Origin of the sequence: Serratia sp. CY47280, from assembly GCF_052168655.1 — a bacterium.
Classification (GTDB): Bacteria; Pseudomonadota; Gammaproteobacteria; order Enterobacterales; family Enterobacteriaceae; genus Serratia; species Serratia bockelmannii.
In genome coordinates, this window is record NZ_JBJNMG010000009.1 from 1 (window position 1) to 56,750 (window position 56,750).

The window sequence follows — 56,750 nt, forward strand, 5'->3', positions numbered from 1 at the left end:
CGCCACAGGACTTCGGCGATGTCCGCCATGCCCATAGGGGCCCCCGGGTGGCCGGAATTTGCTTTTTGTACGGCGTCCATGCTGAGTGCGCGGATGGCGTTGGCAAGCTCTTTACGAGAGGACATGTTTTACTCCAGGTCGGATAAAAAAAGCAGTCAAGTTCCCTATTTTCTCAGACTCCACATCACAACGGCAATCCCTAATGCCAAATGAGAGCGAGTTCACCACTTATTAGCACGATTGGACGCTTTTTCGGAATAACACTATTCTCGCCTTAGCTGGCGTACACTAGGCTCTTGCGACAAGATTTCCTCAAAGCAAAATGACTCTTTTACCTTGTTACCTTCACAGGAAGATAGCGTTATGAAGATCCGTACCTCTTTGATTGCGTTGGGCATTGCCACCTTGGCAACCGGCTGTCAAAACCTGAATACCGAAACCTTGATGCAGTCCGGCGCGCAGGCGTTCCAGGCGGCGACCTTGAGCAACGACGACGTTAAGGCCCTGAGTGATAAATCCTGCGCCGAGATGGACAGCAAGGCACAAATCGCGCCGGCCGGCAGCACCTACGCCAAGCGTCTCAACAAAATCGCTGCGGCGCTGGGCGACAACATCAACGGCACCCCGGCCAACTATAAGGTTTACGTGACCAAAGACGTCAACGCCTGGGCGATGGCCAACGGCTGTATCCGCGTCTACAGCGGCCTGATGGACATGATGAACGACAACGAAGTGGAAGGCGTGCTGGGCCACGAAATGGGCCACGTGGCGCTGGGCCACACCCGTAAAGCGATGCAGGTGGCTTACGGCACCGTGGCGCTGCGCACCGCGGCGTCCTCCGCCGGCGGCGTCATCGGCTCGCTGTCGCAGTCGCAGCTGGCGGACATCGGCGAGAAACTGGTCAGCGCCCAGTTCTCGCAGAAGCAGGAAAGCGAAGCGGATGATTACTCGTTCGATCTGCTGAAAAAGCGCGGCATCGATCCGAACGGCCTGGCCACCAGCTTCGAAAAATTGGCCCAAATGGAAGCCGGCCGTCAGAGCAGCATGTTCGACGATCACCCGTCTTCCCAAGCGCGTGCACAGCACATTCGCGATCGCATCGCGGCAGAGAAGTAACAACGAGAACGCCCGGCAACCGCCGGGCGTTTTTTATCGTCTCAATACAGGGTTTTCTGCGGCGGCCCGGCGAAGGTCAGCGGCCCGACCTGCTTCATGTCCACCTCGACCACCGACGGCCCCGGGTAGTTGATCGCCTCGGCCAATACTCCGTTGAACTGCGCCGCCGCCTCGACCTTCCAGGCTTTCAGCCCCATCGCTTCGGCTATTTGAGTAAAGGCCGGCGTATGCAGCTCGTTGTAATACTGGCGCCCGGCGAAATACTTGTCCTGAATGCCGCGCATCACGCCATAACCGCCGTCGTTCATGATCAGCAGGGTGATGTTCACCTGTTCCTGCGCCATGGTCGCCAGTTCCCCCAGGCCCAGCGCCAAACCGCCATCGCCCACCAGCCCCACCACCTTGCGCTGCGGGTTGGCGATCGCGGTGCCGATCGCCATCGGCAGCCCCATGCCGATAGCACCGGCCAGCGAGTGAATGTTGCACAGCGGCGAGATCGCGCGGAACAAACGGCTGCCCCAGACGCTGCCGGAAACGGTGATATCGCGCACCAGCAATCCGTCCTGCGGCAACGCGGCGTCGATGGCGTCGTTGAGTTTGGCGTATTCACCGGACTGCTGACGCAACGCGCTCTCCGCCTGCTGCACCGCCCCCGCGATCTCGGCATCCCACTCGGCGTTAACCTTCTCGCCGGGGCTCAGCCGCGCCGCCAGCGCGGCCAGCAGCGCCGCACAGTCGCCGTTGATCTGCTCATCGGCCAGGTAGTTGCGGTTGGCCGCCGCCGGATCGATGTCAATCTGCACCAGCGGGCGCGGCAGCGGCAGCGTCCAGGTGCGGGTTTCATTACTGCGCAGGCGCGAACCAGCCACCAGCGTCAGGTCGCACTGCGTCAGGATCGCCTCGATGCTCGGCGAGTTGTGGAACGCCCGCAGGCTGCGCGGATGGCTGTCCGGCAGAATGCCGCGCCCGTGGGTGCTGGAGATCACCGCCACGCCGGCGTCCGCCAGCTTGCGCACCGCGTCGCCGCAGGCCAAGGCGCCACCGCCTAACCACAGCAGCGGACGCTTGGCCTGTTTCAGCCGCTGATGCAGCCGCTCCACCGCCGCATCGTCCGCCTTCGGCAGCGGCGCCGGCGCCAACGCTTCGGTCAGCACCGAACGGGACACCAGGCTGCTTTGGATATCGATCGGGATCTCGACCGCCACCGGGCCACAGGGCACGGTTTGCGCATCCAGGATCGCCCGCTGGATCACCGCCACCGCCTGCTCCGGCGAATTGACCCGGTAAGCGCGCTTGGAGCAGGCGCGCAGGAAGCCGAGCTGATCGCGGGTTTCATGAATAAAACCGGCGTCGGCGTCCAGATAGGCTTTTTCCACCTGGCCGGTGATATGCAGCAGCGGCGTGTTGGCGTTGAGCGCCTCAATCATCGCCCCCACCGCGTTGCCCGCGCCGGCGCCGGTGCTGGTCAACGCCACGCCCAGGCCGGAGAAGCGCCCGTGCGCGTCGGCCATGGTGACCGCGCCCGCTTCGCCGCGCGCCGGCACGAAGCGAATTTTATCGCGCTGCCCCACCGCATCGGCGATCGGCAGATTATGAATCGAAATGATGCCGTACATCGCCGACACCGCGTACTGTTCCAGAGTCCGGGCTATCGCCTCGCCAACCGTGATTTTATCGCTCATCATCTGCCTTCTTAGGGTAGTCGTTATTAGGGTTATGCGTAGAGGTGTCGGCCTAGTCGCTCCAGCGGTTCACCTGATGGCTCAGCGCCAGATACACGCTTTTCTGCTGCATGTAGGCCTTGATGCCGTTCAGGCCCTTTTCGCGGCCCAGCCCGCTTTCCTTGAAACCGCCGAACGGTGTAGAAATCGAGAACGTTTTGTAGGTGTTGATCCAGACGGTGCCGGTTTCCAGCCGCTCCGCCAGCGCCATCGCCCGCGGGAAATCGCGGCTCCAGATGCCGGCCGCCAGGCCGTACACCGAGTCGTTGGCCTGTTCGATCAGCTGTTGCTCGTCGTCGAACGGCAGCGCCACCAGCACCGGGCCGAAGATCTCCTCCTGGCACACGCGGGCGTCGTTGTTCAAGCCTTCAATAATGGTCGGCAGGTAATAGCTACCGCTCGCCAGTTGCGGATCGGCCGGCGCTTCGCCGCCGATGATCACCCGGCCACCCTCCTGCCGCGCCAGCGCCACGTAGTCCGCCACGCTTTGCCGATGTTTGGCGCTGATCAGCGGGCCGAGATGCACGCCCGGCACCAGCGGGTTGCCGATGCGCAGCCCCGCCGTCAGTTCGGTCAAGCGCGCCAGCAGCGGCTGATACAGCGAACGATGCACGAACAGCCGCGATCCGGCGATGCACGCCTGGCCGGCGGAGCTGAAAATGCCGTAGCAGATACCGCGCGCCGCCTGTTCCAGATCGGCGTCCTCCAGCACGATGGTCGGTGATTTCCCCCCCAGTTCCAACGAGGTGGGGATCAGCTTGTCGGCGGCGATATGCGCCAAATGGCGCCCGGTGCTGGTCCCGCCGGTAAAGGCGATCTTTTTCACCAGCGGGTGGCGCACCAACGCCTCGCCGATCACCGAACCTTTGCCCGGCAGCACGCTGAGCAGCCCGGCCGGCAGGCCCGCCTGTTCGAACAGCTCGGCCAGCTTCAGCGCCATCAGCGGCGTCGCTTCGGCCGGTTTGAGCACCACCGCGTTGCCCGCCGCCAGCGCCGGCGCTACCTTCTGCATTTCACTGGCGATCGGCGAGTTCCACGGCGTAATGGCGGCGATCACCCCCATCGGTTGATACTGGCTGAGCGTCATCACCTCGGCGCTGCGCGGGGTCGGCAGCTCACCTTCCAACACCTCGCAGGCGGCCGCGAAGTAGCGCGCGGTCGCCGCCGCGCTGGCCACCAGCCCGCGGGTCTCCGCCAGCGGCTTGCCGTTGTCGCGGGTCTGCAGCTCGGCCAGCTGTTCCTGCTGCGCCAGGATCAGGTTGCTGACGCGGTAGAGGATCGAGGCGCGTTGGTGCGGCACCAACCCACGCCACTCCGGCGCGCGCCAGGCGCGTTCCGCTGCCTCCACCGCCTCATTCACGTCCTCGACGTTAGCGGCACGCAGCCGCGCGTTGACGCTGCCGTCGGCCGGGAATACCGAAGCCATCTCTTCGCCACGCCCTTCGCGCCAGCGTCCGGCGACAAAAATATTCAATCGTTCCATGCTCCGCTCCTGCCGTTCAGGCAATAAAACCGCCGTCCACCAGACGGCGGCAGGCTTGTACCGCGCTCAGCGCCGCCAGGGTTGATGTTTTGGGATTGCTCGCCAGCGGGGTGCCGCTCAGCTCGATGTGAAACTCGCCAAAATCGCCGCACACCTGCAGGCGATGGGTATTGCGTCGGGTGGCGGGATCGACCTGCAGGCGTACCCGGGTGGCGTCCATCCCCAGGCCGTTGAGCGCAATGGTGGCCGCCACGTTGGCATTAGCCGGGAACAAACGCGCCGCTTCACGCGCCGAACCTTCAAAAAACACCTGCGCTTCACTCACCGCATCGAGATCGATCAACTGTTCCGCCGGGCTGCCGCGCCAGCTGGCCGGGCTTTTACTGGCCTGATAGGTCACGCTCTCCAGCCCGCCTTCGCGCGCCGACGCCAGCCCGTCCATCCCCGCCACCGCGCCGGACAGCACGATCAGCTGCCCGTGATGGCGGCGGCAAACCTGCTGCAGCCGCTGTTGCAATGCGGCGTCCGCCAGCGCGCCGGTCGAGATCAGCGCCAGCGGCCAGCCGCGCTGCAGCACCGCTTCGCCAAACTCCGCCACCGCCTGCTGGCTGGCGCACTCCAGCACCAGATCCGGCCGCTGCGAACACTGCCCAGGATGGGCCAGCGCCTGCACCCGCCCGCCAAAAGCCTCGGCGATCGCCGCATGATGAGCTGCGCGCGCCAGGATCCAACCGACCTCCACGCCTTCCGGCAAACGGGCGATCACTTCCTTCGCCATCGCGCCGTAGCCAATCATCATGATCTTCTTCATCTTTTTCGGCCCCTGCTACACATGGCGGTTAAAGCCGCCGGAAACGTCCAGCGCCGCGCCGGTGGTAAAAGAAGCCAGCGGCGAAGCGAGGAACAGCAGCGCCTGCGCCGGCTCCTGCGGCTTGCCCAGGCGCTTCATCGGGATGCCGCGCCGTTCGGCGATCGCCGCCGTCCACTGCTCCCAACTTTGATCTTTATCGCTGCGCTCTTCGAAACGGCGGCGCCACTGGCCCGACTCCACCATCCCCAGCAAGATCGAGTTAACGCGAATACCTTTGTCCACCAGCTCTTTCGATAGCGTCAGCGTCATGTTGAGCAGCGCGGCACGCGCCGCCGAGGTGGCGATCATGTGTTCTTCCGGCTGCAGCGCCAGCAGCGAGTTCACGCAGGTGATAGACGCGATCGCCGATCGTTCCAGCGCCGGTAAGAACGCCTGCACCGGATTGATCACGCCGAACAGCTTCAGCTCGGCCTCATGCAGCCAGGCCTCGCGCGGCGTCTGGTCAAAATGGGCGACGAAGCCCTGACCGGCGTTGTTGATCAGCAGATCCACGCCACCGAAACGCGCCGTCACCTGAGCGGCGAACTGCGCCACCTGCTGTGCATCCAGCACGTCGCAGCGCAGCGCCAGGATCTCCGCCTGCGGGAAGTCCGCGCGCAGGCTGGCCTCCGCGCCGGCCAGTTTGTCCGGATCGCGGCCGCAGAACGCCACCTTCGCCCCTTCGGCCAGCAGCAGCTTCAGAGTTTCGAAACCGATGCCCGACGAGCCGCCGGTCACCACCGCCACCCGATCCTCAAGCTGAAAATTCATCGTTGGATTGCTCCCGTAAAATCCCGCAGATAGCGGTTGAAACACGCCGGCGCGTCGAGGTAGCTGGCATGACCGGCGGCGGCGATCAGACGCAGCGTCGCGTCTTGCTCACGCGCCAGCTCGGCCGCCTTCTCCGGCGGCGTAATGCGATCCTGTTCACCGCACCACACTTCCAGCGGGCCGCGATAGCGCGCCAGATAGCGACCGATGTCGTCGTTGGCCAGCATCCAGGCGGCACTCAGAAAACCGTCGGGATCGAGCTGTTGCATGCCGTTGCGCACCCAGGCAATGTCCTGCGGATCCGCCTCTTCATGCAGCAAGGCCGCCGCCCGCTGCTCGCCGTAGCCCACCGGCCCCAGCGTCTCTATCATCTGTTGGCGCTGGCCGTATACCTGCCGGCGTTTTTCCTCCGGCGCCGTGGCATAGCCCTGCGCCGGATCCGCCAACACCAGCCCACATAGCCCGTCCGGATAGCCGGCGGCGTAGGCGCTGCCGATCAGCGCCCCCAGTGAATGGCCGACGATCAGCGGCTGCGCCAGCTGCAGCTCAGCAATCAGCGCCGCCAACGCCGCCGCATAACCGGCGGCATCGGCCTGCGGGTCCGCCAACGGCAGGCTGCCGCCGTAGCCCGGCGCGTCCCACGCCAACAGACGATGACCGTCCGTCAGGCCGCTGTCGTTAAACTGCTTGATCCACGAGGCGGACCCGGAACTGATGCCGTGCAGCAATACCACCGGCCGCCCCTGCCCGGTCTCGCGCCAGCTCAGGGTATACGCCCCGCAGCGCGCCAGTTGGCGTTGCGCCAGGCCGTTCATCAGTTGCGCTTCACTTTGGACAGCGGGTGATCCGCCGGATAGGTCGGGATCTCCGGCTTGGCGGTGCCGAGCATCACGCACATCAGCGCCTCTTCCTCGCCGTGGTTGAACAGGCCGCGGTACACGCCCGCCGGCACCGAGATCAGATCGCGCTCTTTCAGCCTGGTTTCGTAATACTCTTCCCCATCCTGGATCATCAGCGTGATGCTGCCTTTCAGCATGAAGAACACTTCTTCCACGTCGTCGTGCAGGTGCAACGGGCCCTCGCACTTCGACGGCAGCACCATGGTGGAAAAGGTGAAGTTGCCCGCCGGAATGGTGTTGGCGTCGCTGGCCACGCCGGTGGCGCCGGTGCCGATGTAGCGCATCTGCGCGCGGCGGTATTTCGGGTCAAAGTCGGCCTGGAATTTCAGCGCGTTCCAGTCGTATTTGCGGCCCTCGAAACGGGCGATGCGCGACTCTACCCAGTTTTCCATCGACAGATCCTGCGGCTTGACGCCGGCTTTGTTCTCAACCTGAGACATGTTGTCACTCCTCTGTTGAATCAAATGGTTATCCCCTTCGTCTTTCACGCTGTGGCGTTGTTGGCTGCATTCGTTCACACCAGTCACTTACCGCAGTAAGCTCCTGGAAACTCACGAACTTGCCGCCTAGCCACAGCATGAAATCCATTGGGCTTAGCAATTGTTAATTCAGTACTTTCTCAGCAACGGCAGCAGAATGAGGCAGCCGACGAACGCCATCACCACCAGGAACAGCAGGCCGTTATCCATATTGCCGGTGGCGGCGATCAACGCCCCCATCAGCACCGGCGCCAGCGCGCCGGCAAAATTGCCCAGTCCGTTGAAAATGCCGCCGGCGGTGGCGCTGACCTTGCTGCTGGTCGCCTTCGCCAACAGCGCGAAAATATTCGGCGCGCCGGCGCCCCACATAAAGGTGCTGAAGGCCATGGCGGCGATCACGCTGTAGGTGCCCTGCAGGTGCAACACCACCGCCAGACCGAGGCCGGCGCCGCACAGCGACAGGAAGCAGGCCAGCGCGCGGCGATCCAGCTTGTCCGACAGCCAGGCGCCCAGCACTTCGCCGAGCAGCATGGCGATGAACGGCAGCGAAGAGAGGTAACCGGCATGCTCCAGATGAATGCCTTTGCCCTTGATCAGGTAGCTCGGCAACCAGCCGTTCATGCCCCACAGGTAGGTCAGGAAGGCGATATTGAACAGGCAAATCATCCAGAAATGCGGGCTGCGCAGCAGCTCGCGGCGGTGCTGTTTGCGTTCGGACACCGCCGGCTTGGCCGCCGCCGCCGGGCGCGAGACGTTCAGGTGGCGCATGCCGAACAGCACCAGCAACATCACCGGCAGCGTCAGAAACGCCATAAAGAAGAAGGTGGTCTGCCAGTCGAAGGTATTGAGGATGTACAGGGTGACCGGGAAGCCGAGCGCGGCCCCGAGCGGCGTGCCGAGCAGCCACAGCATGGTGGCGCGCGCCTGCAGCTGCGGCGGAAAGGCCTGACGAATAATGGCGTAGGCCATCGGCAGCAGCGGCCCTTCGGCGATGCCGAGCAGAATGCGCAGCGTCATCATGGCATGATAGGAACGCACCAGCCCCATCAATACCATCAGCACGCCCCACACCACCATCATGCCAATCAATACTTTTACCGGGTTAAGCCGATCGCCGATGCCGCTGAGCAGCATCGAGGAGATGCCGTAGGAGAACAGAAACGCGCTCATCAGCAAGCCCAGCCGCGCCGGGTCAAAGCCGATCCCTAACGCCTGCTGAAACTCGGCGTCGGAAAACAGCGCCGCGATGCTGATCTTGTCGAAAAACGCCAGCAGCACGCAGGCGAACAGCGCGATCGGCACCGACCAGCGCACCCGTTGCTGCGGATTTTCGGCAACGGCTTCCCCCGCCCGTCCAGCGCGGGCGTCAATGTCTTGCGTAGTCATAAAACGCTCCCGAGGTTCGGGCGTTATTTCAACGCCATCAAAGAAAACTCCGCATCCGCCAGCTGCTGCGGATCCAGCACCCGGCCGCTCGCCAACCAGCGCTTGCCGAGCTTGATGGTGCGCGCGTCGTTGAACGCCACCATCTGCACCAGCTGCCGATCGGCGTTCAGCGTGAAGAACACCTGCGACTGCGGCGTGCGGCGCACCACATGGTGCACGCCGCCGCTCGGCACGCCGAGGATCTGGATATTGACGTCATATTGATCCGACCACAGCCAGGCCACGTCGTCATACGGAGCGGCAAAGGCGTCGAGCATCGCGCAGGCGGTGCTGATGGCCTGATTTTGCGCGTAGGCCCAGGACTGCAGGCACAGGCCAAGCGTCGGGTGGCGCGCCACGTCGCCGGCGGCGAAGATCGCCGGATGGCTGGTACGCCCTTGGCCGTCGACCACGATGCCGGACTCGATCGCCAGCCCGGCGCTGCGCGCCAGTTCGAGATTCAGCTCGACGCCGATCCCCACCACCACCAGATCGAAGACCTGCGGATCGCTGACTTCGCTGCCGATCCAGGCGGCGCCGTCGCGATCTTCCAGCGAGATCTCGCCGCAGCCACACAACACCGTAACGCCCTGCCGGCGATGCAGTTCGAGCAACGCCTGCGAGACATCGGCGCCGACGCTGCGCATGCATAGCGCGGGCTGGCGTTCAAACACCGTCACCTCGGCGCCGAGACGGCGCGCAGAAGCGGCGATCTCCAGCCCGATCCAACCGCCGCCGACGATCGCCAGACGGCGGCAACCTTGCAGGCCCTGCCGCAACCGGGCCGCATCGTCCCAGGAACGCAGCGTCATCACGCGCGGATGCTGCGCCCAGGCGGCGCTCGGCACACGCGGCCGTCCGCCGGTGGCGATCAGCAACTGCTCGAACTGCAGCCGTTGCCCGTCGCTGAGCGTGACGATTTGCTGTTCGGCATCGATGGACTCGGCGCGCAGCGGGCGACGCCAGTCGATATTCAGCGCCTCCACCGCCTGTTCGCTGAATAGCCGGCTGAGGGGCGCCGCGGCATCCAGCAGCGCCGCTTTCGACAGCGGCGGCCGCTCGTAAAAATCGTAGGGTTCGTCGCTGACCACCGTCAGCCGGCCGCTGTAACCGCGATCGCGCAGCGTCTTGGCCGCCCAGCCGCCGGCCTGGCCGCCACCGACGATGACGATGCCCGCGTGTTCCGGCCGGTTCATAACGCCTGCGCCTTTTTATGCTGGCGGCGCGTGTCGTGATCGATGCCGCCCTCTACCGCCCATTCGGTGAAGGAGACCAACGAATGCTCCAGCTCGCGCGGCTGCCAGTTTTCCGTCAGATAATCGTCGTTGGTGTAGTACTCGAACGCGCCACCGGTCGGGCTGTTGACGTACCAGAAATAGGCCGAGGAGATCGGGTGGCGGCCGGGGCCGATAAAGGTGCTCCACTGCTCTTTGTTCATGGCGATGCCGCCGCCGATCACTTCGTGGATATCGCGCACGGTGAATGCCACGTGGTTCAGGCCGCGTGGGCGGTTCGGCAGCTTCAGCAGGAACAGGTTATGGTGGCCGCCGCGCGCCTGGGTGCGCAGGAAGACGGCGCGATCGATATAGCGATCGGAAACCTGGAAATCCAACAGCTCGCGATAGAAACGCTCGGTCGCCGCCAGATCGTCAACGAAGAACACTACGTGGCCAATATTGATCGGTTGCGCCTGCGAATAGACCGGGCTGGGTTGATCGATGCGGCGCACGTCGCCCCATTGGTTGATCGGCGTGACCGGCACCTCAACCGCCTGCTGGCGGCTGACGACGAAGCGCAGCGTCATGCCGTTGGGATCGAGGCATTCCAGCTCTTCTCCCACTTGACGGAAGCCGGGCATCAACGCCAAACGCGGCTGCAGGCGCGCCAGATCGGCGGGTGAGCCCACGCCCCAGGTCATGCGGCGCAGGGTAGAACCGCCTTCAAACGCCGCAGGCAGCGCCGCGCTTTGCAACGGGTGCAGGACAACCTGCGCCCCGCTCAGGGTGGTGAATTCGCGCTGCGGTTCGCCCCAATGTTGCGTGGCGGGCTGCAGGCCGAAGTCTTGCATGAATTTTTCGCAGGTTGGCAGATCTTCGACGCCAAACTCCAGTTTTTCGATTCCGATTACGCTCATTGTTCAGCCTCACGTTCTCGCTGCATACGGTTTTCAGGCATGAGTGAACCCCGGCCCCTGTTTGCTACGGGCCTTATCCCTGCCTGAGTAAAAGAGTCGGTCCTGCCGGTTAGCCGACGTTGGCCTGCGGCGGCGCGCCGAGGAAGCCGGAAATTTTCTCCGCCGCATCGCGCACTTCCATGCGCAGCCGCTCGCGATCCGCTTTCGGGATCTCATCGGACGGCACCATGATGCTGACCACCGCCTCGACCCGCTGCTCGCGGTTGAAGATCGGGTAGACGATCGAGGAGATGCCGTGGCGGAAGAACGATTCGCCGATCACATAGCCGCGCGCTTTGTCTTGCTGCACCATCTGCCACAGCGTTTCGCGATCCGCCGGGGTGCCCGGCGCATTGCCCGGCAGCTGCGCGTCCGGATAAAGTTGTTCGAACTCGCTGCGGGTGGCGCTGGTCAACAGCATGCGACCCAGAGAGGTTTGGTGCACCGGCAAACGGGTGCCGACGCTGACCTGGTTGATCTGCGAACCGGCGGCGCTGACGCGAGCGATGTAGATCACGTCGCGCCCGTCGCGGATCGCCAGATGACTGCTGCACTGGCTGCGATCGCGCAGCTGCTCGATCACCGGCTGGCCGGCCTGCGCGACGTCCAGCGACGCGATGTATTCGAAGCCGAGGCGCAGCACCTTGATGCCGAGCGCAAAGGTGTTGGTGCGCGGATTGCGCTCCAGAAAGCCCAGGTGCTCGAGCGTCTGCACCACGCGGTAGGCGGTGGCCTTCGGCATATCGACCAGGCGATGCAACTCGGCAAAAGTCATTTCCTTATGCTGCTCGCCAAACGCCAGCAGCAACTGCAACCCGCGATCCAGTCCCGGGATCAGATACTTACATGCTTGCTCGTCCGCCATCTCTCGCTCCTGCGCTGTTCGCCTGCCCTGCGGGCCGTCAGTTGAATACGAAGCCGCCGTTGACCGGCAGCAGTTGGCCGGTGACGAAATCCGCCAGCGACGACAGCAGATAAAGTACCGTACCGTTCACATCGTCCGGGTGCTGCGCCCCGGCCAGCGCGCGCCCCTGCTCGTACAGCTGATGGCGCTCGGCGGGCACATACTCAGTGGCTTCCACTCGCGTCAGGCCCGGCGCGATGGCGTTGACGCAGATACCCTGCGGGCCCAGCTCGCGCGCCATCGATCGGGTCATCGCGATCACCGCGCCTTTACTGGCGACATAGGCCATCAGGCGCGGCGCGCCCCACAGCGCGGTGTCCGACGCCACGTTGACGATCTTGGCGTGCGGATTGCGCGCCAGCAGCGGCACCGCCGCCTGGCTCACCAGCCAGGTGCCGCGCACGTTGACTTGCATCACGCGATCCCACAGATCGATATCGTATTCCATCATGGTTTTACCGCCGACGCCGGTCGCCAGCGCCGCGTTGTTCACCAGACCGTCGATCCCGCCGCCAGCGGCGATCTTCTCGAACGCCAAGCGGATCGAATCCGGTGAGGCCAGATCGATCGTCTGCGTTTCCACCCGAGCGCCCTGCTCGCGCAGCGCGGCGCCGCTCGCCGCCAGCTCATCCGCCAAGATGTCGCACATCACCACCTGCGCGCCTGCTGCGGCGATGGCGGCGGCAAAGCTGTAGCCCAGGCCGCGCGCCGCACCGGTGACCACGATGCGCTTGCCGTCCAGCAAGCCGTTCACTGCGCCGCCTCCCGCTCGCGCAGCGTCGCCAGCTGTTTCTGCGCCTCTTTCTGCATCAGGCGGCGCAGGCGCGACAGACCGACGTCGTGCTGGTACAGGTATTCGCGGCCGCGGGCGTTAGGCGCCATGTTCTCGAGCACGATGCGATCCTGCTCGAGCACGTCCCAATGCAACGATTCCAGGCGATTACGGTACATGAAGCGCCACATGTCGCGCTGCCAGTCTTTGACCTTACGGATGCGCCAGAAGAACACCCGGCAGTGATCCTTGTCTTCCGGCACCACCATGCCGATGATCCAGAAGTGACCACCCGGCCCAAAGCGCTTCTTGTACGGGATCGACAGGCGCATCCAATACGCGCCGCTGCTGCCGAATTCCACCCAGTCGAAGTTAACCCCGATCTGTCCGTTCTTTTTGAAGATAAACCCGCTGTCGGTCGGCTCCAGCCCCATATCCGCCTTGCGATCCCCTTCCGCCATCGAGTGTGAGGAAGAGTGCAGGTAGGTGCCGTGCATCGGATCCATCACGTTTTCCAATGCGTACTGGTAGTTGCAGTCCCAGCTGGCGGTACACAGAAAATTACTGTACGACGCTTCGTCCGCCAGCTCTTGCGGGAAAGTCAGCTCCGCCGGCGCTTCATCCGCCGTCACGCCGAAATAGAGAAACACTGCGCCGTAGGCTTCTTTGGCCGGGTAAGACCGCAGGCATTTTTGCCCCACCAGCGGGCAGCGATCCACCGCCGGCACGTCTTTCACCGTTCCGTCGCCGCCGACTTCCACCCCGTGATACCAGCAGGCGATACGATCGCCGAGGTTCCACCCCATGGAAAGCCGCGCGCCGCGGTGCGGGCAGCGATCTTCCAACGCGTGGATCTGGCCTTCACCGTCGCGCCACACCACGATTTGCTGCTCGAGACGGGTGATGCCGACCGGGTTGTTGCCCACTTCCCAACTGGCCAGCACCGGATACCACATGCCGCGCAATCCCTGGTCAAGATAGTCCTGCAGGCTCTGTTCGGAGGATGTTGTGTTTGCTGTCATTGTCTTCTCCCGGATGTGGCTCAGAAACCGTTAACGTGAAGGAATTCGCGGAACGTCGCCTCATTCCACGGTTGGCCGCTGCGATCGAACAGGCGGCGCTGATTCAACGCGCTGACGATCTGCTCCAGCTCTTCCGCCCCCTGATCGAAGATCGTTTCCAGCGCCGCCACCAGCGCGGTTTCGAAACCGTCCGGCACCCGGGCGCGGTTTTGCCAGATGACATTGCGGAACTGGCCCGGCTGATGGATTTGGCCGTTGCCGCCTTCGCGGGCCGGCGTCACCTGTTGGGTGTCCGGCAGCCAGGGATTGAAATCGGTGATGTGCTGCATGATTACTCCTCCGCGATAAAGGTGATCTGGATTTGGTTGTCGACCACCCGGGTGGGATAGGTTTGCAGATCGCGGCCGCCTGGCTCGCGCAGGCACTGGCCGGTGCGCACGTCAAACAGCGCTTCGTGCAGCGGGCACTCAACCTTACCGTCGTCTACAAACCCCTGGCTGAGCAAGGCATAAGCATGCGGGCAGACGTCTTCCAGCGCGTAGTAGTTACCGTCGAGCAGGTACACCCCGATCTCTTTTCCTTCCACTTTGCCGGAGAAAGGAAAATCTTCTTTCACCTGAGACACTTCGCACACATTCTTCCAGCTCATTGCTTTTATCCTCTATCTGATTGTTTCATATATGAAACTCAGTTTCTTATTTAATACAGCCACTATAAGTCTGGCGAAACTTTCGTCAAGCGAGCGGAACGGCAAATGTTAATGAAAGGTTGTTTAAAAATGACAAATGCGGGAGGGATCACGAAATCATGCACCGATATGAAAAACCTATGTCAGTTGTGCGCTCTTCCGCTAATTTATGGCAAAAAATGCGTTGATCCCGGCGGCGCATTGCGCGTAAAAGTGTTTTCCCACTGTCTTTTACACTCAATTTAATAACAATTAATTTACATTGATCAGCCTCGTCCCCCGCGTTTGCGCGTAATGGCCTCCGCGGGCGAGTTTACTGCTGCCTGAATTCGTCAACCGCTCGCACTGAGGAACGCGCCGTGCAACAACGTCAACGCTGGTTTGGGGTGATCGCCCTGCTGTTTCTGATCGTTATCGCCTATGCGGATCGGGTTAATATCGCCGTGATGTTGGTCAATCCCGACTTCCTGCAACACTTTCAACTCGGCGGCGACCGCGCCCATCAGGGCACGCTGATGACGGTGTTTTTACTCGGTTACGGCCTGTCCGCCATGTTGCTGACGCCGTTTCTGGAAACGCTGATGGGTTACCGCCGCGCGCTGACGCTGAGCGTCGTGCTGTGGGCGCTGCTCACCGCCGCGTCGCCGCTGGCGGGATCGCTGCTGTTGCTGTGCGCGGTGCGCGCGCTGCTTGGCGTCAGCGAAGGGCCGCTGTTCTCGCTGAAGACCATGTACATCAGCGATCATTTCGCCGCCGACGAGCGTGGCAAACCCAACGCGGTCAGCGCGCTGGGCGTCTCGTTGGGGCTGGTGATCGGCTTTCCGCTGGTGAGTTTTCTGATGGCGCACTTCGGGTGGGCGATGTCGTTTCACCTGCTGGCACTGCTCAACCTGCTGTTGGGCCTGGCGCTGGTGCGGCTGTTCGTTCATCCGCTCGCCTTACCCTCATCTTCACGCCCCGCCGATCCTCAGCCGGTGTTGAGCCGCGTCTGGCACACCTTCGCGCTGGCCTGGCGCACACCGATGCTCGGTTGGATCCTGCTGATCGAGATCGCCACGCTCAGCTACCTGTGGGGATCCAGCGCCTGGCTGCCGGCTTACCTGACTGATGAAAAAGGATTCTCCATCAAGCAGATGGGATGGATGGCCGCACTGCCTTTCATCGTCAGCATCGCCTCAAAATACCTCGGCGGCGTGCTGCTCGATCGTATCCGCCGCTATCAGGCGCCACTGATCTTCGTCTTTGGCGGCGCGGCGACCGCACTGTGCATCTATGGCGTAATGAACAGCCATCAGCTTGGCTGGATCGCCTTCTTCCTGCTGGCGGCCAACGCCTGTTGGGGCGCACAGGGCGCGGCAATCCCCACTCTGCTGCAGCATTATGCGCGGCCGGAGGCGGTCGGCAGCGCCTATGGGCTGATCAACGGCATCGGCAATCTGTTCTCGGCGTTTGTGCCGATGGCGATGGGCATGGTGATGGCCAGCCAGGGCAAGGTGTCCTCGGGCTTTGCGGTACTGATTGCCTCACAGCTGCTGACGCTGCTGGCGGGCGGCGCGCTGTTTAGCCGCATGTTGCTGGCGCGCCAGGTGAAACGGGCATAAATCCGTTTCACCGTGTTCTACGGCGGCAAACCGAAAGCGTTGAGAGGGTGCTCATGGATCTGGACGCCAACAACCAGCAGACGGGGGCCCCCCCGTCGCCGGGTTGCCTTACCGTTCGGATTCGTAAGCCAAAATGGCCGCAACCTCCGTAGTGCCCGATCGGATCCGCAGCTCGCACAGCGTGCTACGGGTTATCCATGCCAGTGATATTACCGTGGCACAAATAACCACCAGTTTTAACAGGCTCCGTTTGTTCGGCATCATGCCTTCTTCTCCTTGCCTCGCGGCGGGTAAGAGGCTAACTTAACGTTGCTGGCGTTAGAGTAGGCCTCGGGTTGATGGATATCGACTCGGGGCTTTTCTCTTTGTACCTTTCACGCAGGCTCTAGATACAAAGATCCAGAGCACCCGCGCGCAGTATATTCATCCTCCCCGTTATCCCGATTCCTTTTTACTGACTCCGTTTCATTTCTGCGCAAAATTGCGCAAAGGCGTTGCAACAGACTGAAAATCGCCGCATGGATGGCGAAAAATGAAATAAAAAAAGCGGCCCCCATACGATGGGAGCCGCTTTTTCAACGAGGCGTGGCCAAGCGTCAGGCGTGTTTCTTGGCCGCCTGCAGGTACAGCATCTCCAGACCCAACGTCGCCGCGGCCAGTGCGGTGATCTCGGACTGGTCATAGGCCGGCGCCACTTCCACTACGTCCATGCCGACGATGTTCAGCGACTGCATGCCGCGTACCAGTTTCAGCGCGCGATCGGAAGTCAGGCCGCCGATCACCGGCGTGCCGGTGCCCGGTGCGAACGCCGGATCCAGGCAGTCGATGTCGAAGGTCAGGTACACCGGCATATCGCCGACGATGCCCTTGATCTGGGTCAGCAGGTCGTCCACGCTGCGATCGTTCACCTGCGCGGCGTCCAGCACGGTAAAGCCGTTGTCGTGATCGAACTCGGTGCGAATGCCGATCTGCACCGAGTGGTGCGGATCGATCAGGCCTTCGTTCGGCGCATGATAGAACATGGTGCCGTGGTCGAACTTGCTGCCGTTGGCGTAGGTATCGGTATGGGCGTCGAAGTGCACCAGCGCCAGCTTGCCGAAATGCTTGGCGTGCGCACGCAGCAGCGGCAGGGTGACAAAGTGGTCGCCGCCGAACGAGAGCATGCGCTTACCGGCTTTCAGCAGTTTCTCCGCGTGCGCCTGCAGCTTGTCGCTCATGTCCTGCGCATCGCCGAAGTTGAACACGATGTCGCCGCAGTCAACCACGTTCAGGCGATCGCGCAGATCGAAGCTCCACGGCCAACGGTTGCCTTCCCAGGCCAGGTTGGTGGACACCTGACGGATGGCCGCCGGGCCATGGCGGCCGCCGGCGCGACCGGAGGTCGCCATGTCAAACGGAATGCCGGTGATGACCCACTCTGCATCGCTGTCGTAAGGCATGAAGTTCAGCGGAAAGCGCAGGAAACCAAAGGCGTTGGACACTAATGAATTATCGGACTGATGGCCTAAGGTGCTCATAGTAAACCCTCGTAGTTCAACAAGTTGCCGGGCGCAGACGCCGGGCCGTGACAAAAAAAAATCCCTCCCGCGTCGTTAGCCCGACGAGAAAGGGATTTGTTCGATGTTTGTTTCGGTGCTACCGATACGGCAGATTATGGCCGCATTTTATCCATGCTTCAAGGGAGTGTGATCGACTATCTCTGAACACGCAAGATTCATATCTTGTCTTGCCCTGACATGCCAGTTTATCCGTTCCAAAATGCAACAGCCAACATACCTTAGAACTTCCGATAACCAGTAACGCAGCTGGCCGCTGAGAACAAATCTAAACATCGTGCCCTTGCCCTCATCTCTGATGACGCCACCTTACTCAAAGATAGTCCAGTGATACTTGCAACATGGTATTGCCACTTCCCCCACTGATATTATCGCTAACTGAAACATATTGAGCATAGAAACGAGCCCATTGTTTATTATGTTGCTGGGTCCAAGGTATTTTGTAATAAATTATCGGTCTACCATTAGGTTTGGCAACTCTCTCATCCCCGTTTATCCTGGTTATCAACTTCAGTCCTATCCCTTTAGCACCACTTACTTCATCCAACGCAAACACATCGGGATTGGCATCCGAAGCTTTACCTTCGAGCCGTACGCCTACTAACGAAGAAGACCCACATTCAATTTCCAGATCGAATGTTCTTTCAGGGCTTCCATCACCGATAGAACTGAACATCGACCGATTAACCTCCCCCATTTCAATCGTCATATTTTTCGAACTGGTTATATTACAGGCACTCTCAGTAACCCGTCCTGTCACATTAATACTCCCATCCGCCGCGTATAACGAAGCGGATAATATTGCTGCGCTGAATAATGTCAGCAGCGGCATTCTTTTTCTCACTGTTGCTATCATCATTAATTTCCTTATCTCTCTGATAATGCCAAACGATCATCGTGCTGAAACAGGCCCGGTTATTATGGATAAACCAGGCTAATCTGCGTGGTCAGGTTGGCGCTGCCGGTGGTGACCGTTTGCGCCTTCGTGGCAATATAGGCAGCCGCGCCGCTGATTTACTTTTTACTCTCGCCACTTTCCTTATTACTGGATAACAGCCTTTTATTCTGATGATATCGATAAGCCGACGCAGGGGGTGGCGGGTGGCGTTATTTAGTGATACACCAGATTGAGTTGGGCGGTGGCATTTGCCACGCCGGGCGTTACCTTATCGGTTAAAGCGATATATCGTGCATTAAATGGCTTAGAGAAAGTTCCATTCTTCCCTGGGATTTCTCCATATCCATAAGTATAATTAGGAATTTTGACATACTCCTCGTAAGAGGAAACATCGGCCACCTGTACCCCGACCCCCTCGGCAACGGAGCCACTGCCTAACGCAAAGGCTTTATTATTTTGATCGGCAGCAACGCCATCAAAACGGAACCATACGGTCAGGCCTGGTACACAGTCGGTTGCTTCAACGGTAAAATCAACCGGCTTGCTGGTCGCACCGGTTGATGCCAGCTCGGCACGGGAAATATTCCCCAGCGCTACCTGCATATTTTTGCTGCCTGCGGTTAAATTGCAGGTGCCATGAGCAAGCGTTAATTCCATATCCACGCTGCCGTCTGCAGCATAAGCGCTAAAGGCCAATCCGCCCCCCACCAGCAGCAGCCCCTTGATGATATTTTTCATTAGCTGTTCCTTATCTCAATAAAAACGAAATTCAATAATCCATCATGGGTAAATCAGGCTAAACTGCACCCGAGCACGAGCAACCCCTGCAGTAGGCATTTTGTTATCGGTGGTATATCCCGTACTGAATTTAAGCTCATTCACCGCCCCTTTTTTCAATTCAATAGCTGGGCTGAACTCATTAACACTCAGAAGATTGACATAGCCATTACCTTCCCCCTGCGCATTGCTAATGAGAAAACCAACATTCTTTGCCGCATCGGGTTGGCCGCCATTATCGGTAGCAAAAACCTTCCCAGAGTAACTATGGGTATCCGTCAGCGTTCCTTCAAACCTGATGCGTACCTGGCTAATGCTGTCCGGGCAGTCCGCCAACTGCACATAGATATAGCCAGCGCCCCCTAACCAAGTCGCAATGGTAGCGCTCTGCACCCCCTTATTCACCTTCTGGTTTTTAGAACTGGCATCCAGCACGCAGCTGCTTTCGGTGACTCTGCCAGTCACATTAATATTCCCATCCGCCGCCTGCAGCGGCGGTGCCAGCATGGCGGTGCCGAGCAGCGTCAGGGGCAGTGCTATTTTTCTCATCATTATCTTCATCCTTATTGATAGGTGAGGCTAAAGGTCGCTACCGCGTTGGCCTCGCCGGCGGCGATCTGCGGTTGCGTTTGGTAATAACGGGCGCTGAACGGGTAGCTGCGCAGGCCCTGTAAGGCCGTTTCCAGCGGCAGCCGCTCCCCCAGCGCCAGCGGCGCGCTGCGGTAGAGCAGCTGCACCCCGACGCCGCGCGCGCTCTCCTGCGCCTCGGGGTGGGTCAGCGCCAGCACCCCGGGCGCGTCGCCACCTGCGGCGATGCCGTCGAACTGAACATTGACCTGGGCGCCGGCGTCGCAGGCCAAATCCAGCAGGAACGGCTGCTCGCCGCGCGTGCTGCCCACGCCGCGAAAATCGCTGCGCGCCACCTCGCCCAATGCCACCGTGCGGTGGCGGCCGCCCTGCAGCTCGCAGGCCAACCGGGTAATAGCGACCGGTTTTTGCAGGGCAATATCCAGCACCGGCAGCCCATTAACCGTGCGCCGAGCCAGCGTTTCCGTCGTCAACACGCCGGAGACCAGCGGCCCGGTCACCACCAGCCGCAGGCTGATTTGCCGTTTGCCGGCGGCAATGGCGCCGCTCGCCGGCCAGCCATCTCTGAAAGCGGCATCGGTATCCAGCGCATAGCCCAGCCCGCTAATCGTGGTGCCGTAGACCGCGCTGTTGCCGCTTTTCAACCCACTGTCGCCGCCCTGCAGATTCAGCCGGGCGTCCTTCGCCTCCGCGCAGGGCGCCAGCGACGCGGCCTGCTGCACCTGGCGCGTGCCCTGCCACACCACGCTGCCGACCGGCAGATCGCGTTGCAGCGTCTGCGGCGGAATGTCGAACAGCAGCCGTTCCGGGTTGCCGGCCGGCAGGCATTCCGCTCCCCAGGCGCCGCCCGCCGCCCACAGCCCGCACAGGCCGAGCATCCATACTCCCGCTTTCATCCTTTGCTCCTTAACGGCACTCGGCCGCTATCTCTGGGATCTCCGGGCCGGCCGTTTCCGGCAGGCCGTAGACGACCTGGCATTGCTGGTCCGGTTGTTTGCCCCACTGCACGTGCAGCATGCCGTTGGCCGGCATGCCGGCCAGGAACAGCTGCCCGCCGTCGCCGACGATGCTGCCGTCACCGCCTGCGCCTGCCAGCGTGGCGATCGCACCAAACGGCACCGGCCGGCCGTCGGCGCGCGTCAGCGTCATCATCATCCGTGCACCGACCTTGGTTTGATAATCCGCCAGCACCACCGCGCCGCGGGTCGGGATCACCGTCTGGCTGGTCAGCCCCAGCTCCACGTCGTCCGCGAGGGTGGTCGGATCCAGTGCAATCGCGTTCTGGCGATAGGCGGAGAGGTAAGGCACCACCGCATAGCCGCGGCTATCGGTTTTCACCCCCACCTGATTCACCACGCTGACCCCGCCGGCACCCGGCGCGCGCACCAGCGCCACCGTATCGTTAAGCGGTTGCGACAGCGTCACCCCGCCGGCATGCAGCAACACCCCGCCCTGAACGTCGTAATTCAGCCGCTGGCGCTGGCCGTCGTGGCTCAGCCCGGCGCCGAGCAGCGCCTTGCTGCCGCGATAACCCAGCGTCAGATTGCCATTCTCGCCTTCGCCCTGATTGCCATAGCCGCCGGTTATCCCCCAGTTCAGGTTGTCGCCTTCCAGCGCGGTGCCGTTCAGCCCCAGCGTCTGCAACGTTTTGCCGTTGTTGCTATTGCTGATGCCATAACCGGCCCAGGTGTTGTGTGCCCACAGGTTCAGTGGAATGCTGACATTCAGCGCCACGACGCGATCGGTCTGAGCCTGATAGCTCTGGTTCTGACTGTAGTTAAGGCCATAGCTCACCCCTTTGATGCTGCCGTTGTAGCCCAGGCTGACGGACTGGCGCTTGCCTTGTTCCCCCCAGCGCCGATCTTCCGCCAGGCTCAAGAACAGTGAGCCTGGCAGCGGCCCCAATCCCTGCTGCAGCGAAAGTTCTCTACGGCTGCGGGTCGCGCTGTTGCTTGTCCTATCGCGGGGTTGCATCGCCTGTTGCAACGTGGTGTAGCCTTCGCTGGCATGGCGATAACCGGCCAGGCTCAGCTGGGTGCCGGTGAGCGGGAAGCTTTTTTCATAGCGCAGGCGCCACATGTTGCCCTGCCGATCGTCCCCCTGAACGGCCTCCTCCGGCCGCCGGGCCCAGCTTTGCGTCATATCCAGCGACAACGCGCCGGCGCGGCCCAGGTTTTGCCCCACGCCCAGCGCCAGCGAACGGTAACGATTGGCCCATTGGCCACCGCCATACAGCGTGGCGCCGAGCGGCAGGCCGTAGATCAGCGTGCCCTGCATAAACTTCTCGTCATCGGCGCTCGCGTCCTGCGCACGGTATTGCCCGGCGGCCAGGCCGTAGCTGAGCCGCCCTTCGCGCTGCAGCACCGGCAGCGAGGCAAACGGCACCAGCAGGCGCTGTTCCGTACCGTCGCTTTCCTTGATGGTGACATCCAGATCGCCGCTGCCGGAAACCGCATACAGATCGCTGATTTCAAAGGCGCCCGGCGGCACATAGCGCTGATCGACCACCACGCCGTTCTGGCGAATGATCACCTCCGCATTGCTTTTGGCGATGCCGCGCACCACCGGCGAGTAGCCGCGCAGGCTGTCCGGGTACATCTCTTCCACCGAGACCAGCTGTACGCCGCGCAGCGGCAGCGAATCGAAGATATCGCCCGGCGTAGTGACATCGCCCAGCGTCAACAGCCCGTTCAGCGGGGTGATGTCTCGCTGTACATAGCTGTTCAACGTGCGCCAGTGCGCCTCTCCCTGACCGTTCCGGTTCCACACGCCGTCATGCCGCAACCGCCAGGCGCCCCAGTTGGCGCCGTTGCGCAGGTTGACGAAATAGCTGCTTTCATTGCCGCCCCTCTGCCGGCTGCGATCGTGCGCCCCACGCAGGGTATAGTTGCTCAGCAATGCAGGAATGCCGCTGTCCCACTGCTCCGGCGGCACATAGCCGCGCGCCTGGCGTTTTAACGCCGCCTGCGGGATGCTCAGCTTCAACTGCTGTTGCTCGAACAGCAGTTCCGTTCGGGCGCCGGGAATGGCCTGCGGCAAGTTGATGCACGCATCGGAGGGTTGCAGCGCGGGAAAGGCGGCCAGATCCACGCCAAAGCCCTGCAGATCTTCCCATTTCAGACAAGGCACCAGACGTTCTTTGCCCTGTTCGTCCGGCTGCAGAGAAAAGGCCAGCGTGCGGGTATCCAGCCGCTGCTCGTTGAGGAACAGATCAACGCGATACTCCCCCGGCGGCTGTTTCTCCTCATCGGTGAACAGCGCCAGATCCACTTCGGTTTGCGGCGTATTGCCTATCTGCAATAAAGCCGAGCTAAAACGGTATTCCGCCTGCGCTACGCCGCTGTACATCAGCAGGCCGGCAAGTTGCCAGGCCAACGGCGTCAGCCGATATTCGCTGCGCCGCCCAGATAGGCAGCGCGCTGTTTTGCTGTTCATGTTTCACATCCCTGTTCACACCGCGCCCCTGGCTATCAACCGAGCCATCACAACGCTTGTTGGTGCTGAGCGCTCAGGCCGCCGTAGTCGTTGATCACCTGCCAGCTCACCTGTTTGCCGGTGGCTGAAGGCGGCAGGGTATAGGCCAGCGTGGCGAACGGCGCCACCATCTGCGGCTCCTTGATTTTTTCACCGGCGACCGAGACCGTAGAGAAACTCAGGTAGTAGGGGGAATCATTGATCGCTTTCAGCGTGTTGCCGCTGCGCTCCCAGCGCACTTTCCCGGCCGCCTCTTCCGGCGAGCCGGGCAGCGACGCCGGGCGATAGAACAGTTTGATGCGGGTACGCACCGCGATTTGCAGGTGGTTGCCTTTGCCTTCCGCCTCCGGTGGCACCGTTTTGACGCTGAACCAGAATACCGACTCGCGATCCTCCGGCAGCGGCTGGGCGGTTTTCACCACCCGCAGCGTATTCTCTTTGCCACCGTTCAGGCGAAACAGCGGCGGCGTGACCAGGAACGGCGCCTTGACGTTGCCTTCCAGATCCGCATTGACCCACGATTGCACTAAGTAAGGGATGTCGTCCGGATTTTTTACCGTGATGGTCGCTTCTTTCTTGCCGCCGGGATACACCAACCGGGTGCCGCCGATCACCACGCCAGCAGCAGCCTGAAAACTATTGATTAACAGCGCGGCGCACAGCGCCAAATAGACAGCCTTCATTATTGTGCATTCCCTTGATGTTGTGATTAAGTCGTTCTATTAACAAGTTACCGCCACAGAATGCGTATTCCGTCGATCAATAAAGCCAAGTCAGATAGATTAGTTATACAAAACGCTGAATTGTATAGTGGCGTTAGCCGCACCGGCGGTGACTTTATCTGTTGATCTGTAGCGTGCCGCAAAAGACAGGCGATTCTCACCATCATTCAGCGAAAATTTCTCCGAAGTACCACCAGGTACAATCGATTGTTTTCCCCAACCACTCTCACTTATTGCAATAAGTTCTAAGGCTATACCAGTGGCGCCGCCAGAGATAAGTTGGAATAGATTTTTATTGTTGGAATCTGCCTCGCCATCCAGCTGTACAGTAGCCACCTTGGTATTTGCCGGACAATCTTTAAGCTCCAAGAAGAACGCTGTTGCATAACCCCAATCTCCCACGTGTTCAAAATCAGCCGCAGCCGCGTCCCCCAGACGCACATCCAGAGTTGGGCTCACCACACAAGCGTTATCAACAATTTTTCCAGTAACGTTAATCACACCATCGGCAGCAAACGCAGAGGAGCAGAGCGCCGTACACGCCAGCATAGAAGCAACCAGATACTTTTTCATCGAAGTCCCCTAAAACACATTTTTGTTTTTCAAATACCCCACTCCTCACCCGCAAAAGCCTTCCGCCCGATGAGAATTTAACGAATTACCGGCGAAAACGTGTTTCACCGGTAAATTAACGCCGGATAGAAAATTAGTTATACGCAACGCTGAATTGAATAGTCGTGTTAGCATCACCGGCGGTGACTTTATCCGTTGATTTATAAGCCGCCTCGAATGTCAATACATTGTCACCCTCATACAGCTTGAATTCCTTGGTGCTGCCCGGCCCCATCCTTTCACCTGGCGCAGCAATACGCAGCGCCAGGCCAGTTGCACCGCCGTCATTCAGTTTGAACAGCTCGGTGTTGTTGTCGTCCGCCGCGCCGTCCAGGGTCACTTTGGCACTGCTCAGGTTAGCCGGGCAATCTTTCAGCTCCAGATCAAATTTCCGGGCACCGGATTCATCTCCCACATTCTTAAACGCCGCCGCCGCCACATCCCCCATCTGCACGTTCAGCGTCGGGTTAACCACACAGGCGTTATCGATGATTTTACCGGTGAAGTTAATCACGCCATCAGCGGCAAACGCCGAGGAAGAGATCGCCGCACAGGCCAGTGCGGAAGCTACCAGATACTTTTTCATATAAGTCCCTTATATTATTTAAACCACTAAGTTATATGTCGATATACATAATTGATCGTGGCGTGAACACCACGCTTACTGCGCATCGCTATTACCGATGGCAATATATTATGCATCACGCACGATAATATGGGCGCCATGCATGAAGTCATCATTATAAAACCTAAGGAATGTCATTAGTACTCAGAAGCCCACCAAGGATACTAAGACATTTTAAAAAATGAATTCAACCAAAAATAAAAAATGAACAGAAAACAGGACCGCACATCATAATTAACGAATTTACTTTTTTAAAAAATCAGAATCATGCCCTATCAACAGGAACACCTAAATATAGAAAAAATACAACTCACTATAAAACAAGGAGATTAGCATCGCTCACAAAAAGACTAAACCATATGCATAATGAATTAAAAAATTAAAACCATCACAAGTACAACAAATAATGAAAGATAAACTGATCAATTATCGTATTTATAATGAATACCAATAACTAATATTGATTATATTTTTTAATTTAAAAATCTAATTTGTGAATGAAAAGGTTAATTTCAGAGATTTCTTGTATTTAGGAAGTGAATTTATTGGAAGGATAACTTCAATAAAAAAGATGAAAGAAAACAGACTTTTCGTAACGCGTTGAGCTCACTGCTGCAGAGTTAGGCGTGGTATCAGGGCGGCAAAAGCCCGGTACGCTCTGCGCCGCCGTTCGAACGGCAGCATAGCTGTCTGCAACCTACACGCCATCCGTAACATAGTCGTGCAACAGAAAAGAAAAGGCCAGGCGCCTTAACGACGCCCGGCCTTTCTTCATTTCATCACTCGTCTTCCAGATACGTATAACCGTACAGACCGGCCTCAAACTCTTCCAGGAACTGCGCCTGCAGCTCGCTGTCCAGATCGGTTTCTTTGACCTGATCGCGGAACTTGGACAGCAGCGCGCTCGGATCGAGCTGCACATACTCCAGCATGTCCGCCACGGTATCGCCCTCGTCGGACAGCTCGGTCTCGACGCTGCCGTCCGGGAACACGTACACGTCAACCGAGGCGGTGTCGCCGAACAGGTTGTGCATGTTGCCAAGGATCTCCTGGTACGCGCCGACCATAAAGAAGCCCAACGCCGGCGGATTCTCCGGATCGTACGGCGGCATCGGCATGGTGGTCGCCACGCCGTCGCCGTCGACGTAATGATCGATGGTGCCGTCGGAGTCGCAGGTGATGTCGAGCAGCACCGCACGGCCTTCCGGCGGCTTATCCAGCCCTTCCAGCGGCAGCACCGGGAACAGCTGGTCGATGCCCCATGCATCCGGCATCGACTGGAACAGCGAGAAGTTGACGTAGAACTTGTCCGCCATGCGCTCTTGCAGTTCGTCGATGATAGGACGGTGCGCGCGGTTGCTCGGATCGAGCTGCTGCTGGATCTTGTTGCAGATGTTCAGATACAGCTGCTCGGCCCAGGCGCGCTTGGTCAAGTCCAGCATGCCGTGCGCGTATTGGGTATGCACGTCGTGCAGATCCATCTGGCTGTCGTGCAGCCATTCGCGCAGCGAGCGGCGGTTCTCCGGCTCGTTCATTTCCAGCCAGGTTTCCCACATGCTTTCCAGCGCGCGCGGCGCGTCGGCTTCCGGCGGCTGCGGTTCGCTGAACTCGTTGCGCTCGACGCCAATCACGTTGGAGACCAGCACCGTGTGGTGCGCGGTCACGGCGCGACCGGACTCGGTGATCACCGTCGGGTGCGGCAGGCCGTGTTCGTTACAGGCGTCGCCGATGCCCCAAATCACGTTGTTGGCATATTCGTTCAGGCCGTAGTTGACCGAGCAATCGGACTGCGAACGGGTGCCTTCGTAGTCGACGCCCAAGCCGCCGCCCACGTCGAAGCACTGAATGTTGACGCCCAACTTGTGCAGCTCAACGTAGAAGCGCGCCGATTCGCGCACGCCGGTGGCGATGTCGCGAATATTGGCCAGCTGCGAACCCAAATGGAAGTGCAGCAGCTGCAGGCTGTCGAGGCGGCCCGCTTCACGCAGGGTCTCCACCAGCTTCAGCACCTGCACCGCCGCCAGACCGAACTTGGATTTTTCGCCGCCGCTCGACTGCCATTTGCCGGAGCCTTGCGATGCCAGACGCGCACGCACGCCCAGGCGCGGTATGACGTTCAGCCGCTCGGCCTCTTCCAGCACCAGGTTGATCTCGGACATCTTCTCGATCACCAGGTACACCTTGTGCCCCAGCTTTTCCCCGATCAGCGCCAGACGAATATATTCACGATCTTTATAACCATTACAGACGATCACCGAGCGGGTCATGCCGGCATGCGCCAGCACCGCCATCAGTTCGGCCTTGGAGCCGGCTTCCAGCCCCAGCGGTTCGCCGGAGTTCACCAGCGATTCAATCACGCGGCGGTGTTGGTTCACCTTGATCGGATACACCAGGAAATAACCGCCCTGGTAGCCGAAGGATTCACGCGCGCGTTTGAACGCGGCGTTGATAGAGCGCAGGCGATGCTGAAGGATCTGCGGGAAGCAGAACAGCGCCGGCAGACGTTGGCCGTCTTGCTGGCGCGTTTTCACCAGTTCTGCCAGATCGACGCGCGCCTGCGGGACATCCGGATCCGGGCACACGCTGATATGGCCCAGCTCGTTGACGTCATAGTAATTGTTGCCCCAGTAGGCGACGTTATAAGTACGCAGCATCTTGCTGGCATTACGATCATTCATGGCAACCTCCTGCATGGAGCGCAAAGATAAAGACTCGCCCGCAACCGGCGGACGGTGAATCAACAGATCATCAGACATGGTTCGCCTCACATTCCCTACTGACGAAACCGTCAGCCACTATCGCAGCTACAACCCGCGAGAACAACCCAACAAGCCGCGCCGGCGGCAGCGAAGAGAACTGCCGTTCGCGGTCAGCGATCGGTTTATCACTCATATAATTGTAAGACACCCTGTTCAAACCTCGTGAATCGGGCCAAGAAACATCCCACAGGAAGGCTGCAGGCTACCCTTGTTCAGTTCTTCAGACGACCGTTAGCCGGCCCGAGAATCCTGAGTAGCGGCCAAGTGTTTATCGCACCTGGTAAGTGACAGAGAGACAAGACGGGAAATAGCAGAAGAATGTGCGCCAGAACGGCACTGCTGTTGAGAACCAACAACCGGTAGACAACGGATCATTAATCCAACCACCTCCACGCGCGCCGTTCGGAGTGAACGACCCAGCCTCTAAATATAGTGTAAGAACGTGACCGTTCGATGAAGCGGCGAACGCCCGCGACGGATAATAGCGCAACGCTGGCGAATGCAAAGCGGAAGTTTATCGCACCTTCCCCCACGCCAGACCGCCGTACTGTGCAGCAAATGAACCGCGCGCGCAGTTTATACCGGTAAGCAGGTGAAAAAGCAAAATGAAAATTCGCCGAAAACTGTTTCAAGCGATGAAAATGGCGCCAACCCGTTTGCGCAAAAGAGCGAAAGCGCAAAAAATTACTGGCAATCTGGCTAAACCCTGACCTAAAATAGACGTCCAGATGTTAATCCATCTATACTGGTTAACTGATAAACTGCTTAACGGCTTTGCCTGAGGGGCGTTGCAGGATGCATCTCGCGCCATCAGCGGAAGACCCTTCGCTTCGATGCCGGATCTCCAGCGCTGTGCAGTAATTTCTAACCCGTCTTATGCAAGGTAAAGAACACAATGGCTAAACACCTCTTCACGTCCGAATCCGTCTCCGAAGGACATCCCGATAAAATCGCCGACCAGATCTCCGATGCCGTCCTCGACGCCATCCTGGAACAAGATCCGAAAGCGCGCGTCGCCTGCGAAACTTACGTGAAAACCGGTATGGTGCTGGTCGGCGGTGAAATCACCACCAGTGCCTGGGTCGATATCGAAGAGATTACCCGCAAGACCGTGCGCGAGATCGGCTACGTTCATTCGGACATGGGCTTTGACGCCAACTCCTGTGCAGTATTGAGCGCCATCGGCAAGCAATCCCCAGACATCAATCAGGGCGTTGACCGTACCGATCCTCTCGAGCAGGGCGCCGGCGATCAGGGCTTGATGTTTGGCTACGCCACCAACGAAACCGACGTGCTGATGCCTGCACCGGTCACCTACGCGCACCGTCTGGTGCAGCGCCAGTCCGAAGTGCGTAAAAACGGCACCCTGCCGTGGCTGCGCCCGGATGCGAAGAGCCAGGTGACCTTCCAGTACGACGACGGCAAAATCGTCGGCATCGACGCCGTGGTGCTGTCCACCCAGCACTCAGAAGACATCTCGCTGAAAGATCTGCAAGAAGCGGTGATGGAAGAGATCATCAAGCCGGTACTGCCGGCGGAATGGCTGACGGCGGGCACCAAATACCACATCAACCCGACCGGCCGTTTCGTTATCGGTGGCCCGATGGGCGACTGCGGCCTGACCGGCCGTAAGATCATCGTCGACACCTACGGCGGCATGGCTCGCCACGGCGGTGGCGCCTTCTCCGGTAAGGATCCGTCCAAGGTTGACCGTTCCGCGGCTTACGCGGCGCGCTACGTGGCGAAAAACATCGTTGCCGCCGGCCTGGCCGATCGCTGCGAGATTCAGGTGTCTTACGCTATCGGCGTAGCGGAACCGACCTCCATCATGGTGGAAACCTTCGGTACCGAGAAAGTGCCAACCGAACAGCTGACGCTGCTGGTGCGCGAATTCTTCGATCTGCGCCCATACGGCCTGATCCAGATGATGGATCTGCTGCAGCCGATCTACCGCGAAACTGCCGCCTACGGCCACTTCGGCCGCGAGCACTTCCCGTGGGAAGCGACCGACAAAGCCGCACTGCTGCGCGATGCCGCCGGCCTGAAATAAGCCCCGACATCAACATGAAAACGGCGAGCCTGGGCTCGCCGTTTTTTTTGAGCAGATGGGTGCTCCTGGATCAACGCATCGACTGCCGGCCGGCGGAGGCAAAGCCCCCGCCGCCGGGTTGCCTTACCGTTCGGATTCGTAAGCCAAAATGGCCGCAACCTCCGTAGTGCCCGATCGGATACGCAGCTCACACAGCGTGCTGCGGGTTATCCATGCCAGTGATATTACCGTGGCACAAATAACCACCAATTTTAACAGGCTCCGTTTGTTCGGCATCATGCCTTCTTCTCCTTGCCTCGCGGCGGGTAAGAGGCTAACTTAACGTTGTCGTGCGTTAGAGTAGGCCTCGGGTTGATGGATATCGACTCGGGGCTTTTCTCTTTGTATCTTTCACGCAGGCTCCAGAGACAAGGATCCAGAGCACCCGCCCGCAGTATATTCACCTCCCCCTCTCTTCCCGCGTTCCTTTTCACGTTAAATGTCTTTCTTGCGCAGCGGCACGCAACGCCTTGCAAGGCGTTGAAAAAAGGCCCAGCAACGCTGGGCCTTTGATGGCGGAGAAAGCAAAGTAGGGCTGAAGCTTACGACGTCTGCTTACGCAACAGATAAACGAAGTACGGCGCACCGATAAAGGTCGCCAATAACCCGGCGGGGATCTGATACGGGAACAGCAGCATCCGCCCGCACCAGTCGGCAAACACCATCAGCAAGCCGCCCAGCAGCGCGGCGATCACCATTTGCGGCAGCGCGCGGCGGAAGCCCAGCATACGCGCCATATGCGGCGCCATCAGCCCGACAAAGCTCAACGGCCCGACGGTCAGGGTCGCCATGGCGGTCAGGGTGGCAGCCAGCAACAAAATGGTCAACCGCGCCGGCGTCAGCGCAATGCCCACCGAGCGGGCGGTGGCGCCGCCGAGCGGCAGGATGGTCAACCAACGGCGGCACAGCGGCGCCAATACCATCAGGCCGGCGGCCACCAGCGCGGTACGCAGCGCCTGCGCCGGCTCCACCGAATAGGTCGAACCGGAGAGCCAGGTCAGCAAGCCCCCCATACGCGGATCGCCGCTGGCCAACAGCAGGAAGATGACGGTAGTAAAGGCGGTGCTGAGCGCGATACCGGCGAGCAGCATGCGTTCCGTCGAGAAACCGCCGCGGCCTGCGGCGATCATGATGATCAGCAGCGTAGCGGCCGCTCCCAAACTGCCGGCGGGCAGCAGCCAAACGAAGGCGTCGCCCGGCACCATAAACAGCATCATCACGACGCCAAAAGCGGCGCCGGAGCTGATCCCCAACACTTCCGGGCTGGCCATCGGGTTGCCGGTCAATTTCTGGATCAACGTGCCGGCGACCGCCAGCATCATGCCCGCCGCCAGCGCCGACAGCACCCGCGGCCAGCGCCACGGCAGCAGGGAATCCAGCTCCGCACCCAGGCTCCAGTGCCAACCGCCGGCATTTTTGCCCAGCATCAGCGCCAGCGTCAGACCGATCAGCAATACGAGGCCACCCAGCAGGATCCAGCCGGGCAGATTCCCGCGCTCGGCAGGCACCTTGTCGCCAAGGTTCATCGGCGGCGGCGTGGTGGCGCTGCGCAAACGCGGCAACAGCCACAGCAGCAGCGGTGCGCCGAACAGCGCAGTGGCCGCGCCGGTCGGGATCTCACGCCACACCTGCGTCACCCCGAGCATCACCTGATCGGTCAGCCACAGCAGCAGCGCCCCCAGCAACGGCGCCAACATCATGCGGTGCGCCAGGCGGCGAGCGCCCAGCATCTTCGCCATCAGCGGCGCAAACAGGCCGATAAAGCCGATAACGCCCACCGCGCTCACCAACATGGCGCTGAAAATGATGGCCAGCCCCAAGGCGCAGAAGCGCGCCATCGATAGCCCCAACCCCAGGTTGCGCGCCACGCCGTCGTCCAGCCCCAGCAGCGTCAGCGGGCGCAGCAACAGCGCCGCCAGCAGGCCTGCCACCAGCAAACGCGGCAGGAGGAACTGTACGGCGCTCCAATCCTGTTGGTTCAGCGCGCCGGTGCCCCACAGGAACATGCCCTGCAGCTGATCGTAATGAAACAGCGCCAACAAGCTGTTGACCGCGCCGCAGTACAGTCCCAACACCAGCCCGGCCAGAATCAGCGTCACCGGCGACATCCGCTTGCCCCAGGCGACGCCGAACACCAGCCCGCCCACCACAATCGCACCCACCATAGCGGCCAGCTGGCGGGTAAATTCGCCCCCCGGCAGCACCCACAGCGTGGCGATGGTCAGGCCGAGCTGCGCACCGGCGGCCACGCCGAGCGTCGACGGTTCCGCCAACGGATTGCGCAACACCTGCTGGAACAGCACGCCGACCAACCCCAGGCCGGCGCCGGCCAACAGCGACACCGTCAACCGAGGCAGCAGGCTGTAATGGAACAGCATTTGCCGCACGTCGTCGATGTCCGGCGCGCTGAGCGCCCGTGCCCATTGCGCCGGCGGCAGCTGCTGCGTCAGGTTGTATATCGTCAGGCCACCTGCCGCCGCCAGCAACAGCAGGATCAGCGTCAGCGGTAATTTCCGGATGCCAGCATTCATGCCGCACTCTCCTGAGCCTGTGCCAACAGGCGGCAAAACCGCATCGTCGACAGCGTAGCACCGTAGAACCACACCGCCGGCACCTGCCGCAGCTGGTTTTGCCGCACGAAGGGCAATGACTGCCACAGCGGCGTCGCGCTGACCTTGTCCATCATCGCCTGATTGCCGTGATCGAGATAGATGACTCGGGCGTTACGCACCGTGGCCAACCGTTCAATCCCCACCACCGCCGTGCCCCAAAAGTCGGTTGGCTCCTGCCAGGCATTGCGGATGCCCAGTTGGTCCATCGCTTCCTGGAACAGGCTTTTCTGGCCGATGATCAACGCATGGCGCGTGTCTATCAGGGAAAACAGCAGCAACGGTTGGCGGGTGTAGCTTTGCAGGCGCTGACGGGCGTCCTGCATAAAGCGGTCGAACTGCGCCAGGTGGTTTATCGCCCGGCTTTCTATGCCTAATCGTTGCCCCAGCGCCAGCAGCGACTGGCGGGCGACGGTCAGCGGTTTGCCGCTGCCATCGTTGAAGCCGAAGCTCATGGTTGGCGCGATGGGTTGGATTTTTCGCGGCGTCGGGCCATAGCCCTGCGACAGCAACACCAGCGAAGGCTGGAGCTGCTGCAGCAGTTCGAGATTCGGTTCGGTGCGCTGGCCGACGTCGACCACCGTCGCCGGCAGCTTCGGCTCCGCCACCCACAGGTTGTAGTTATGGACATCGGCCACCGCCAGCGGCGTCACGCCCAATGCCAACAGCAGCTCGATCGGCAGCCATTCCAGCGCCGCAACGCGCGCGATATCCGGCGGCGCCTCCGCCGCTCGCCCGGGCAACGATCCCAACAGCGGCGACAGCGCCAGCGCCATCAACAGGCGGCGGCGCAGCGGATCGTGAGAAGAAGTGAATGCAGAGGACATCAGTAGACAAAACTCACCGGCGCGCCGCCGCTCGGGTGCGGCAACGTGCCCATAGGAATACCGTAAATTTGCTCCAGCACCGGCCCCTGCATCAGTTCCAGCGGGCCGCCCTGGGCAATCATTTCACCGCCGCGCAGCGCCACCAAATGGTCGCAGTAGCGCGCCGCCATGTTGATGTCGTGCAGCACAGCGATCACCGTGAGATCGCGTTCGCGGCTCAGGCGCTGGATCAGCGCCAGCACCTCAACCTGATGCGCGATATCCAGCGCCGACGTCGGTTCGTCGAGCAACAGGCAGCGGCTGTCTTGCGCCACCATCATCGCCAGCCAGGCGCGTTGGCGCTCGCCGCCGGACAGGCTGTCCACCAGCCGGTTGGCGAACGGCTTCAGCCCCACCAGTGAAATGGCCTCTTCAACCAACTGGCGATCGTTGGCGCCAAAACGCCCCAGCGCGCCATGCCACGGATAACGGCCGACGGCCACCAGCTCGCGCACCGTCATGCCTTCCGCCGCCGGCAACTGCTGCGGCAGGTAGGCCACCTGGCGGGCGAAGGATTTGCTGTCCCACTGCGCCAACGGCTGCCGATTGAGCAAGACCTGGCCGCCGCTGGGCGCATGGTGCCGCCCGAGCAGTTTCAACAGGGTGGATTTACCGGAACCGTTATGGCCGATCAGGCCGCAGACTTTGCCCTGGGGAAAACTGAGCGACAGCGGTTGCAGCAGCACCCGGCCGGGGACGGCGAAGCTGGCGTTATCCAGCGCGAAGGCCGCGCCGGGATTAAGAAGTTTGTCCTGCATAGATCCTGCTTTGTCCGGGGCGACGCGGCGCCGCCCCGGCTATCCGGTTAGAAACGGAAGGTTGCGGTGGCGACCACCTGGCGTTCTGCGCCCCAGTAGCAGCCATAGGTAGCAAAGCAGCTGGAGACATATTCTTTGTCAAACAGGTTGTTCACATTGATGCCAATCGAAGAGCCCGGCAAATTGAAACGCGCCAGATCATATTTTATCGCGGCATCAAACACCGTGTAGTCCTTCACTTTAAACGTATTGGCCTCGTCGCCATAGCTGGAGCCGACATAGCGAACGCCGGAACCCAAGGTCAAGCCGCTGATCGCGGTTTCATGGAAGGTGTAATCCGCCCACAAAGAAGCCATGTGTTTAGGGATCGCCGCCGGCGTGTTGCCCTGTAGCGTAGTGTCTTTGGTATATTCAGTGTTTGTGTAAGTGTAAGAACCCAATATATTCAGATTGGCCGTCAACGCCGCTTTGGCTTCAAGCTCAACACCACGTGAACGGATCTCACCGCCCAATATACTGGCGAAGGCATGTTCGGGATTCGGATCGGCCACTTTATTGTTGGTTTTAGTCAACTGGTAAAGCGCCAAACTGGCGGTGATCGGACGATCCTTAGGTGCGTATTTAACCCCAGCCTCATACTGTTTGCCTTTAGAGGCAGCAAACGTATTACCTGAAAAATCAGTGCCTGAGGTTGGCTCAAACGATTCGCTGTAGCTGACATAAGGCGCGATGCCGTTTTCGAAAACATAGTTCAAGCCAGCACGGCCGGTAAACTGTTTATCCTGCTGCTTAGAGACGGAATTCTGGTTCAGGCGATTGGTGCTGTTGGTATCGCTCCAATCATAGCGCCCCCCCATCGTCAGAACCCAGTTGTTCCATTCAGCCTGATCTTGCACATACAGGCCGGTCTGCTCCTGACGGTTAACCTGACTGGCGCCACCGGTAATGGTATAGCTTCGATTGCCATATTGTGGAGCAATGACATTCAGATTGGATGCACTGCCATATTGATAAACGACATCATTGCGCATACGCATATAATCAACGCCCATCAACACGATATGGTCAACTTGCCCGGTAGCAAATTTGGCCTGCGCCTGTGTGTCTACTGCAAAGCTGGACATATGCTCTTTGGAGTTCATCACGCCACGCTTCAGCTCAGCGGAATTATCTGGATCAATGCCTAGACCATAAATAGAACGGTAGTCCACATCCATTTTCGAATAGCGCAGGTTTTGGCGCACGGTCCAAACATCATCGAAAGCATGTTCAAAGGCATACCCCACCATTTGCTGCTTGCGAGAAATGTTGTTATAGCCCGGCTCACCGTCGTTGAAGCTGGTTGGTAACTTACCATTGACGCCATTTTGCACCGTACCTTCTTTCGGCAACCAACCATAGAAGCCAACGCTAGGGTCATCCTGGAAACTGCTGAGGAAAGTCAAAGAAGTGCGATCATCAGGTCGCCAGCTGAAGGAAGGAGCAATAGCATAACGTTTGCTTTTCTCGCCAACCTGCTGCTGATCTTCATCGCGCGCCACACCTGTCAGACGATATGAATAAACACCCGCATCATCCAAGGCGTCACTGAAGTCAAAACCGGTCTGGAACAGATTATCTGTCCCCATTTTGAATTGAACCTCGCGCAGCGTCTCTGTTGTCGGCCGTTTACTGACCAGAGCGACCACCCCACCTGGGTTGCTTTTGCCATACAATACCGAAGACGGCCCGCGCAGCACTTCCGCCCGCTCCAAGAAGTATGGGTCGATCTGATAAATCGAATAGTTATCGTCCTGCAGCTTCAGACCATCCAGGTACATATTGGTACCTACAGAGCTGAAGCCACGAATGTTCACAGCATCATAGGCAGTGGAGGCTCCGCGATTCCCAATCATCACACCTGGGGTATAAGCCAGCGCACTTTTCACCGTATCCGGCTGGCGCATGTCCATCTCTTCACGCGTCACCACGGAAACGGACTGCGGGTTCTTTTCGATCGGCGTATCGGTTTTGGTGCCGGTGGCGCTACGTTTGGCGACATAGGTGCCGACCGGCCCCCAGGCGCTTTCCTGCTGGGCGGAATTGCTGCCGCCCACAACGGTAATCGTGTCTTCCTTGGCGGCCGGCTTGGCGTCGGCGGAAAAAGCCGGCATCGCCAGCGTGCCTAACGCCGCAGCGACGGTGATCGCTAACGCGCTGACGGGGAGACGGCCCTGCTTGGCCGCGGATGATGAAAGACGCTTGGTCGGCATGATTTATTTCTCTGATGAATTATTAAATGACGAATGTAAACGATAATAATTATTATAAGCGTCGCATTTTATGCAGAAGCCAAATTAAACTGCAAGCCGAATTCATAGGGCAAATAGGTTAAGGATTAGGCGCTTAGCCATGTAGTTAACAGGGAAATAAAACGAGCGGAAAAACAAAAAAGCCCGCAACCAAGGTTACGGGCCTAATAACAAAGAAAAATTTTCACCGGGGCCGACGCCCCGGTAGCGATTACTGACCGAACATATCCTTGATCCAGCCGGCGACGCCATCGCCATCTTTTTGCTCACCCGCCGCCGGTTGCTGCTGTTGCTGCACCGCCGCCTGGCTGGCCTGGCACAATCCCTGCGGATTGTCGGTCCAGACCGGGATGGTGCGCCAGCTGCCGCCGCCGCAGATAAAGTTGCCGGCAGAGTCGATGCTCATCTGGTTTATGCCTTCCGGCGGCTGCAGCATCAGCGGCAGCGGCGTCTGGTTTTCCAGATAGCGGCGATACAGGGTCAACGCGCCGTTGGCGCCGGTCAGCTTGGCCGGGCCGTTGTTGTCGCGCCCCACCCAGGCGATCGCCACTTCCTTGCCGTCGATGCCGGCGAACCAGCTGTCGCGCAGATCGTTGGTGGTACCGGTTTTCGCCGCCAGGTTGTAGTTCGGGAACTTCACCGACAGCGAGCGGGAGGTCCCGCGCGCCACGCCCTGCTGCATCGCGTACAGCGTCAGGTAAGCGGCCTGCGCCGGCACCATGCGCTCCGCCTGCGGGAAGCTCTGGTACAGCACCGTGCCGTCTTCGGCGATCACCGAACGCACCGCCGACAGCGGCGCACGGTTACCGCCGCTGGCGATGGTCTGGTACTCCTGCGCGACTTCCATCGGCGTCAGGCCGATCGCCCCCAGCAGCATCGAAGGCACCGGATTGATCTCCGCTTTCGGGATCCCCAGGCGTTGCAGCGTGGCGCTGATCTGATCCAGCCCGACCGACAGGCCGAGGTTCACCGTCGGCACGTTCAGCGAGTTGGCCAACGCATCCACCAGCATCACCTGACCGCGGAATTTACGGTCATAGTTGTTCGGCTGCCAGACGGCGCCGTTCGGCTGTTTCAGCGACAGCGGCGCATCCGCCAGCCAGGTGTTGAGGCGGTATTTATCCGGTTCGGACAGCGCGGTCAGGTACGTCGGCGGCTTGGCCAGCGAGCCGACCAGACGGCGCGCCTGCATGGCGCGGTTGAAGCCGGCGAACTGCGGGTTGGCGCCGCCGACCATGGCGCGCACTTCACCGCTGAAGCGATCGACGATCACCATTGCCGCTTCCAGATCCTGCAGGTGGCGCGCAGCGCGCAGCGCCGGGATGCCGTCTTCGACCGCTTTTTCCGCCGCGTCTTGCGACACCGGATCCAGCGTGGTGAAGATCTTCACGCCGGACAGGTCATTGACCTTATCGCCCAGCTTGGTTTGCAGTTCCTGACGCACCATCTGCATAAACGCCGGCTGTGGCGTAATGACGCCGCCTTTCGGCTGCACGCCCAGCGGACGCGCGCTCAGCATGTCATACAGCTCGCCGTCGATCACGCCCTGGTTCTGCAGCAGTTTGAGCACCAGGTTGCGGCGCTCCAGCGCCAGTTTCGGGTTGCGCCACGGGTTATACAGCGACGCGCCCTTGACCATGCCGACCAGCAACGCCTGCTGATCGAGGCTCAGCTCGTCCACCGGACGGCCGAAGTAATACAGGCTGGCCAGCGGGAAGCCGCGGATCTGGTCGCTACCGCTCTGGCCGAGGTACACCTCGTTCAGATACAGCTCCAGGATGCGGTCTTTGCTGTAACGGTAATCCACCAACAGCGCCATATAGGCTTCGTTGGCCTTACGCCACAGCGAACGTTCGTTGGTCAGGAACAGGTTCTTCACCAGCTGCTGCGTCAGGGTACTGCCGCCCTGCACCGCACGACCGGCGGTCAGGTTGGCCAGCACCGCGCGGCCGATGGAGTACGGGCTGATGCCGTCATGCTCATAGAAATGGCGGTCTTCCGTGGCGATCAGCGTGTCTACCAACAGATCCGGGAAACCGGAACGCGGCACGAACAGGCGCTGTTCACCGTTCGGCGACTGCAGCATGGTGATAAGACGCGGATCGAGGCGGAAGAAGCCGAAGCTGCGGCCGCTGTCCAGGTTTTCGATCTTCGCCAAACGGTTGTTCTGGAAATCGAGGCGGGCGCGGATCTGCCCTTCTTTACCATCCGGGAAGTCGAACGGGCGGCGCAGCATTTCGATGCTGTTGGCCTGCACGGTAAACTCGCCCGGGCGCGTCATGCGGCTGACCTGGCGATACTGCATGCCTTCCAGCAGGTTGACCATCTCCTTCTTGCTGTACGGCATACCCGGTTCCAGGTTGACCATGCGGCCGTACACCGCCGCCGGCAGCTGCCAGACTTTACCGTCGATGCGGCTGCGGATCTGCGAGTCCAGGTAGACGCCATAGATTGCCAACAAGACGGCGATCACCAGGATCAGTTTGATAAACAGGCCGAGCCAACGGCGTTTTTTACGCGGCGGAGTCGCTTTTACCTTACGCGGCATGCGTTCCTCCTCCTCTTCATACTCATCATCGTCATACTCGTCTTCTTCGTAATCGTCATAATCGTCGTCTCGGCGACGGCGCGGCGGCTTGCGCGACGCGGTGCTTTTTGGTTGTTTTCCTTTGCGCCCGATGGGCTCGCGGTCATCCCCAGCCATGGCTGTTGTTCTCCGAGCTTGCCGACACTGCCGGCCATGATTAGTCGCTTAATCTGTGCCTACGCCGCAGCGCTGACCAGAAGAAACATCTGAATTCCAAACCTTAAATGATCGCGACCTACTGATATTTCTTCGTTCGGCGCGTCGGTACCGCCGTGGCCGGATCGTCCGGCCAAACGTGTTTAGGGTAGCGGCCCTTCATCTCTTTTTGCACCTCGCGATAGGCGCCTTGCCAGAAGGCAGCCAGATCGCCGGTGATTTGCAACGGCCGGTGCGCCGGTGAGAGTAACTCAAGCACCACCGGGATGCGACCCTCCGCCAACATCGGGCTGCGCTGCTCGCCGAACACCTCCTGCAAACGCACCGCCAGAGCCGGCGGTTTACCCGCCTCATAACGGATCGGTAAGCGGCTGCCGGTCGGCACAGTGTAATGAGTGGGTAGCGCATTATCCAGCCGCTGCTTTTGCTGCCAGTCCAGCAGACGGGACAGCGCTTCGGCGATGTTGACCTGCTTCAATCCGCGCAGATCGCGCACGCCGTTCAGCGACGGCAACAGCCACTGCTCCAGCGCCGCCAGCAGCGGCTCTTCATCCATCGCCGGCCACTCCGCCTCCGGCAGCCAGGCTTGCGCGCACTGCAGGCGCACCCGCAATTGTTCAGCGGCCCCCTCCCAGTTGAGCACCGCCAACCCCTGTGCGCGCACCCAGTCGAGCAGCGCCTGCTGCAGCTCTTCGTCCGCCGGTTTGGCCAGCGGCTGAGCGCGCAGCGTCAGACGACCGATCTGCTGGCGCTTCCAGGCGCGCAGCGTGCCCTTCTCTTCATCCCATTCCACCGCCGTGCGCTGCGTGACGATCGCCGGCAGCTGCGTCGCCAGGGCTTCGATGTCCACCGGCAGCGCCAGCAGGATACGCGCATCGGGGCTGTTGTGGCCCTGCAACAGGCTGGGAACGATAAGCCAGGGGGCGCGCGACAGCGCCTCGTCCTGGTTCATCGCCGCGCCCAGGCCGTTGGCCAGCAGGTAGCGGCCGTCCTGGCCACGGCGCTGGGCGATGCGATCGGTAAACGCCTGCGCTAACAGGCGCGGCGCCAGATCGACGTCGACTTGCCCCGCACATTGCGGCAGGCGTTTGGTCAACTGCGCGGCGCGCTGCCGCCAGTTCGGTTGCAGGCGGCTCAGCCAGTAGCCGATATCCATCTGCCCGCCGCGCGGCGGTTCTTCCAGCAATGCCGCCAGCAACGCCGCCGTCGCCAGGCCGTCGGCGCTCAGTGCCACCCCGGCGACCAGCATCGCCGCCAGCCGCGGCTCGCACCCCAACGCGGCCATCTGGCGCCCCGGCGCGGTAAGTTTGCCGCCGTCATCCGTGGCTCCCAGCCGGTGCAACAGTGCCCTGGCCGCTGCCAATGCCGCCGTCGGAGGCGCATCAAGCCAGGTCAGCTGCGCCGGATCATGGCACCCCCATTGCAGCAATTCGAGCCAGAAGCCGGTGAGATCGCTCTGTAAAATTTCCGGTTCGGCATGTTCCGCCGCGCGCTCCGCCTGTTCTTTGGCGAACAGATGCCAGCAAAGGCCCGGCTCCAGGCGCCCGGCGCGCCCGGCACGCTGCACCATCGAGGCCTGACTGATGCGCTGCGTCGCCAGCCGCGTCAAACCGTTGCGTACGTCGTAACGCGCCACGCGCTCCAGGCCGCTGTCCACCACCAGTCGGATACCCTCGATCGTCAGGCTGGTTTCGGCGATGTTGGTCGCCAGCACCACCTTGCGGCGGCCAGGCGCCGCCGGCTGAATCGCTTTTTGCTGTTGCGCCAAAGGCAGGGCACCATACAGCGGGCAAAGATCGGTATCGCTCGCCACCTCGCCGGTCAATCGCTCCAGCACCCGATTGATCTCCGCTACGCCCGGCAGGAACAACAGCAAAGACCCCGGCTGTTCGGCCAGCAGACGCTTCACCGCCGCCGCTACGCCATCCTCCAGCCGCTGATGGCTGGCCAACGGCTGATATAAACGTTCAACCGGAAAGCTGCGTCCCTCTGACACCACCACCGGTGCCTGCGGCAACAGCTGCGTCATACGGACGTTATCCAGCGTGGCCGACATGATCAGCAGTTTCAGATCGTCGCGTAGCCCTTGCTGCACGTCGAGCAGCAGCGCCAGCGCCAAATCGGCCTGCAGACTGCGTTCGTGAAATTCATCGAGGATCACCAGCGACACGCCCTGCAGCTCGGCATCCTGCTGCAGCATGCGGGTGAGAATGCCTTCCGTCACCACTTCCAGCCGGGTCTGCGGCCCGCTTTTACTTTCGGCGCGCATGCGGTAGCCCACGGTCTGGCCGGGCTCCTCCCCCAGTTGCTGTGCCAGGCGGTAAGCGACATTTTTCGCTGCCAGCCGCCGCGGCTCCAGCATGATAATGCGCCCCGGCAATCCGGCCTTAGCCAGGATCTGCAGCGGCAACCAGGTGGATTTACCGGCGCCGGTCGGGGCGTGCAACAGCACCTGAGGAGCGGACTGCAGCGCAGCCAGCAACTCATCAAGCACCGCGCTGACGGGCAATGAAGACACTGAACTCTCCGTGGTGGTTAACGTTAAACGGCGTACAGTGTAGCATTAGCTTTGCCCCCGTAGCCTTTCAAACTGCGGCGTCGTTAGCTATAGTACGGAGCTCATCCATGCGCCCCGCTTCGCGCGAGACCGTTGCAAACCGCATTCAAGTCTGTTCCTGACGGATTTGTCATTATTTACCGAGCCCCCATGTCCAATTCGCGCCGCCTGTTTTTCGCCCTGTCTTTGCCTGATGCCCTGCAACAGCAGGTGATCCGCTGGCGCGCCGAGGCGTTTGCGCCGGAGGCCGGCCGACCGGTGGCGGCGGCCAATTTGCACCTGACGCTGGCGTTTCTTGGCGAGGTCACCGCGCAGAAAGAGCTGGCGCTGCGCAAACTGGCCGGCCGCATCGTTCAACCCGGCTTCAGCATGCGGCTCGACGATCTCGGCCATTGGCCGCGCCCCGGCGTAGTCTGGCTCGGCACCCGCCGCGCACCGCGCGGGCTGCTGCAGCTGGCCGAGCTGCTGCGTTCGCAGGCCGCCCGCAGCGGCTGCCACCAAAGCGCGCTGCCGTTCCATCCGCACATCACGCTGCTGCGCGCCGCCACCCAGCCGGTAGCCATCCCGCCGGCGACGCCGGGCTGGGCGTTCAGCGCCGACGCCTTTTCCTTATATGAGTCGGTGTTCGAAAACGGCCGCACCCGCTATCAACACCTCGAACAGTGGCCGCTGGCCAAGTAGGCATCCGCATGATTTTCTCTCCACCGCTGCGTTCCGCCACGCTGATCAAACGTTACAAGCGCTTTCTGGCGGACGTGATCACCCCGGAAGGGGAAACCTTTACGCTGCACTGCGCCAATACCGGCGCCATGACTGGCTGCGCCACGCCCGGCGATACCGTTTGGTACTCCACCTCGGACAACCCCAAACGTAAATACGCCCACAGCTGGGAGCTGACCCATACCCAACAGGGACACTGGATCTGCGTCAACACCCTGCGCGCCAACGCGCTGGTGCGCGAGGCAATTGAACACAATTTAATCAATGAATTATCCGGTTACAGTAAAATTAGTGGCGAAGTGAAATACGGCGGTGAAAACAGCCGTATCGATTTGTTATTACAGGCAGAAAATCGGGTTAACTGCTATATTGAAGTTAAGTCAGTCACATTACTGCAACAACAACGTGGTTACTTTCCTGATGCGGTAACGCTCAGAGGGCAAAAGCACCTGCGTGAGTTGCTCAGCGTGGTTGAAAGCGGGCAACGGGCGGTGTTGTTCTTTGCCGTGTTACACAGCGGTATTGAGCAGGTCGCACCGGCACATCATATAGATGAGCGCTATGCGGCGCTGTTGGCACAGGTCCGGCAGTTGGGAGTGGAAGTGGTTTGCTATGGGGCAAAATTATCACCTGACGGTATTTATCTCTGCGATAAGCTGCCGTTTTTTATCGATTAGCGCAGTCGGGTCCCTATAAATAGACAACCGGCCAGCACGATCGCCAAATACGCCCTCCTTCACACGATTGTCAAGCGGGCGACAGGAATAATTGCCAACCTACCTTCCTTCTGTTATTTATAGCGGCCTGTTTTTCCCCCGCATTGGGGATTCGATAGTGCGTGTGTATGTAGGAGAAGCAACATGCAAGAAGGGCAAAACCGTAAAACCTCGTCCTTGAGCATTCTCGCCATCGCTGGGGTGGAGCCGTACCAAGAGAAGCCGGGCGAAGAGTACATGAACGACGCCCAGTTGTCGCATTTCAAGCGCATTCTTGAAGCGTGGCGCAACCAGCTCAGGGACGAAGTGGACCGTACTGTATCGCATATGCAAGAAGAGGCAGCCAACTTCCCTGATCCGGCCGACCGCGCTACCCAGGAAGAAGAGTTCAGCCTTGAACTGCGTAACCGTGACCGTGAACGCAAACTGATCAAAAAGATCGAGAAAACGCTGAAGAAAGTGGAAGACGATGATTTCGGCTACTGCGAATCTTGTGGCGTGGAGATCGGCATTCGTCGCCTCGAAGCGCGTCCGACCGCCGATCTGTGCATCGACTGCAAGACACTGGCTGAGATCCGCGAAAAGCAGATGGCCGGCTAATACCGTTGTTACCGCTGCGGCGTGCGCACCTGCGTGCGCCGCACAGAGAAAAGGGAACCTCTCCCCTCTGATATGCAAGAAAGTCATTATGTGGGGCGCTTTGCCCCATCGCCTTCCGGGGATCTGCATTTCGGTTCGCTGATTGCCGCTCTGGGAAGCTACCTTCAGGCTCGCGCTCAACGCGGGCAGTGGCTGGTTCGCATCGAAGATATCGACCCGCCGCGCGAAGTCCCCGGCGCCGCCGCTCGCATCCTGTCCGCGCTGGAACATTATGGTCTCCACTGGGACGGCCAGGTTATCTATCAATCCCAACGTCACGACGCCTATCGCGCCGCGCTGGATCTGTTGCAGCGCCAGGGGCTCAGCTATTACTGCACCTGCACCCGCAGCCGCATCCAACACATCGGCGGATTGTACGACGGCCACTGCCGCGATTTGCAGCTCGGCCCGCAGGGTGCCGCCATCCGCTTGCGTCAGACCGCCCCCGTTTACCGGTTCCACGATCGCCTGCAGGGAGAATTGCACGCCGATCCGGCGCTGGCGGGGGAAGACTTTATCATTCGCCGCCGCGACGGGCTGTTCGCTTACAATCTGGCGGTGGTGATCGACGACCATTTTCAGGGCGTGACCGAGATTGTCCGCGGCGCCGATCTGATCGAACCGACGGTGCGCCAAATTGCCCTTTACCGCCAGCTGCAGGCGCCGGTGCCCACTTATGTGCATCTGCCGCTGGCGCTGGGTGCCAACGGCATCAAGCTGTCGAAGCAAAACCATGCGCCGGCATTGCCCGCTGGCGATCCGCGGCCGGTGCTGATCGCCGCGCTGAAATTTCTGCGCCAACCGCTGCCGGAAAGCTGGCAAGATCTTGACCTGCCATTATTATTGAGCTGGGCGATCGAACACTGGCGGTTGGAAAACGTGCCGCGTCAGGAGGCTATCCCTCTGGATGAAAACACGCCGGCATTCTCAAAGGAGCCATGGTGAGCTATGATTAGCCGCTATTTTTTGTTAGCTCCATTTTTATCAGTCACTATCGAGGTGTACCATTTTTACCCGAGTAGCCAACTTCTGTCGTAAGGTACTGACCCGCGATGACAAGCTGCCCCGCGACGACGCGGCGGCCGGCGATAAAAACGTAGTCCGCGAAGAGCGTGCCGCGGCGCCAAGCCGCCCTGCGCCGCAGCCGCGCGCCGCCGATAACGGCAGCAACGCCCCTGCCCGCCGCTCAACGCCGCGCAAGCGTCCGCCTTTTCCTATCGCCGAGAGCAACGACTCGATGACCGTGATCCCGCGCGAACAGCACTCGATCTCCCGTAAAGACATCAGCGAAAATGCGCTGAAAGTGCTTTATCGCCTGAACAAGTCCGGCTACGAGGCCTATCTGGTCGGCGGCGGGGTGCGCGATCTGTTGCTCGGCAAAAAGCCGAAAGACTTCGACATCACCACCAACGCCACGCCGGAGCAAGTGCGCAAGCTGTTCCGCAACTGCCGCCTGGTCGGCCGCCGTTTCCGCTTGGCGCACGTGATGTTCGGGCCGGAGATCATCGAAGTGGCCACCTTCCGCGGTCACCACGAACAGAATCAGGAATCCGACAAGAACTCGTCTCAGCAGGCGCAAAACGGCATGCTGCTGCGCGACAACATCTTCGGTTCGATCGAGGAGGACGCCCAGCGCCGTGATTTCACCATCAACAGCCTGTACTACGGCGTGGCGGATTTCACCCTGCGCGATTACGTCGGCGGCCTGAACGATCTGAAGCAAGGCGTGATCCGCCTGATTGGCGATCCAGAAACCCGCTACCGCGAAGATCCGGTGCGCATGCTGCGCGCGGTGCGCTTCGCCGCCAAGCTGGATATGAGCATCAGCGAAGAGACCGCCGAGCCGATCCCGCGCCTGGCCTCGCTGCTGCACGAGATCCCGCCGGCGCGCCTGTTCGAAGAATCCCTCAAGCTGCTGCAGGCGGGTTACGGTTTCCAGACCTACCTGAAGCTGTGCGAATACCAGCTGTTCCAACCGCTGTTCCCGCTGATCGCCCGCAACTTCACGCCGAACCACGATACGCCGATGGAGCGCATTCTGGCGCAGGTGCTGAAGAACACCGATCACCGTCTGCAGAACGACATGCGCGTCAACCCAGCCTTCCTGTTTGCCGCCATGCTGTGGTACCCGCTACTGGAGCACGCGCAGAAGCTGGCGCAGGAAAGCGGCCTGGCGTACTACGACGCCTTCGCGCTGGCGATGAACGACGTACTCGACGAGCAGTGCCGCTCGCTGGCGATCCCGAAACGCATCACCACGCTGGTGCGCGATATCTGGCAGCTGCAGCTGCGCCTGTCCCGCCGTCAGGGCAAACGCGCGCACAAACTGATGGAACATCCGAAATTCCGCGCCGCCTATGATTTGCTGGCGCTGCGTGCGGAAGTGGAAGACAATCAGGAGATGCTGCGTCTGGCCGAGTGGTGGGGTGAGTTCCAAGACGCCACGCCGGCGCGGCAGAAAGCCATGCTGAGCACCCTGGGTGACGATCCGGCGCCGCGCCGCGCGCGTCAACGCCGTCCTCGTCGCCGGGCACCGCGTAAAGAAGGGGCATAATGATCCGCGTTTATATCGCGCTGGGCAGCAACCTGGCGCAGCCGCTGCAACAGGTTAACGCCGCGCTGGAGGCGCTGGAGCATCTCCCGCGCACCCGGCTGGTCACCTGTTCTTCGTTTTACCGCACCAAGCCGCTGGGGCCGCAAAACCAGCCGGACTTTCTCAACGCGGTGGTGGCGCTGGATACCCTGTTGCCGCCCGAACAGCTGCTCGACCATACCCAGGCGATTGAACGCAATCAGGGGCGCGTGCGCAAGGATGAACGCTGGGGGCCGCGCACGCTCGATTTGGACATCATGCTGTACGGCGACAAGGTGATCCATACCGATCGCCTGACCGTACCGCATTACGGCCTGAAAGAGCGCGAATTCATGCTCTACCCGCTGGCGGAAATCGCCCCCGACCTGATTTTCCCTGATGGCGAACCGCTCGCCAGCTGCCTCAAGCGCGTGCCGGAAAACGGCATGGCGCTGTGGCACTCGCCAAAACCGAAATCCTGACCTACCTACAGCGCCAACCGCGCAACGAATCCCCCCGCCGAGCGATTGGCGAAACTGATCTGTAAACCATGCAAGCCGGCAATACGCTGCACGATAGATAACCCCAGCCCGCTGCCGGTTTGTTCCTGTCCCGGCGGGCGATAGAAACGTTCTCCCAGCCGCGCCAGATGCTCCGCGGTCACCCCCGGGCCGTCATCCTCTACCGTCAGCGAACGTTCGCTCAGCGTCACGGTGACGACGCCGCCCTGCGGGGTATAGCGCACCGCGTTGTCCAGCAAGTTGCGCAATAGCAGCGACAACAGCAAGGTTTCCCCCTGACGCGGCGGTGGCGTTCCCCGATGTTCATAGCGCAGCGTCACACCCGCCGCATGGGCTTGCCGATCCTGTTCCGCCAGGGTCATCGTCACCAGATCGTTCCAGTCGATAGGCGCCAGCTCGGCCAGATCCGACAGCGAATCCAGCCGCGACAGCGTCAGCAGTTGATCCACCAGCCGGGTCGCGCGATCGATGCCGACCGTCAGATTGTCCAGCGCGTGCTCGCGCATCGGCGCATCATCCCCCGCCAACTGCACCACTTCGGTCTGCACCCGCAATGCCGCCAATGGGCTGCGCAATTCGTGCGCGGCATCGGAGGTGAAGCGTCGCTCTCGCACCAGCAAAGCGTTGATGCGAGCGAACAGCGCATTGAGTGCATCCACCAGCGGGCGCACCTCGGTCGGCACCTGGCGCGCATCCAGCGGCGTGGCGTCATCGGGTGCACGCCGACGCAAACCGGCGGCCACCGCACGCAGCGGCCGCAGCTCGCGCCCCACCATCAGCGCGATCAGCAGCATCAGCACCGGCAGCGTCGCCAGCCAGGGCACCAGCTGGCCCGTCACCATGCCCAGCGCCATATCGCGCCGGTAATCCCACTCCTGCCCCACGACAATGCGGTAGCGCCCGTCCGGGCTGGTCAACCATACCAGGCGCCAGCTGTCATCATCGCCTTTGCGCTCACCGTCGGTAAAACCTTCACGCTCCCCGTCAAACAGGAAATCAGCGCCGTTCTCGCCGTCGTTGAGCAGCATCTTGCCGTCGCGATCGAAGATGGCGAACGCCAGCGCGTCGTCGTCCTGCTCGCCGCGCTTGCCATGATGCACCAGCTTCTTGGTTTTCGGCAGGCTGCGCGCACTTTCATCGGCCAGCAGATCGCCGAGGTTGGCGGTCGCCAGCCGTTTGGCGAACAGCATCTGTTGGGTGTCGAACACTTCGTTGATGGTGTTGCGCGACATCACCCAGGCCACCACGCTGGCGGTGCTCCAGGTCAGCAGCGCCAGCAGGCTGAAGATCAGGATCAGGCGTAGCCGCAGGCTGAGACGCTTCACGGCGCATCCCCCAGCGTGTAACCCACGCCGTGGATGGTACGGATGAAGCCGTTGCCCAGCTTGCGCCGCAGGTGGTGAATATGTACCTCCACCGCGTTGCTGCTCACCTCGTCATCCCAGTTGTACAGCTTCTCCTGGATCAACGGCCGCGCCAGCACCCGCCCCTTGTTGTGCAGAAACAGCTCCAGTACCGCCAATTCGCGCGGCGTCAGCGTCACCGGCTCGCCGTTGCAGCTCACGCTGCGGGTGGCGCTGTCGAACACCACGTTGCCGTGCGTCAGCTGTGGCATCAGTTGGCCGTGGCGACGGCGGATCAGCGCCTGCAGGCGCGCCGCCACTTCGGCCAGCGCGAACGGCTTGCACAGGTAATCGTCGGCACCGCTTTGCAGCCCGCTAACCCGCTGCTCCAGCGCATCGCGGGCGGTGAGGATCAGCACCGGCACGTCCTGCCCGGCCTGGCGCCATTGGCGCAGCAGATCCAGGCCGTCGAGGCCCGGCAGGCTGAGATCGAGGATCACCGCGTCGTACGGCGCACTGTCCAGCGCATTTTTGCCGACGACGCCGTCGGTGAACCAGTCCAGATTGAAGCCGAGTTTGGTCAGCCCGGCCTTGATGCCGTCACCGATCAGTTTGTCATCTTCGATCAACAGAATTCGCATGAGTATCCCTTTTGAGTCTTGGCGCCATTGCACCACAAGGTTCTTAAGAACCGCTTAAGCATGGCGATCCGCGCTACCCACCCCGATCGGGTTACAGTAGAATGGCTGCACTTTTTTGCAGCCTGGGCCTGCGTAAGCCGCACGGCCCGTTTCAGGAGACGTTGTGATGAAACCCACCACCGTGACCCATTTGCGCCAGTGGAAACAGGAGCAGCGCAAGTTTGCTACCCTTACCGCCTACGATGCCAGCTTTGCCAAACTGTTTGAAGAGCAAGGCATCAAAGTCCTGTTGGTGGGCGATTCGCTGGGCATGACGCTGCAGGGCCACGACTCCACGCTGCCGGTCACCGTCGCCGACGTGGCCTACCACACGCGCGCCGTGCGCCGCGGCGCGCCGGCCTGCCTGCTGCTGGCCGATCTGCCGTTCATGAGTTACGCCACCCCGGAACAGACCTTCGCCAACGCCGCCGAGCTGATGCGCGCCGGCGCCAACATGGTGAAACTGGAAGGTGGCAGCTGGCTGTGCGACACGGTGAAAATGCTCGCCGAGCGCGCCGTGCCGGTGTGCGGCCACCTGGGCCTGACGCCGCAGTCGGTCAACGTGTTCGGTGGCTATAAGGTGCAAGGGCGCGACGAACTGGCCGCCAAACAGCTGCTGCAGGACGCGCAGAATCTGGAACTGGCCGGCATTCAGCTGCTGGTGCTGGAATGCGTGCCGACCGAGCTGGCGCGCCAGATCACCGAAGCGTTGTCCATTCCGGTCATCGGCATCGGCGCCGGCAGCGGCACCGACGGCCAGATCCTGGTGATGCACGACGCCTTCGGCATTACCGGCGGCCACACGCCGAAGTTCGCCAAGAACTTCCTGGCGCAGAGCGGCGATATCCGCACGGCGGTGCAGCACTACATTCAGGAAGTGGAGCAAGGCCTCTACCCGGCGGCTGAACACTCTTTTAACTAAGCGATGGTTCCAGGAGTCACCCAATGATTATTATCGAAACCCTGCCGATGCTGCGTCAGCAGATCCGCCGCTGGCGCCAGGAAGGCAAACGCATCGCGCTGGTGCCGACCATGGGCAACCTGCACGACGGCCACATGACGCTGGTCGATGAAGCGCGCGCCCGCGCCGACGTGGTGGTGGTGAGCGTCTTCGTCAACCCGATGCAGTTCGATCGCCCAGACGATCTGGCACGCTACCCGCGCACGCTGCAGGAAGACAGCGAGAAGCTGACCCGCCGCGGCGTCGATCTGGTGTTCGCCCCGGCCCCGGCCGCGGTTTATCCGCAGGGCCTGGAGCAGCAGACCTACGTCGACGTGCCGGGCATCTCCACCATCCTGGAAGGCGCAAGCCGGCCGGGCCACTTCCGCGGTGTTTCCACCATCGTCAGCAAGCTGTTCAACCTGGTGCAGCCTGATTTGGCCTGTTTCGGCGAGAAGGATTACCAACAGCTGGCGCTGATCCGCAAAATGGTGGCGGACATGGGTTACGACATCGATATCGTCGGCGTGCCGACCGTGCGCGCCAAAGACGGCCTGGCCCTCAGTTCGCGTAATGGCTACCTGACCGCCGAAGAGCGCAAGATCGCGCCGCAGCTGAGCAAAATCATGAACGCGCTGGCGCAGCAGCTGGCCAATGGCGAGCGCCAGGTCGAAACGCTGTTGGAGCAGACCGCCGAGCAACTGCGCGCCGCCGGCTTTACGCCGGATGAGCTGTTTATTCGCGACGCCGACAGCCTGCAGCCGCTGACGGTAGATAGCCAGCGGGCGGTGGTGCTGATGGCCGCCTGGCTGGGCAAGGCGCGTCTTATCGACAACCAGCAGGTTGACCTGACGCTATAAGCCGTTTTTTATACTATCGTCACCCTGAAGCCTTGGCCATTGGTAGACAATGGCGGAGCAATCGGTGACGATAGAGATTGCAGGGATGCAGGAGAGATGTTCAACCCCAGCGCCTGTGAAGGCCGATATTCAGTTAGGTAAAGCTATGATACGTACTATGCTGCAAGGCAAGCTGCATCGCGTCAAAGTCACTCAGGCTGACTTGCACTATGAAGGATCCTGCGCCATCGACCAGGATTTTCTGGAAGCCGCCGGCATTCTGGAATATGAAGCGATCGATATTTACAACGTGGATAACGGCCAGCGCTTCTCCACCTACGCTATTGCCGCCGAGCGCGGTTCGCGCATCATTTCTGTCAACGGCGCCGCCGCGCGCTGCGCCTGCGTGGGCGACAAACTGATCATCTGCTCCTATGTGCAAATGACCGACGCCGACGCCCGCCAGCACCACCCGAAAGTCGCCTATTTCGAAGGTGACAACAACCTGCAGCGCAAGGCGAAAGCCGTGCCGGTTCAGGTCGCCTGACAATAAAACGGGCGCCTTACGCGCCCGTTCTTCCCTACTGCACCACCACCGTACCCGGCTTGTTGGCTATCCGATCCGCCATGGTCTGGATCGAGTCGGTGCGCAGAATATACAGCCGCTTCAGCGTATAGGGGTTATCCCCCGGCTTCACCTTGCCCTGCACCGTGGTCACCGCCAGATGGAACCCGGCGTCCTGCGCCGCCTGAATCGCCCGTTGGTTATAACCGCCGAACGGATAAGACAGATACAGCACGTGCGGGTTGAACTGCGACAGCGCGCGGCGCGAGCGCTCAAAATCGAACTCGATATTGTGCAACGAACGGCTCAGCAAAATCGGCTGGCGGTTGCCATCGGTGCGGTGCAGAAAATGGGTATGCGACTGCACGTCGAACACGTCCTGAATCTGCTTGAGCTCCGAAACGCTCATAAACTGCAGCGAGTCCGGGTTCCATTTCTGCGGGTGGCGTTTGATGCGCGAAGAGATGATGAACGCCGTGGCGCGGAAACCGTAATCCTTCAGCACCGGGTAAGCGTAGCGATAAACCGACTTCAGCCCGTCGTCGAAGGTCAGCACGATCGCCTTGCCCGGCAGGTTGATCTGATTTTTCAGGTAGGCTTCCAGCTGATACAGCGAAATGGTGTCGTAGCCCGCCTGCTTCAGATAGGTCATTTGGTTGCTGAACGCCACGTCTGAGGTGGTGGTCGAGGTGTGGCGGAAGCGTTTGTTCTCTTCGTTTTTCAGCAGGTGGTGGTAAGTCAGCACCGGTATGCCGTTATCGATCTCGCAGTCCAACTCATTAATGAACCCCAGCCGCTCGCCGATGTTGACCTCGTACCAGGTGTTGTTCAGGCGATCCTTCAGCTTGCCGATGATAGGATAGCGCAGGTTGCCTTCCAGCGTGCCCAAGACTTCGCTGTCCTTGTCCGCTGCGGTGTATACGTCTATCGTTTTTTGCGTGATCAGATTCTGGTTGGTCAGCGGTTTGTTCAGTTCGCCCAAATCGTCTTGCACCTTGCGCGACTTCTTCAATTCACGCACGTCGTCTTTATCGATAAAGCCGGTACCGTGCCCGAATTTGAATTCGTAGTATTCCGCATCCGCCGGGAAGACTTGGATCAGTTGCCCGCGCTTCACTTCCCCTACCGGGATCACATGCTCGCCCACCAACGCATAGACTTCGCTGTCGCGCTGCGCTTCCATGTATTCAGATTTAACCGCGCTGTCTTCCGACAGCAAACTAGCCAGGCTCACAGGGGAAACCAACGACATCAGAATGCCGAGCAACCCAGCCGTTAACGTGTATTGAGACCGCATGATGATGTTCTGCTTACGAGTGCGTAATGACAAAAGTGGAGGAAATGTGGAGCGCCAGCATAGCACGATTTGAACAGCGGGGAACTAGCGGTTATTTGAGCAATTCTATTGATTTACGCGCCGCCTGCGCCAAATCAAGAAAAGCGCCCCCGCCGGGAAAGCGAGGGCGCGATACGATCAGCTGCGCAGGCCGCGGCCGCGCTCGATCAGGTACCAGGACAGCAGGTAAAACACCGCGATAAACGCCACCAGCACCGCCATGGTGAACGCCAGCGGCACATCGTTGATGCCGAGGAAACCGTAGCGGAAGCCGCTGATCATATAAACGATGGGGTTCAGCTTGGACACCGCCTGCCAGAATGGCGGCAGCAGCGACAGCGAGTAGAACACCCCGCCCAGGTAAGTCAGCGGCGTCAGCACGAAGGTCGGGATCAGGCTGATGTCGTCGAAAGTGGTGGCGAACACCGCATTGATCAGCCCCGCCAGCGAGAACAGGATCGCCGTCAGCAGCAGCGTCAGCGCAATCACCCACCAGGCATGTACCTGCAGCGGCACGAAGAACAGCGAGATGATGGTCACCAGCACGCCGACGCAGATGCCGCGCGCCACGCCGCCGCCGACATAGCCGGCGATCACCACGTGGGTCGGCACCGGCGCCACCAGCAGTTCCTCAATGTTGCGCTGAAACTTGGCGCTGAAGAACGACGAGGCGACGTTGGCATAGGAGTTGGTGATCACCGCCATCATGATAAGGCCGGGCACGATGAACTGCATGTAGCTGAAGCCGTGCATATCGCCGATGCGCGAGCCGATCAGGTTACCGAAGATGATGAAGTACAGCGTCATGGTGATCACCGGCGGCACCAGGGTCTGGATCCAGATGCGCGCGAACCGGTTTACCTCTTTGGCCCAGATGCTTTGTAAGGCCACCCAATACAAACGCGTCATGCTTTTTCTCCATTGCCGTTAACCAGGGTGACAAACAGCTCTTCCAGGCGGTTCGCCTTGTTGCGCATGCTCAGTACCTGCACGCCCTGCGCGCTCAACTGGGCGAACAGGCCGTTCAGCCCCTGCTCGCGCATCACCTCCACTTCCAGCGTCGAGGTATCCGTCAGGCGGCTGTGGTAACCGTCCAGCTTAGGCAGCGGGCTCTTCGCCGCCAGATCGAGGATGAAAGTTTCCGACTTCAGCTTGGCCAGCAGCCCTTTCATCGAGGTGTTTTCCACCAGTTCCCCGTTCTGGATGATGCCGATGTTGCGGCACAGCATTTCCGCCTCTTCCAGATAGTGGGTGGTGAGGATGATGGTGGTGCCTTGGGCGTTCAGCTCTTTCAGGAAGCCCCACATCGAGCGACGCAGTTCGATATCCACCCCGGCGGTCGGCTCATCGAGGATCAGCAGCTTCGGTTGGTGCATCAACGCGCGGGCGATCATCAGACGGCGCTTCATGCCGCCGGACAGCATACGGGCGCGCTCGTTGCGCTTGCCCCACAGATCCAGCTGATTGAGGTATTTCTCGGCGCGCGCCATCGCTTCACGCCGCGTGACGCCGTAGTAACCCGCCTGGTTCACCACGATCTGCAACACGGTCTCGAACGGGTTGAAGTTGAACTCCTGCGGCACCAGGCCGAGCTGGCGCTTGGCGTTGACGATGTCTTTATCGATGTCATAACCGAACACCCGCACGCTGCCGGCGGTTTTGTTCACCAGCGAGCTGATGATGCCGATGGTGGTGGACTTTCCGGCGCCGTTTGGCCCCAGCAGAGCATAAAAATCCCCCGCCTCGACGCTCAGGTCGATGCCGCGCAGCGCCTTGACGCCACCGGCGTAAGTCTTGGTCAGCTGCGCTAATTCCAGTGCATAATTCATATGTAAAATAGTACCTTATGACGATGAGTATGCCGCCGCGCCCCTGTTTGCGAGGCTTGAAACACTAACAATAATCCTAGCATCGACGGCGTTTTCACTGCGTCGAATCCGTGCGGTAAATGAGGTTGCACCACTGTTCCGATTTCCAAATTGTGACGCTTACCCTATATTACTCCAACGCAATCTGTTCGTTACGGGTCAATCACCTTCATGAAAGAAATCGAAGAGCTTATCGCCAACAACCAGGCCTGGTCGGCCAATATCAGTCAGGAAGACCCGGAATTTTTTGAACGTTTAGCCCAGGCGCAAAAGCCCCGCTTCTTATGGATTGGTTGCTCTGACAGCCGCGTTCCCGCAGAACGCCTGACCGGCCTCGAGCCGGGTGAACTGTTCGTCCATCGCAACGTGGCGAACCTCGTTATCCATACCGATCTTAACTGCCTGTCGGTGGTGCAGTATGCGGTAGATGTGCTGGAAGTCGAACACATCATCATCTGCGGCCACCTGGGCTGCGGCGGCGTGCAGGCGGCGGTGGAAAACCCGGAACTGGGGTTGATCGACAACTGGCTGCTGCACATTCGCGATCTGTGGTACAAGCACAGCTCGCTGCTGGGCGAGCTGCCGCCGGAACAGCGTTTCAACATGCTGTGCGAGATCAACGTCATTGAGCAAGTGTACAACCTGGGCCACTCCACCATCATGCAGTCCGCCTGGAAGCGCGGCCAGAAGGTGATGATCCACGGTTGGGTGTACGGCATTCAGGACGGCCGTCTGCGCGATATGGAAGTGCTGGCGACCAGCCGCGAGAGCCTGGAGATGGGCTACCGCAAAGCGATAGCCAAACTGAAGCAGGATAAAGGCGTATAACCCCGCCGCGGGCGCGGCTTGCCGCGCCCCACATCCAATTACTCGTCCAGCAGCACCACTTTGCCGACGTACGGCAGGTGACGGTAGCGCTGAGCGTAGTCGATGCCATACCCCACCACGAACTCATCCGGGATCGAGAAGCCGACATATTCGACCGGCACCTGCACTTCACGGCGCTCAGGTTTGTCCAGCAAGGTGCAAATCGCCAGCGATTTCGGCCCGCGCAGCGCCAAAATCTCGCGCACTTTGTTCAGCGTGTTGCCGGAATCGATGATGTCTTCCACGATCAGCACGTCTTTGCCGCGAATGTCTTCGTCCAGATCCTTGAGGATCTTCACGTCGCGGGTGGTGGACATACCGCTGCCGTAGCTGGAGGCGGTCATAAAGTCGACTTCGTGCGGCACGTCGATCGCGCGGCAGAGATCGGCCATGAACATGAAGGAGCCGCGCAGCAGCCCGACCAGCACCATGTCGCTGCCGCTGTCGCGGTAATGTTCGGTGATCTGGCGGCCAAGTTCGGCGATACGGGTCTTAACTTCCTGCTCGGAAATCATTACGTCTACAGTGTGTTTCATAGTATTCAGGTCAGTTGCCGGAAGAAAGGCGCAGAGTTTAGCATAGGCCGTTACGACTTGCCTCTCTCCCGGACAGGGGAGTTTTCTTTATTAAGGGTATTCCTGACGAGCGTGCAGGACACTCACTATTTCAATATGTGCAGCCAGCACGCGGTAAACCACAATGTAATTAGGATGAACAACCATTTCACGAGTCCCGTTCACCCTGCCAGGCCGGAACAGATAAGGATGTTCCGCTAACGGGATAACCGACTCTTCGATACGTTGCAACAAAGCCTCAGCGGCAAGTGGATTTCGCTCAGCGATAAAAGCCAGCAGCGTATATAAACCCGTTTTTGCTTCGTCAGTCCATTTAACGGTTAACATAAGGGTCAGGCCGATTTTCTTTTGGCTTTCGCCTGCTCGATAATGTGACGAGCACCAGCCATGACTTCATCATGGGGGATACGGGGGGTGTCGCTATTGACGGAAGATTCCACGGTGCTTCTGAACCAACGATCGTAGCTATCAGCCTGTTCTTGAGTCTCAAACTCAGAGACGATGGGATCCAATTTTGTCGGCATGACGCGCTCCTCAACAGCTGATATTTTAATCAGTATAACGGCTTCCTTTCATTGAACCAAGCGGTGGCGACGCGAGCGCACCGCCACCTGAGCGATAGGCCGCGATCAATCGGCGACGGTAAAGCCCATCATCATGCCGGTATCTTCATGCTCCAACAGGTGGCAGTGGGCCATATACGCATGTTCGCTGCTTGCCGGATGATCGAAACGCACCAGC

55 protein-coding genes (1 of these 55 running past the window's edge) are annotated in these 56,750 nt (G+C 60.4%); 13 read left to right on the forward strand and 42 right to left on the reverse strand.

Features of this window, described 5'->3' with window-relative positions:
• A partial coding sequence (locus ACJ8J4_RS22840; protein ID WP_144334738.1) for a hypothetical protein occupies positions 1-125 on the reverse strand: 125 nt, incomplete at its 3' end.
• A 238-nt stretch (positions 126-363) separates the two neighbouring features.
• Here ACJ8J4_RS22840 and ACJ8J4_RS22845 point away from each other — a divergent pair.
• Positions 364-1,116 carry a M48 family metallopeptidase gene (locus ACJ8J4_RS22845; protein ID WP_016930039.1) on the forward strand — a complete coding sequence of 251 codons (753 nt, stop codon included), beginning with the start codon at positions 364-366 and terminating at the stop codon, positions 1,114-1,116.
• A gap of 41 nt (positions 1,117-1,157) precedes the next feature.
• On the opposite strand, the gene ACJ8J4_RS22850 is transcribed toward ACJ8J4_RS22845, so the two are convergent.
• The 14 genes from ACJ8J4_RS22850 to ACJ8J4_RS22915 form a co-directional block, all read right to left on the reverse strand.
• On the reverse strand, positions 1,158-2,798 hold the full coding sequence (locus ACJ8J4_RS22850) for a thiamine pyrophosphate-binding protein (RefSeq protein ID WP_025304194.1): 1,641 nt from the start codon (positions 2,796-2,798) through the stop codon (positions 1,158-1,160).
• A 52-nt stretch (positions 2,799-2,850) separates the two neighbouring features.
• Positions 2,851-4,320, reverse strand: coding sequence for an aldehyde dehydrogenase (locus ACJ8J4_RS22855; protein ID WP_049203444.1), 1,470 nt, complete (start codon positions 4,318-4,320; stop codon positions 2,851-2,853).
• A gap of 16 nt (positions 4,321-4,336) precedes the next feature.
• A complete protein-coding gene (locus tag ACJ8J4_RS22860) occupies positions 4,337-5,131 on the reverse strand; it encodes an aspartate dehydrogenase (protein ID WP_025304196.1) in 795 nt (264 codons plus the stop codon).
• A 15-nt stretch (positions 5,132-5,146) separates the two neighbouring features.
• On the reverse strand, positions 5,147-5,941 hold the full coding sequence (locus ACJ8J4_RS22865; RefSeq protein ID WP_043141245.1) for an SDR family oxidoreductase: 795 nt from the start codon (positions 5,939-5,941) through the stop codon (positions 5,147-5,149).
• Complete coding sequence (locus ACJ8J4_RS22870) at positions 5,938-6,756, reverse strand: alpha/beta fold hydrolase (RefSeq protein ID WP_060448080.1); 819 nt, start codon at positions 6,754-6,756, stop codon at positions 5,938-5,940. Before ACJ8J4_RS22870 ends, ACJ8J4_RS22865 begins: the two co-directional genes overlap by 4 nt.
• Positions 6,756-7,280 carry a cupin domain-containing protein gene (locus ACJ8J4_RS22875; RefSeq protein WP_004937634.1) on the reverse strand — a complete coding sequence of 175 codons (525 nt, stop codon included), beginning with the start codon at positions 7,278-7,280 and terminating at the stop codon, positions 6,756-6,758. Before ACJ8J4_RS22875 ends, ACJ8J4_RS22870 begins: the two co-directional genes overlap by 1 nt.
• Before the next feature lie 168 nt (positions 7,281-7,448).
• Complete coding sequence (locus tag ACJ8J4_RS22880; RefSeq protein ID WP_049208796.1) at positions 7,449-8,705, reverse strand: MFS transporter; 1,257 nt, start codon at positions 8,703-8,705, stop codon at positions 7,449-7,451.
• A gap of 23 nt (positions 8,706-8,728) precedes the next feature.
• On the reverse strand, positions 8,729-9,940 hold the full coding sequence (locus ACJ8J4_RS22885) for an NAD(P)/FAD-dependent oxidoreductase (RefSeq protein WP_049208795.1): 1,212 nt from the start codon (positions 9,938-9,940) through the stop codon (positions 8,729-8,731).
• On the reverse strand, positions 9,937-10,878 hold the full coding sequence (locus ACJ8J4_RS22890; RefSeq protein WP_099817678.1) for a VOC family protein: 942 nt from the start codon (positions 10,876-10,878) through the stop codon (positions 9,937-9,939). Before ACJ8J4_RS22890 ends, ACJ8J4_RS22885 begins: the two co-directional genes overlap by 4 nt.
• Positions 10,879-10,987: 109 nt before the next feature.
• Complete coding sequence (locus ACJ8J4_RS22895; protein WP_004937625.1) at positions 10,988-11,782, reverse strand: IclR family transcriptional regulator; 795 nt, start codon at positions 11,780-11,782, stop codon at positions 10,988-10,990.
• 37 nt (positions 11,783-11,819) lie between these two features.
• A complete protein-coding gene (locus ACJ8J4_RS22900) occupies positions 11,820-12,575 on the reverse strand; it encodes an SDR family oxidoreductase (RefSeq protein ID WP_025304203.1) in 756 nt (251 codons plus the stop codon).
• Positions 12,572-13,615, reverse strand: coding sequence for an aromatic ring-hydroxylating oxygenase subunit alpha (locus ACJ8J4_RS22905; RefSeq protein WP_025304204.1), 1,044 nt, complete (start codon positions 13,613-13,615; stop codon positions 12,572-12,574). Before ACJ8J4_RS22905 ends, ACJ8J4_RS22900 begins: the two co-directional genes overlap by 4 nt.
• 20 nt (positions 13,616-13,635) lie before the next feature.
• Complete coding sequence (locus ACJ8J4_RS22910; protein ID WP_004937617.1) at positions 13,636-13,944, reverse strand: recombinase-like helix-turn-helix domain-containing protein; 309 nt, start codon at positions 13,942-13,944, stop codon at positions 13,636-13,638.
• Between the two features lie 2 nt (positions 13,945-13,946).
• Positions 13,947-14,264 (reverse strand): non-heme iron oxygenase ferredoxin subunit, encoded by a 318-nt coding sequence (locus ACJ8J4_RS22915; RefSeq protein ID WP_004937614.1) that lies wholly within the window; start codon positions 14,262-14,264, stop codon positions 13,947-13,949.
• 398 nt (positions 14,265-14,662) lie between these two features.
• On the opposite strand from ACJ8J4_RS22915, the gene ACJ8J4_RS22920 reads away from it, so the two are divergent.
• Complete coding sequence (locus ACJ8J4_RS22920) at positions 14,663-15,904, forward strand: MFS transporter (RefSeq protein ID WP_167324592.1); 1,242 nt, start codon at positions 14,663-14,665, stop codon at positions 15,902-15,904.
• A gap of 108 nt (positions 15,905-16,012) precedes the next feature.
• Here ACJ8J4_RS22920 and ACJ8J4_RS22925 read toward each other — a convergent pair whose 3' ends face one another.
• The 11 genes from ACJ8J4_RS22925 to speA form a co-directional block, all read right to left on the reverse strand.
• On the reverse strand, positions 16,013-16,165 hold the full coding sequence (locus ACJ8J4_RS22925) for a Hok/Gef family protein (protein WP_004937610.1): 153 nt from the start codon (positions 16,163-16,165) through the stop codon (positions 16,013-16,015).
• A gap of 335 nt (positions 16,166-16,500) precedes the next feature.
• Entirely contained in the window at positions 16,501-17,421 is a 921-nt protein-coding gene (gene speB, locus ACJ8J4_RS22930; protein ID WP_004937606.1) for an agmatinase, read from the reverse strand.
• Between the two features lie 352 nt (positions 17,422-17,773).
• Positions 17,774-18,319: a fimbrial protein gene (locus tag ACJ8J4_RS22935; protein ID WP_197836008.1), complete on the reverse strand. Its 546-nt coding sequence runs from the start codon at positions 18,317-18,319 to the stop codon at positions 17,774-17,776.
• Between the two features lie 252 nt (positions 18,320-18,571).
• Positions 18,572-19,096 carry a fimbrial protein gene (locus tag ACJ8J4_RS22940; RefSeq protein WP_049208789.1) on the reverse strand — a complete coding sequence of 175 codons (525 nt, stop codon included), beginning with the start codon at positions 19,094-19,096 and terminating at the stop codon, positions 18,572-18,574.
• A 42-nt stretch (positions 19,097-19,138) separates the two neighbouring features.
• The gene (locus ACJ8J4_RS22945) at positions 19,139-19,687 is read right to left on the reverse strand and encodes a fimbrial protein (RefSeq protein ID WP_049296218.1); all 549 of its coding nucleotides are present in this window, start codon (positions 19,685-19,687) and stop codon (positions 19,139-19,141) included.
• Positions 19,688-19,698: 11 nt separating this feature from the next.
• On the reverse strand, positions 19,699-20,619 hold the full coding sequence (locus ACJ8J4_RS22950) for a fimbrial protein (protein ID WP_080350777.1): 921 nt from the start codon (positions 20,617-20,619) through the stop codon (positions 19,699-19,701).
• A 10-nt stretch (positions 20,620-20,629) separates the two neighbouring features.
• A complete protein-coding gene (locus tag ACJ8J4_RS22955; protein ID WP_049296221.1) occupies positions 20,630-23,158 on the reverse strand; it encodes a fimbria/pilus outer membrane usher protein in 2,529 nt (842 codons plus the stop codon).
• A 47-nt stretch (positions 23,159-23,205) separates the two neighbouring features.
• Positions 23,206-23,880 carry a fimbrial biogenesis chaperone gene (locus tag ACJ8J4_RS22960; RefSeq protein ID WP_025304211.1) on the reverse strand — a complete coding sequence of 225 codons (675 nt, stop codon included), beginning with the start codon at positions 23,878-23,880 and terminating at the stop codon, positions 23,206-23,208.
• A gap of 99 nt (positions 23,881-23,979) precedes the next feature.
• Complete coding sequence (locus tag ACJ8J4_RS22965) at positions 23,980-24,492, reverse strand: fimbrial protein (protein ID WP_049296222.1); 513 nt, start codon at positions 24,490-24,492, stop codon at positions 23,980-23,982.
• Between the two features lie 133 nt (positions 24,493-24,625).
• Positions 24,626-25,117: a fimbrial protein gene (locus ACJ8J4_RS22970; protein WP_049208784.1), complete on the reverse strand. Its 492-nt coding sequence runs from the start codon at positions 25,115-25,117 to the stop codon at positions 24,626-24,628.
• Positions 25,118-25,935: 818 nt separating this feature from the next.
• Positions 25,936-27,912, reverse strand: a complete 1,977-nt coding sequence (gene speA, locus ACJ8J4_RS22975; protein ID WP_004937600.1) for a biosynthetic arginine decarboxylase — start codon at positions 27,910-27,912, stop codon at positions 25,936-25,938.
• 898 nt (positions 27,913-28,810) lie between these two features.
• Here speA and metK point away from each other — a divergent pair.
• Positions 28,811-29,965, forward strand: coding sequence for a methionine adenosyltransferase (gene metK / locus ACJ8J4_RS22980; protein WP_016926681.1), 1,155 nt, complete (start codon positions 28,811-28,813; stop codon positions 29,963-29,965).
• Positions 29,966-30,088: 123 nt separating this feature from the next.
• Here metK and ACJ8J4_RS22985 read toward each other — a convergent pair whose 3' ends face one another.
• The 7 genes from ACJ8J4_RS22985 to hrpB all read right to left on the reverse strand — a co-directional run bounded on the left by ACJ8J4_RS22985 (position 30,089) and on the right by hrpB (position 41,789).
• Positions 30,089-30,241, reverse strand: a complete 153-nt coding sequence (locus tag ACJ8J4_RS22985; protein WP_004937610.1) for a Hok/Gef family protein — start codon at positions 30,239-30,241, stop codon at positions 30,089-30,091.
• Between the two features lie 305 nt (positions 30,242-30,546).
• Positions 30,547-32,535: a Fe(3+)-hydroxamate ABC transporter permease FhuB gene (gene fhuB / locus ACJ8J4_RS22990; RefSeq protein ID WP_049296223.1), complete on the reverse strand. Its 1,989-nt coding sequence runs from the start codon at positions 32,533-32,535 to the stop codon at positions 30,547-30,549.
• Positions 32,532-33,440: a Fe(3+)-hydroxamate ABC transporter substrate-binding protein FhuD gene (gene fhuD / locus ACJ8J4_RS22995; RefSeq protein WP_141998950.1), complete on the reverse strand. Its 909-nt coding sequence runs from the start codon at positions 33,438-33,440 to the stop codon at positions 32,532-32,534. Before fhuD ends, fhuB begins: the two co-directional genes overlap by 4 nt.
• Positions 33,440-34,237 carry a Fe3+-hydroxamate ABC transporter ATP-binding protein FhuC gene (gene fhuC, locus ACJ8J4_RS23000; RefSeq protein WP_060434503.1) on the reverse strand — a complete coding sequence of 266 codons (798 nt, stop codon included), beginning with the start codon at positions 34,235-34,237 and terminating at the stop codon, positions 33,440-33,442. Before fhuC ends, fhuD begins: the two co-directional genes overlap by 1 nt.
• Before the next feature lie 47 nt (positions 34,238-34,284).
• Positions 34,285-36,489, reverse strand: a complete 2,205-nt coding sequence (gene fhuA / locus ACJ8J4_RS23005) for a ferrichrome porin FhuA (RefSeq protein ID WP_049208416.1) — start codon at positions 36,487-36,489, stop codon at positions 34,285-34,287.
• A gap of 250 nt (positions 36,490-36,739) precedes the next feature.
• Positions 36,740-39,232 (reverse strand): bifunctional glycosyl transferase/transpeptidase, encoded by a 2,493-nt coding sequence (gene mrcB, locus ACJ8J4_RS23010; protein ID WP_025304218.1) that lies wholly within the window; start codon positions 39,230-39,232, stop codon positions 36,740-36,742.
• A 118-nt stretch (positions 39,233-39,350) separates the two neighbouring features.
• The gene (gene hrpB, locus ACJ8J4_RS23015; protein ID WP_197836010.1) at positions 39,351-41,789 is read right to left on the reverse strand and encodes an ATP-dependent helicase HrpB; all 2,439 of its coding nucleotides are present in this window, start codon (positions 41,787-41,789) and stop codon (positions 39,351-39,353) included.
• Between the two features lie 189 nt (positions 41,790-41,978).
• On the opposite strand from hrpB, the gene thpR reads away from it, so the two are divergent.
• From thpR to folK, 6 genes are all read left to right on the forward strand, one after another.
• The gene (thpR, locus tag ACJ8J4_RS23020; RefSeq protein WP_089181278.1) at positions 41,979-42,509 is read left to right on the forward strand and encodes an RNA 2',3'-cyclic phosphodiesterase; all 531 of its coding nucleotides are present in this window, start codon (positions 41,979-41,981) and stop codon (positions 42,507-42,509) included.
• A gap of 8 nt (positions 42,510-42,517) precedes the next feature.
• Entirely contained in the window at positions 42,518-43,225 is a 708-nt protein-coding gene (sfsA, locus tag ACJ8J4_RS23025) for a DNA/RNA nuclease SfsA (RefSeq protein WP_004937572.1), read from the forward strand.
• 183 nt (positions 43,226-43,408) lie between these two features.
• Complete coding sequence (dksA, locus tag ACJ8J4_RS23030) at positions 43,409-43,864, forward strand: RNA polymerase-binding protein DksA (protein ID WP_004937569.1); 456 nt, start codon at positions 43,409-43,411, stop codon at positions 43,862-43,864.
• A gap of 72 nt (positions 43,865-43,936) precedes the next feature.
• Positions 43,937-44,848, forward strand: coding sequence for a tRNA glutamyl-Q(34) synthetase GluQRS (gluQRS, locus tag ACJ8J4_RS23035; RefSeq protein WP_025304222.1), 912 nt, complete (start codon positions 43,937-43,939; stop codon positions 44,846-44,848).
• Between the two features lie 61 nt (positions 44,849-44,909).
• Positions 44,910-46,457 carry a polynucleotide adenylyltransferase PcnB gene (gene pcnB, locus ACJ8J4_RS23040; RefSeq protein WP_075200639.1) on the forward strand — a complete coding sequence of 516 codons (1,548 nt, stop codon included), beginning with the start codon at positions 44,910-44,912 and terminating at the stop codon, positions 46,455-46,457.
• Positions 46,457-46,957, forward strand: coding sequence for a 2-amino-4-hydroxy-6-hydroxymethyldihydropteridine diphosphokinase (gene folK, locus ACJ8J4_RS23045; protein WP_004937558.1), 501 nt, complete (start codon positions 46,457-46,459; stop codon positions 46,955-46,957). The genes pcnB and folK overlap by 1 nt, the downstream gene beginning before the upstream one ends.
• A gap of 5 nt (positions 46,958-46,962) precedes the next feature.
• Here folK and qseC read toward each other — a convergent pair whose 3' ends face one another.
• Together qseC and qseB are read right to left on the reverse strand one after the other, a co-directional pair.
• The gene (qseC, locus tag ACJ8J4_RS23050; RefSeq protein WP_049205553.1) at positions 46,963-48,321 is read right to left on the reverse strand and encodes a quorum sensing histidine kinase QseC; all 1,359 of its coding nucleotides are present in this window, start codon (positions 48,319-48,321) and stop codon (positions 46,963-46,965) included.
• The gene (qseB, locus tag ACJ8J4_RS23055; protein WP_038872425.1) at positions 48,318-48,980 is read right to left on the reverse strand and encodes a quorum sensing response regulator transcription factor QseB; all 663 of its coding nucleotides are present in this window, start codon (positions 48,978-48,980) and stop codon (positions 48,318-48,320) included. Before qseB ends, qseC begins: the two co-directional genes overlap by 4 nt.
• A gap of 166 nt (positions 48,981-49,146) precedes the next feature.
• On the opposite strand from qseB, the gene panB reads away from it, so the two are divergent.
• From panB to panD, 3 genes are all read left to right on the forward strand, one after another.
• A complete protein-coding gene (gene panB, locus ACJ8J4_RS23060) occupies positions 49,147-49,941 on the forward strand; it encodes a 3-methyl-2-oxobutanoate hydroxymethyltransferase (RefSeq protein ID WP_025304226.1) in 795 nt (264 codons plus the stop codon).
• Positions 49,942-49,964: 23 nt separating this feature from the next.
• Positions 49,965-50,819 carry a pantoate--beta-alanine ligase gene (gene panC / locus ACJ8J4_RS23065; protein WP_197826619.1) on the forward strand — a complete coding sequence of 285 codons (855 nt, stop codon included), beginning with the start codon at positions 49,965-49,967 and terminating at the stop codon, positions 50,817-50,819.
• Between the two features lie 145 nt (positions 50,820-50,964).
• Positions 50,965-51,345: an aspartate 1-decarboxylase gene (gene panD, locus ACJ8J4_RS23070; protein ID WP_004937544.1), complete on the forward strand. Its 381-nt coding sequence runs from the start codon at positions 50,965-50,967 to the stop codon at positions 51,343-51,345.
• A gap of 34 nt (positions 51,346-51,379) precedes the next feature.
• On the opposite strand, the gene ACJ8J4_RS23075 is transcribed toward panD, so the two are convergent.
• The 3 genes from ACJ8J4_RS23075 to ACJ8J4_RS23085 form a co-directional block, all read right to left on the reverse strand.
• Entirely contained in the window at positions 51,380-52,660 is a 1,281-nt protein-coding gene (locus ACJ8J4_RS23075) for a polysaccharide deacetylase family protein (protein ID WP_028127378.1), read from the reverse strand.
• Positions 52,661-52,837: 177 nt separating this feature from the next.
• Positions 52,838-53,608 carry an ABC transporter permease gene (locus ACJ8J4_RS23080; RefSeq protein WP_004937535.1) on the reverse strand — a complete coding sequence of 257 codons (771 nt, stop codon included), beginning with the start codon at positions 53,606-53,608 and terminating at the stop codon, positions 52,838-52,840.
• Positions 53,605-54,528: an ABC transporter ATP-binding protein gene (locus tag ACJ8J4_RS23085; protein WP_015379030.1), complete on the reverse strand. Its 924-nt coding sequence runs from the start codon at positions 54,526-54,528 to the stop codon at positions 53,605-53,607. Before ACJ8J4_RS23085 ends, ACJ8J4_RS23080 begins: the two co-directional genes overlap by 4 nt.
• Before the next feature lie 210 nt (positions 54,529-54,738).
• On the opposite strand from ACJ8J4_RS23085, the gene can reads away from it, so the two are divergent.
• On the forward strand, positions 54,739-55,395 hold the full coding sequence (can, locus tag ACJ8J4_RS23090) for a carbonate dehydratase (protein ID WP_197836012.1): 657 nt from the start codon (positions 54,739-54,741) through the stop codon (positions 55,393-55,395).
• A 38-nt stretch (positions 55,396-55,433) separates the two neighbouring features.
• On the opposite strand, the gene hpt is transcribed toward can, so the two are convergent.
• The 4 genes from hpt to cueO all read right to left on the reverse strand — a co-directional run.
• Positions 55,434-55,970, reverse strand: a complete 537-nt coding sequence (hpt, locus tag ACJ8J4_RS23095) for a hypoxanthine phosphoribosyltransferase (RefSeq protein WP_048234659.1) — start codon at positions 55,968-55,970, stop codon at positions 55,434-55,436.
• A 90-nt stretch (positions 55,971-56,060) separates the two neighbouring features.
• Positions 56,061-56,336 carry a type II toxin-antitoxin system RelE/ParE family toxin gene (locus tag ACJ8J4_RS23100; RefSeq protein WP_049208401.1) on the reverse strand — a complete coding sequence of 92 codons (276 nt, stop codon included), beginning with the start codon at positions 56,334-56,336 and terminating at the stop codon, positions 56,061-56,063.
• 5 nt (positions 56,337-56,341) lie between these two features.
• On the reverse strand, positions 56,342-56,533 hold the full coding sequence (gene relB, locus ACJ8J4_RS23105; protein WP_049208400.1) for a type II toxin-antitoxin system RelB family antitoxin: 192 nt from the start codon (positions 56,531-56,533) through the stop codon (positions 56,342-56,344).
• A 105-nt stretch (positions 56,534-56,638) separates the two neighbouring features.
• Positions 56,639-56,750: the 3' end of a multicopper oxidase CueO gene (cueO, locus tag ACJ8J4_RS23110; RefSeq protein WP_264383746.1), read on the reverse strand. It continues 1,532 nt past the right edge of the window; only the last 112 of its 1,644 coding nucleotides appear in the window; its start codon lies beyond the right edge, outside the window; the stop codon is at positions 56,639-56,641.

Excerpts from the sequence above, each read along its gene's own strand:
- hpt (WP_048234659.1), bottom strand. The coding sequence starts at position 55,970 with ATGAAACACACTGTAGACGTAATGATTTCCGAGCAGGAAGTTAAGACC.
- folK (WP_004937558.1), top strand. The coding sequence starts at position 46,457 with ATGATCCGCGTTTATATCGCGCTGGGCAGCAACCTGGCGCAGCCGCTG.
- ACJ8J4_RS22895 (WP_004937625.1), bottom strand. The coding sequence starts at position 11,782 with ATGGCGGACGAGCAAGCATGTAAGTATCTGATCCCGGGACTGGATCGC.
- relB (WP_049208400.1), bottom strand. The coding sequence starts at position 56,533 with ATGCCGACAAAATTGGATCCCATCGTCTCTGAGTTTGAGACTCAAGAA.
- qseB (WP_038872425.1), bottom strand. The coding sequence starts at position 48,980 with ATGCGAATTCTGTTGATCGAAGATGACAAACTGATCGGTGACGGCATC.
- ACJ8J4_RS22855 (WP_049203444.1), bottom strand. The coding sequence starts at position 4,320 with ATGGAACGATTGAATATTTTTGTCGCCGGACGCTGGCGCGAAGGGCGT.
- ACJ8J4_RS22960 (WP_025304211.1), bottom strand. The coding sequence starts at position 23,880 with ATGAAGGCTGTCTATTTGGCGCTGTGCGCCGCGCTGTTAATCAATAGT.
- ACJ8J4_RS22945 (WP_049296218.1), bottom strand. The coding sequence starts at position 19,687 with ATGATGAGAAAAATAGCACTGCCCCTGACGCTGCTCGGCACCGCCATG.
- ACJ8J4_RS22845 (WP_016930039.1), top strand. The coding sequence starts at position 364 with ATGAAGATCCGTACCTCTTTGATTGCGTTGGGCATTGCCACCTTGGCA.
- ACJ8J4_RS22970 (WP_049208784.1), bottom strand. The coding sequence starts at position 25,117 with ATGAAAAAGTATCTGGTAGCTTCCGCACTGGCCTGTGCGGCGATCTCT.
- panC (WP_197826619.1), top strand. The coding sequence starts at position 49,965 with ATGATTATTATCGAAACCCTGCCGATGCTGCGTCAGCAGATCCGCCGC.
- speB (WP_004937606.1), bottom strand. The coding sequence starts at position 17,421 with ATGAGCACCTTAGGCCATCAGTCCGATAATTCATTAGTGTCCAACGCC.
- mrcB (WP_025304218.1), bottom strand. The coding sequence starts at position 39,232 with ATGGCTGGGGATGACCGCGAGCCCATCGGGCGCAAAGGAAAACAACCA.
- ACJ8J4_RS23100 (WP_049208401.1), bottom strand. The coding sequence starts at position 56,336 with ATGTTAACCGTTAAATGGACTGACGAAGCAAAAACGGGTTTATATACG.
- ACJ8J4_RS23085 (WP_015379030.1), bottom strand. The coding sequence starts at position 54,528 with ATGAATTATGCACTGGAATTAGCGCAGCTGACCAAGACTTACGCCGGT.
- ACJ8J4_RS23075 (WP_028127378.1), bottom strand. The coding sequence starts at position 52,660 with ATGCGGTCTCAATACACGTTAACGGCTGGGTTGCTCGGCATTCTGATG.
- ACJ8J4_RS22865 (WP_043141245.1), bottom strand. The coding sequence starts at position 5,941 with ATGAATTTTCAGCTTGAGGATCGGGTGGCGGTGGTGACCGGCGGCTCG.
- ACJ8J4_RS22870 (WP_060448080.1), bottom strand. The coding sequence starts at position 6,756 with ATGAACGGCCTGGCGCAACGCCAACTGGCGCGCTGCGGGGCGTATACC.
- ACJ8J4_RS22955 (WP_049296221.1), bottom strand. The coding sequence starts at position 23,158 with ATGAACAGCAAAACAGCGCGCTGCCTATCTGGGCGGCGCAGCGAATAT.
- gluQRS (WP_025304222.1), top strand. The coding sequence starts at position 43,937 with ATGCAAGAAAGTCATTATGTGGGGCGCTTTGCCCCATCGCCTTCCGGG.
- ACJ8J4_RS22905 (WP_025304204.1), bottom strand. The coding sequence starts at position 13,615 with ATGACAGCAAACACAACATCCTCCGAACAGAGCCTGCAGGACTATCTT.
- fhuB (WP_049296223.1), bottom strand. The coding sequence starts at position 32,535 with ATGAATGCTGGCATCCGGAAATTACCGCTGACGCTGATCCTGCTGTTG.
- ACJ8J4_RS22925 (WP_004937610.1), bottom strand. The coding sequence starts at position 16,165 with ATGCCGAACAAACGGAGCCTGTTAAAACTGGTGGTTATTTGTGCCACG.
- ACJ8J4_RS22915 (WP_004937614.1), bottom strand. The coding sequence starts at position 14,264 with ATGAGCTGGAAGAATGTGTGCGAAGTGTCTCAGGTGAAAGAAGATTTT.
- panD (WP_004937544.1), top strand. The coding sequence starts at position 50,965 with ATGATACGTACTATGCTGCAAGGCAAGCTGCATCGCGTCAAAGTCACT.
- ACJ8J4_RS22940 (WP_049208789.1), bottom strand. The coding sequence starts at position 19,096 with ATGAAAAATATCATCAAGGGGCTGCTGCTGGTGGGGGGCGGATTGGCC.
- fhuC (WP_060434503.1), bottom strand. The coding sequence starts at position 34,237 with ATGCAGGACAAACTTCTTAATCCCGGCGCGGCCTTCGCGCTGGATAAC.
- speA (WP_004937600.1), bottom strand. The coding sequence starts at position 27,912 with ATGTCTGATGATCTGTTGATTCACCGTCCGCCGGTTGCGGGCGAGTCT.
- thpR (WP_089181278.1), top strand. The coding sequence starts at position 41,979 with ATGTCCAATTCGCGCCGCCTGTTTTTCGCCCTGTCTTTGCCTGATGCC.
- ACJ8J4_RS22850 (WP_025304194.1), bottom strand. The coding sequence starts at position 2,798 with ATGAGCGATAAAATCACGGTTGGCGAGGCGATAGCCCGGACTCTGGAA.
- ACJ8J4_RS22965 (WP_049296222.1), bottom strand. The coding sequence starts at position 24,492 with ATGAAAAAGTATCTGGTTGCTTCTATGCTGGCGTGTACGGCGCTCTGC.
- fhuD (WP_141998950.1), bottom strand. The coding sequence starts at position 33,440 with ATGTCCTCTGCATTCACTTCTTCTCACGATCCGCTGCGCCGCCGCCTG.
- ACJ8J4_RS22910 (WP_004937617.1), bottom strand. The coding sequence starts at position 13,944 with ATGCAGCACATCACCGATTTCAATCCCTGGCTGCCGGACACCCAACAG.
- ACJ8J4_RS22935 (WP_197836008.1), bottom strand. The coding sequence starts at position 18,319 with ATGATGATAGCAACAGTGAGAAAAAGAATGCCGCTGCTGACATTATTC.
- ACJ8J4_RS22885 (WP_049208795.1), bottom strand. The coding sequence starts at position 9,940 with ATGAACCGGCCGGAACACGCGGGCATCGTCATCGTCGGTGGCGGCCAG.
- ACJ8J4_RS22860 (WP_025304196.1), bottom strand. The coding sequence starts at position 5,131 with ATGAAGAAGATCATGATGATTGGCTACGGCGCGATGGCGAAGGAAGTG.
- ACJ8J4_RS22875 (WP_004937634.1), bottom strand. The coding sequence starts at position 7,280 with ATGTCTCAGGTTGAGAACAAAGCCGGCGTCAAGCCGCAGGATCTGTCG.
- ACJ8J4_RS22985 (WP_004937610.1), bottom strand. The coding sequence starts at position 30,241 with ATGCCGAACAAACGGAGCCTGTTAAAATTGGTGGTTATTTGTGCCACG.
- sfsA (WP_004937572.1), top strand. The coding sequence starts at position 42,518 with ATGATTTTCTCTCCACCGCTGCGTTCCGCCACGCTGATCAAACGTTAC.
- can (WP_197836012.1), top strand. The coding sequence starts at position 54,739 with ATGAAAGAAATCGAAGAGCTTATCGCCAACAACCAGGCCTGGTCGGCC.
- fhuA (WP_049208416.1), bottom strand. The coding sequence starts at position 36,489 with ATGCCGACCAAGCGTCTTTCATCATCCGCGGCCAAGCAGGGCCGTCTC.
- dksA (WP_004937569.1), top strand. The coding sequence starts at position 43,409 with ATGCAAGAAGGGCAAAACCGTAAAACCTCGTCCTTGAGCATTCTCGCC.
- ACJ8J4_RS23080 (WP_004937535.1), bottom strand. The coding sequence starts at position 53,608 with ATGACGCGTTTGTATTGGGTGGCCTTACAAAGCATCTGGGCCAAAGAG.
- ACJ8J4_RS22880 (WP_049208796.1), bottom strand. The coding sequence starts at position 8,705 with ATGACTACGCAAGACATTGACGCCCGCGCTGGACGGGCGGGGGAAGCC.
- ACJ8J4_RS22890 (WP_099817678.1), bottom strand. The coding sequence starts at position 10,878 with ATGAGCGTAATCGGAATCGAAAAACTGGAGTTTGGCGTCGAAGATCTG.
- ACJ8J4_RS22950 (WP_080350777.1), bottom strand. The coding sequence starts at position 20,619 with ATGAAAGCGGGAGTATGGATGCTCGGCCTGTGCGGGCTGTGGGCGGCG.
- panB (WP_025304226.1), top strand. The coding sequence starts at position 49,147 with ATGAAACCCACCACCGTGACCCATTTGCGCCAGTGGAAACAGGAGCAG.
- metK (WP_016926681.1), top strand. The coding sequence starts at position 28,811 with ATGGCTAAACACCTCTTCACGTCCGAATCCGTCTCCGAAGGACATCCC.